The sequence below is a fragment of the Parabacteroides sp. genome, assembly GCF_977054455.1.
This window is the reverse complement of record NZ_CDRTCT010000002.1, coordinates 57,672-115,342: the sequence shown is the minus strand read 5'-3', so window position 1 is coordinate 115,342 and position 57,671 is coordinate 57,672. Positions and strand designations below refer to the sequence as shown.

The 57,671-nt window shown below is 49.0% G+C and carries 46 protein-coding genes (2 of these 46 cut by a window edge); 21 read left to right on the top strand and 25 right to left on the bottom strand.

The genetic code is table 11. The features are described 5' to 3' along the window. On the bottom strand, positions 1–142 hold the 5' portion of the coding sequence (locus ACW6QF_RS01435; RefSeq protein ID WP_298551124.1) for a SusC/RagA family TonB-linked outer membrane protein. 3,092 nt of this gene lie to the left of the window's left edge; the window shows 142 of its 3,234 coding nt (coding positions 1–142); its start codon is at positions 140–142; its stop codon lies off the left edge, out of view. 883 nt (positions 143–1,025) lie between these two features. Between ACW6QF_RS01435 and speA the strand changes: the two genes are divergently transcribed. Continuing rightward, entirely contained in the window at positions 1,026–2,918 is a 1,893-nt protein-coding gene (gene speA / locus ACW6QF_RS01430) for a biosynthetic arginine decarboxylase (RefSeq protein ID WP_298551126.1), read from the top strand. A gap of 30 nt (positions 2,919–2,948) precedes the next feature. On the opposite strand, the gene dinB is transcribed toward speA, so the two are convergent. Further along, positions 2,949–4,037: a DNA polymerase IV gene (gene dinB / locus ACW6QF_RS01425; protein WP_456086546.1), complete on the bottom strand. Its 1,089-nt coding sequence runs from the start codon at positions 4,035–4,037 to the stop codon at positions 2,949–2,951. Positions 4,038–4,082: 45 nt separating this feature from the next. Next, entirely contained in the window at positions 4,083–5,357 is a 1,275-nt protein-coding gene (locus ACW6QF_RS01420; protein WP_456086545.1) for a DNA recombination protein RmuC, read from the bottom strand. Between the two features lie 161 nt (positions 5,358–5,518). Between ACW6QF_RS01420 and tpx the strand changes: the two genes are divergently transcribed. Continuing rightward, positions 5,519–6,022 carry a thiol peroxidase gene (gene tpx, locus ACW6QF_RS01415; protein WP_298551132.1) on the top strand — a complete coding sequence of 168 codons (504 nt, stop codon included), beginning with the start codon at positions 5,519–5,521 and terminating at the stop codon, positions 6,020–6,022. Between the two features lie 124 nt (positions 6,023–6,146). Here tpx and ACW6QF_RS01410 read toward each other — a convergent pair whose 3' ends face one another. Next, complete coding sequence (locus ACW6QF_RS01410; protein ID WP_456086544.1) at positions 6,147–6,839, bottom strand: response regulator transcription factor; 693 nt, start codon at positions 6,837–6,839, stop codon at positions 6,147–6,149. After that, entirely contained in the window at positions 6,829–8,325 is a 1,497-nt protein-coding gene (locus tag ACW6QF_RS01405) for a sensor histidine kinase (protein ID WP_456086543.1), read from the bottom strand. Before ACW6QF_RS01405 ends, ACW6QF_RS01410 begins: the two co-directional genes overlap by 11 nt. Positions 8,326–8,477: 152 nt before the next feature. Here ACW6QF_RS01405 and ACW6QF_RS01400 point away from each other — a divergent pair, with 152 nt between their 5' ends. Both ACW6QF_RS01400 and ACW6QF_RS01395 read left to right on the top strand, forming a co-directional pair. Then, the gene (locus ACW6QF_RS01400; protein WP_456086542.1) at positions 8,478–10,622 is read left to right on the top strand and encodes an outer membrane beta-barrel protein; all 2,145 of its coding nucleotides are present in this window, start codon (positions 8,478–8,480) and stop codon (positions 10,620–10,622) included. Positions 10,623–10,776: 154 nt separating this feature from the next. Continuing rightward, entirely contained in the window at positions 10,777–12,063 is a 1,287-nt protein-coding gene (locus ACW6QF_RS01395; protein WP_456086541.1) for an MATE family efflux transporter, read from the top strand. Between the two features lie 74 nt (positions 12,064–12,137). Here the strand turns inward: ACW6QF_RS01395 and ACW6QF_RS01390 are convergent, their stop codons facing one another. From ACW6QF_RS01390 to ACW6QF_RS01360, 7 genes are all read right to left on the bottom strand, one after another. Further along, complete coding sequence (locus ACW6QF_RS01390; RefSeq protein WP_456086540.1) at positions 12,138–13,844, bottom strand: acyl-CoA dehydrogenase family protein; 1,707 nt, start codon at positions 13,842–13,844, stop codon at positions 12,138–12,140. A gap of 4 nt (positions 13,845–13,848) precedes the next feature. Beyond that, on the bottom strand, positions 13,849–14,868 hold the full coding sequence (locus ACW6QF_RS01385; protein ID WP_298551143.1) for an electron transfer flavoprotein subunit alpha/FixB family protein: 1,020 nt from the start codon (positions 14,866–14,868) through the stop codon (positions 13,849–13,851). Positions 14,869–14,872: 4 nt separating this feature from the next. Then, positions 14,873–15,778 carry an electron transfer flavoprotein subunit beta/FixA family protein gene (locus ACW6QF_RS01380; RefSeq protein ID WP_122131544.1) on the bottom strand — a complete coding sequence of 302 codons (906 nt, stop codon included), beginning with the start codon at positions 15,776–15,778 and terminating at the stop codon, positions 14,873–14,875. Between the two features lie 326 nt (positions 15,779–16,104). Then, the gene (gene gcvP, locus ACW6QF_RS01375) at positions 16,105–18,957 is read right to left on the bottom strand and encodes an aminomethyl-transferring glycine dehydrogenase (protein ID WP_456086539.1); all 2,853 of its coding nucleotides are present in this window, start codon (positions 18,955–18,957) and stop codon (positions 16,105–16,107) included. A gap of 57 nt (positions 18,958–19,014) precedes the next feature. Further along, entirely contained in the window at positions 19,015–19,653 is a 639-nt protein-coding gene (locus ACW6QF_RS01370; protein WP_298551149.1) for an MBL fold metallo-hydrolase, read from the bottom strand. Continuing rightward, positions 19,650–20,318 carry a 16S rRNA (guanine(527)-N(7))-methyltransferase RsmG gene (rsmG, locus tag ACW6QF_RS01365; RefSeq protein ID WP_298551151.1) on the bottom strand — a complete coding sequence of 223 codons (669 nt, stop codon included), beginning with the start codon at positions 20,316–20,318 and terminating at the stop codon, positions 19,650–19,652. Before rsmG ends, ACW6QF_RS01370 begins: the two co-directional genes overlap by 4 nt. Before the next feature lie 30 nt (positions 20,319–20,348). Continuing rightward, positions 20,349–21,203, bottom strand: coding sequence for a DUF3298 and DUF4163 domain-containing protein (locus tag ACW6QF_RS01360; RefSeq protein WP_298551153.1), 855 nt, complete (start codon positions 21,201–21,203; stop codon positions 20,349–20,351). A 445-nt stretch (positions 21,204–21,648) separates the two neighbouring features. Between ACW6QF_RS01360 and ACW6QF_RS01355 the strand changes: the two genes are divergently transcribed. The 7 genes from ACW6QF_RS01355 (at position 21,649) to ACW6QF_RS01325 (ending at position 28,025) form a co-directional block, all read left to right on the top strand. Next, positions 21,649–22,650, top strand: coding sequence for a hypothetical protein (locus ACW6QF_RS01355; RefSeq protein ID WP_456086538.1), 1,002 nt, complete (start codon positions 21,649–21,651; stop codon positions 22,648–22,650). A 146-nt stretch (positions 22,651–22,796) separates the two neighbouring features. After that, a complete protein-coding gene (locus tag ACW6QF_RS01350; RefSeq protein WP_456086537.1) occupies positions 22,797–23,603 on the top strand; it encodes an FAD:protein FMN transferase in 807 nt (268 codons plus the stop codon). Then, on the top strand, positions 23,600–24,922 hold the full coding sequence (locus tag ACW6QF_RS01345) for a Gfo/Idh/MocA family protein (protein ID WP_298551158.1): 1,323 nt from the start codon (positions 23,600–23,602) through the stop codon (positions 24,920–24,922). Before ACW6QF_RS01350 ends, ACW6QF_RS01345 begins: the two co-directional genes overlap by 4 nt. Before the next feature lie 2 nt (positions 24,923–24,924). Then, complete coding sequence (locus ACW6QF_RS01340) at positions 24,925–25,155, top strand: hypothetical protein (RefSeq protein WP_298551160.1); 231 nt, start codon at positions 24,925–24,927, stop codon at positions 25,153–25,155. A gap of 162 nt (positions 25,156–25,317) precedes the next feature. Next, complete coding sequence (locus ACW6QF_RS01335; RefSeq protein ID WP_456086536.1) at positions 25,318–27,333, top strand: beta-L-arabinofuranosidase domain-containing protein; 2,016 nt, start codon at positions 25,318–25,320, stop codon at positions 27,331–27,333. A gap of 79 nt (positions 27,334–27,412) precedes the next feature. Continuing rightward, positions 27,413–27,685 carry a hypothetical protein gene (locus ACW6QF_RS01330; RefSeq protein WP_298551164.1) on the top strand — a complete coding sequence of 91 codons (273 nt, stop codon included), beginning with the start codon at positions 27,413–27,415 and terminating at the stop codon, positions 27,683–27,685. Beyond that, on the top strand, positions 27,675–28,025 hold the full coding sequence (locus ACW6QF_RS01325; protein ID WP_456086535.1) for a type II toxin-antitoxin system RelE/ParE family toxin: 351 nt from the start codon (positions 27,675–27,677) through the stop codon (positions 28,023–28,025). Before ACW6QF_RS01330 ends, ACW6QF_RS01325 begins: the two co-directional genes overlap by 11 nt. 46 nt (positions 28,026–28,071) lie before the next feature. Here ACW6QF_RS01325 and ACW6QF_RS01320 read toward each other — a convergent pair whose 3' ends face one another. The 3 genes from ACW6QF_RS01320 to ACW6QF_RS01310 all read right to left on the bottom strand — a co-directional run bounded on the left by ACW6QF_RS01320 (position 28,072) and on the right by ACW6QF_RS01310 (position 36,134). Further along, the gene (locus ACW6QF_RS01320) at positions 28,072–32,025 is read right to left on the bottom strand and encodes a hybrid sensor histidine kinase/response regulator transcription factor (protein ID WP_456086534.1); all 3,954 of its coding nucleotides are present in this window, start codon (positions 32,023–32,025) and stop codon (positions 28,072–28,074) included. A 195-nt stretch (positions 32,026–32,220) separates the two neighbouring features. Next, the gene (locus ACW6QF_RS01315; protein WP_456086533.1) at positions 32,221–34,260 is read right to left on the bottom strand and encodes a beta-L-arabinofuranosidase domain-containing protein; all 2,040 of its coding nucleotides are present in this window, start codon (positions 34,258–34,260) and stop codon (positions 32,221–32,223) included. 20 nt (positions 34,261–34,280) lie between these two features. After that, the gene (locus ACW6QF_RS01310) at positions 34,281–36,134 is read right to left on the bottom strand and encodes a glycoside hydrolase family 127 protein (RefSeq protein ID WP_456086532.1); all 1,854 of its coding nucleotides are present in this window, start codon (positions 36,132–36,134) and stop codon (positions 34,281–34,283) included. Positions 36,135–36,649: 515 nt separating this feature from the next. Here ACW6QF_RS01310 and ACW6QF_RS01305 point away from each other — a divergent pair. The 3 genes from ACW6QF_RS01305 to ACW6QF_RS01295 are packed head-to-tail and all read left to right on the top strand — an operon-like array spanning position 36,650 to position 43,313. Continuing rightward, the gene (locus tag ACW6QF_RS01305) at positions 36,650–39,607 is read left to right on the top strand and encodes a glutaminase domain-containing protein (protein WP_456086531.1); all 2,958 of its coding nucleotides are present in this window, start codon (positions 36,650–36,652) and stop codon (positions 39,605–39,607) included. Between the two features lie 36 nt (positions 39,608–39,643). Then, on the top strand, positions 39,644–41,455 hold the full coding sequence (locus ACW6QF_RS01300; RefSeq protein WP_456086530.1) for a glycoside hydrolase family 2 protein: 1,812 nt from the start codon (positions 39,644–39,646) through the stop codon (positions 41,453–41,455). A gap of 4 nt (positions 41,456–41,459) precedes the next feature. Beyond that, a complete protein-coding gene (locus tag ACW6QF_RS01295) occupies positions 41,460–43,313 on the top strand; it encodes a glycoside hydrolase family 2 protein (protein WP_456086529.1) in 1,854 nt (617 codons plus the stop codon). Between the two features lie 193 nt (positions 43,314–43,506). On the opposite strand, the gene ACW6QF_RS01290 is transcribed toward ACW6QF_RS01295, so the two are convergent. Continuing rightward, the gene (locus tag ACW6QF_RS01290) at positions 43,507–43,653 is read right to left on the bottom strand and encodes a hypothetical protein (protein ID WP_456086528.1); all 147 of its coding nucleotides are present in this window, start codon (positions 43,651–43,653) and stop codon (positions 43,507–43,509) included. Between the two features lie 390 nt (positions 43,654–44,043). Beyond that, positions 44,044–45,120 (bottom strand): acyltransferase family protein, encoded by a 1,077-nt coding sequence (locus ACW6QF_RS01285; protein ID WP_456086527.1) that lies wholly within the window; start codon positions 45,118–45,120, stop codon positions 44,044–44,046. A gap of 240 nt (positions 45,121–45,360) precedes the next feature. Between ACW6QF_RS01285 and ACW6QF_RS01280 the strand changes: the two genes are divergently transcribed. From ACW6QF_RS01280 to ACW6QF_RS01250, 7 genes are all read left to right on the top strand, one after another. Then, positions 45,361–45,963 carry a DUF4290 domain-containing protein gene (locus tag ACW6QF_RS01280; protein WP_298549895.1) on the top strand — a complete coding sequence of 201 codons (603 nt, stop codon included), beginning with the start codon at positions 45,361–45,363 and terminating at the stop codon, positions 45,961–45,963. Further along, positions 45,960–47,264 (top strand): UDP-N-acetylglucosamine 1-carboxyvinyltransferase, encoded by a 1,305-nt coding sequence (gene murA, locus ACW6QF_RS01275; RefSeq protein WP_298549896.1) that lies wholly within the window; start codon positions 45,960–45,962, stop codon positions 47,262–47,264. The genes ACW6QF_RS01280 and murA overlap by 4 nt, the downstream gene beginning before the upstream one ends. Before the next feature lie 11 nt (positions 47,265–47,275). Beyond that, entirely contained in the window at positions 47,276–47,797 is a 522-nt protein-coding gene (gene rimM / locus ACW6QF_RS01270; protein WP_456086526.1) for a ribosome maturation factor RimM, read from the top strand. 15 nt (positions 47,798–47,812) lie between these two features. Continuing rightward, positions 47,813–48,685 carry a M23 family metallopeptidase gene (locus ACW6QF_RS01265; protein ID WP_298549898.1) on the top strand — a complete coding sequence of 291 codons (873 nt, stop codon included), beginning with the start codon at positions 47,813–47,815 and terminating at the stop codon, positions 48,683–48,685. Between the two features lie 5 nt (positions 48,686–48,690). Continuing rightward, complete coding sequence (locus tag ACW6QF_RS01260; RefSeq protein ID WP_456086525.1) at positions 48,691–49,839, top strand: 1-deoxy-D-xylulose-5-phosphate reductoisomerase; 1,149 nt, start codon at positions 48,691–48,693, stop codon at positions 49,837–49,839. Between the two features lie 28 nt (positions 49,840–49,867). Continuing rightward, a complete protein-coding gene (gene rseP / locus ACW6QF_RS01255) occupies positions 49,868–51,202 on the top strand; it encodes an RIP metalloprotease RseP (protein WP_456086524.1) in 1,335 nt (444 codons plus the stop codon). 95 nt (positions 51,203–51,297) lie between these two features. Next, positions 51,298–51,471 carry a hypothetical protein gene (locus ACW6QF_RS01250; RefSeq protein ID WP_456086523.1) on the top strand — a complete coding sequence of 58 codons (174 nt, stop codon included), beginning with the start codon at positions 51,298–51,300 and terminating at the stop codon, positions 51,469–51,471. Between the two features lie 200 nt (positions 51,472–51,671). On the opposite strand, the gene ACW6QF_RS01245 is transcribed toward ACW6QF_RS01250, so the two are convergent. The 8 genes from ACW6QF_RS01245 to bioB all read right to left on the bottom strand — a co-directional run. Continuing rightward, on the bottom strand, positions 51,672–51,905 hold the full coding sequence (locus ACW6QF_RS01245; RefSeq protein WP_298549902.1) for a DUF2442 domain-containing protein: 234 nt from the start codon (positions 51,903–51,905) through the stop codon (positions 51,672–51,674). Positions 51,906–51,917: 12 nt separating this feature from the next. Beyond that, a complete protein-coding gene (locus tag ACW6QF_RS01240; RefSeq protein ID WP_298549903.1) occupies positions 51,918–52,169 on the bottom strand; it encodes a DUF4160 domain-containing protein in 252 nt (83 codons plus the stop codon). A gap of 131 nt (positions 52,170–52,300) precedes the next feature. Beyond that, positions 52,301–52,978 (bottom strand): dethiobiotin synthase, encoded by a 678-nt coding sequence (gene bioD / locus ACW6QF_RS01235; protein WP_456086522.1) that lies wholly within the window; start codon positions 52,976–52,978, stop codon positions 52,301–52,303. Between the two features lie 6 nt (positions 52,979–52,984). Then, positions 52,985–53,752: a malonyl-ACP O-methyltransferase BioC gene (bioC, locus tag ACW6QF_RS01230; RefSeq protein ID WP_456086521.1), complete on the bottom strand. Its 768-nt coding sequence runs from the start codon at positions 53,750–53,752 to the stop codon at positions 52,985–52,987. After that, on the bottom strand, positions 53,740–54,405 hold the full coding sequence (locus ACW6QF_RS01225) for a DUF452 family protein (RefSeq protein WP_456086520.1): 666 nt from the start codon (positions 54,403–54,405) through the stop codon (positions 53,740–53,742). Before ACW6QF_RS01225 ends, bioC begins: the two co-directional genes overlap by 13 nt. Continuing rightward, a complete protein-coding gene (locus ACW6QF_RS01220; RefSeq protein ID WP_456086519.1) occupies positions 54,402–55,547 on the bottom strand; it encodes an 8-amino-7-oxononanoate synthase in 1,146 nt (381 codons plus the stop codon). Before ACW6QF_RS01220 ends, ACW6QF_RS01225 begins: the two co-directional genes overlap by 4 nt. A 143-nt stretch (positions 55,548–55,690) precedes the next feature. Then, a complete protein-coding gene (bioA, locus tag ACW6QF_RS01215; RefSeq protein ID WP_456086518.1) occupies positions 55,691–56,968 on the bottom strand; it encodes an adenosylmethionine--8-amino-7-oxononanoate transaminase in 1,278 nt (425 codons plus the stop codon). Then, positions 56,965–57,671, bottom strand: the 3' portion of a protein-coding gene (bioB, locus tag ACW6QF_RS01210; protein WP_456086517.1) for a biotin synthase BioB. Its footprint extends 274 nt past the window's final position; only the last 707 of its 981 coding nucleotides appear in the window; its start codon lies beyond the right edge, outside the window; its stop codon occupies positions 56,965–56,967. Before bioB ends, bioA begins: the two co-directional genes overlap by 4 nt.

The window sequence follows — 57,671 nt, the reverse complement described above, 5'->3', positions numbered from 1 at the left end:
CTTTAATTACGATGGAAGCTCCGATAATAGGTAATCCATCATCTCCTGAAGTAACCGTTCCCGTCACTTTTACGTTTTGGGCAACGATCAAGCTAATCCCTATTAGAGAAAATAGCAAGATAAATGTTAACTTTTTTACCATAATACACATTCTTATATTTAATGTTAAACAATTTTGTAATTGCGGTTGGTGTTCCTGCCGTACCATAGTCTCAGTAGGACTACATACAATATTTGGATATAACTGAAATTGGCAATCAAACACCTTAACAATGAAAATTAAGACTTCCCGCATTCCCCTCCGAAAAAGTCCCTCCGTTATGTCAAGCATAGCATAATGCAAAATTAATTAATTTATAAAAACAAAAAAGTTAATTGATGATTATTTTTTATTGTTTTATCCCCCAAAGAGGCAAGCACTTATTCCTCGAAGATATTAAACAGTTAATTATAAGCAACTTAATTAAAAAAACAGTTCTTTTAGTAATGCACAACATTTTTTTATTATACCGTAAACCTTTCCAATGACATAGTCTTTAACGATATTTCATACTACCACTTACAAATCACCTGTACAACTTGATTTACAAATGGGACAAGAATAAAAATACGATCTTGTTTTTCCCCTAAACACAAACAATATGAATCAATTAATTTATAGGAACTTACATTTTCCTTACAACACCTTAGTCCTACTGAGACTATGGTACCTAAGCCCGTTGTTCTTTATTGATAGTTTTTTGATTATAAGCGTGTAATGGCGTTGATTCATGGTCGGTGCTCTTTGGCTGGAATAGGAAAGTCCATAAAAGAAATTTAGGGAACTTAAGAAGTTTAATAATCGGTATCTTGTATCGCTTGAAATGTTTTTCTTGACCAAATCTGCCATAGTTATATATCTATTGCTTATATTTACAACCATTTTGATAGATAAGCTCGTCGATAGATTATTGACTTGTCACGTCTGCACAAGATCTGTTTATTTATTCCAAATACAAAAATGTATTTTTTGCACTGAAGAAGAAATGAGAAAATGGCGTATTGAAGACTCAGAAGAACTCTACAACATCACTGGTTGGGGTACTTCGTACTTTGGTATCAATGACAAAGGTCATGTAGTGGTAACTCCTCGTAAAGACGGCGTCGGTGTGGACCTGAGAGAGCTGGTCGACGAACTGCAATTACGGGATGTGGAGGCTCCTGTACTGATCCGTTTCCCGGATATTCTGGATAATCGTATTGAAAAGATAGCGAACTGCTTCAAGCAGGCTTCCGATGAATATGGTTATAAGGCGCAGAATTTCATTATCTATCCTATTAAAGTAAACCAGATGCGTCCGGTAGTGGAAGAGATTATCGGTCATGGCAAGAAGTTCAACTTAGGGTTGGAAGCCGGTTCCAAGCCGGAACTCCATGCGGTGATTGCGGTCAATACGGATTCGGATTCTTTGATTATCTGCAACGGTTACAAGGATGAAAGCTATATCGAACTGGCTTTGCTGGCACAGAAAATGGGCAAACGCATCTTTCTGGTTGTCGAGAAAATCAACGAACTGGCTTTGATCGCCAAGATGGCCAAGCAACTGAATGTCCGTCCGAATATCGGCATCCGTATCAAACTGGCTTCTTCCGGTAGTGGCAAATGGGAAGAGAGCGGGGGCGATGCCAGCAAGTTCGGGTTGACGTCCAGTGAATTGCTGGAAGCGCTTGATTTCCTGGTAAAGAAAGATATGGCAGATTGCCTGAAGCTGATCCATTTCCATATCGGTAGCCAGGTGACCAAGATACGCCGTATTAAAACGGCTTTGCGCGAAGCGTCGCAATTTTATGTGCAACTACATGCGATGGGCTTCAATATCGAGTTTGTGGATATTGGCGGCGGACTGGGAGTCGATTACGACGGTACCCGTTCTTCCAATAGCGAGAGCAGCGTCAATTATTCGATCCAGGAATATGTGAACGACTCTATATCCACAATGGTCGATGTCAGTGACAAGAACGGTATCCCGCATCCGAATATCATAACCGAGAGCGGACGCTCGTTGACTGCCCATCATTCCGTCTTGATATTTGAAGTGCTGGAAACAGCCACGCTCCCCGAAATGGATGAGGAGTTCGAAGTGAGTGAATCCGACCATGAGCTTGTGCAGGAACTGTATGAGATCTGGGATAAGCTGAATCAGAGCCGTATGTTGGAAGCCTGGCACGATGCGCAACAGATACGCGAGGAGGCGTTGGATTTGTTCAGTCATGGCATTGTCGATTTGAAGACCCGCGCCCAGATCGAGCGGTTGTATTGGTCTGTGACGCGCGAGATCAGCCAGATCGCTTCCGGTCTGAAACATGCTCCGGATGAGTTCCGTAAACTGGACAAGCTGTTGGCTGATAAGTATTTCTGCAATTTCTCTCTTTTCCAGTCTTTGCCGGACTCTTGGGCGATCGATCAGATTTTCCCGATCATGCCTATCCAACGGTTGGACGAGCGTCCTGACCGGACGGCGACTTTGCAGGATATAACCTGCGATTCGGATGGCAAGATCGCCAACTTTATTTCGACACGCAATGTTTCTCATGATCTGCCGGTACATTCGCTGAAAGGGAAAGAGGCTTATTATATCGGTGTCTTTCTGGTGGGAGCCTATCAGGAAATTCTGGGAGACATGCACAATCTCTTCGGCGATACGAATGCCGTGCATGTGACGGTGGATGAGAAGGACTACAACATCGAACAGGTCATCGACGGAGAAACGGTTGCCGAAGTGCTTGATTATGTCCAGTATAATCCTAAAAAACTGGTGAGGACGCTGGAAACTTGGGTGACTAAGTCCGTAAAGGAAGGCAAGATTTCGGTGGAAGAAGGCAAGGAGTTCCTTTCCAACTATCGTTCCGGCTTGTATGGATACACTTATTTAGAGTAACCGATAATAGTCCGATAGGAAGAAAGCCTGTTAGGTATCCCAGTCGCTGAATTCGAAACTGAGTTGTTCCCAGCGGGCTTTCTCTTCGTTCTTTTCGTAAGGATTGGAGACCGAAAGTCCGATCAGGCGAATCGGGTGGGTCGTATATTCGATGTCTTTCAACAATCCTTTGGCTAAAGGTAGTATTTCGGCTAACGTGGTCAGTTCGTGGCTTTGGGTGATACTTCTGGTCTTTTGGTTGAAATCATGGAATTTAATCTTTAGAGTGAGAGTGTTCCCTTTGAAACCGGTTCGTTGCAGCCGTTCGATCAGTTCGGTTGCAACATGATATAATTCGATGATGACGGATGATTGCCGGGAAATGTCTTTTTCCAGCGTATGTTCGCACCCCACGGATTTACGGATACGGACAGCCTCGACCGGGCGCAGGTCTATTCCTCTTGAAAACTCATAATATAGAACGCCGGCTTTACCGAATTGGCGGGTAAGCATTTCTTGTGAACACGCTCTCAACTGCTCGCCATTGTGGATGCCCAATGTGTGCATCTTCTGGGCGGTGACCGGTCCGATCCCCCAGAAGGATTCGATCGGTAGGTGCTTGATGAACTCTTCCGCCTGGGACGGATGGATGGTGCAAAGTCCGTCCGGCTTGCGGTAGTCGGAGGCGATTTTGGCCAAAAACTTATTATACGATACTCCAGCCGATGCCACCAGGTGCAGTTTTTCCCGGATTTTTTGCTTGATCGCTTTGGCAATGTCGACGGCAAGGGGGATATTCTGTTTATTCTCGGTTACGTCGAGAAACGCCTCGTCCAGTGAAAGCGGTTCGATAATGTCCGTATATTCGTGGAAGATTTCGTGTATCTGGCGGGACACCGCTTTATAGACATCTATCCGTCCGGGAACAAAGGTGAGTTGCGGGCATAGACGTTTGGCCTTTTGTGACGACATGGCGGAGCGCACGCCGAATTTCCGGGCTTCGTAGCTTGCTGCCGCTACGACACCCCGTTCCTCCGCATGGCCGACTGCGAGCGGAATCCCGCGAAGTTCCGGATTATCCCGCTGTTCTACGGATGCGTAGAATGCGTCCATGTCGATATGTATGATCTTCCGTTCCATTACTATATAATATGATCGCGTATGCGTGTGGCATCTGTCTCTTTTTCATAATCCGTTTTCATCTTCTTCATCCGTCAGTGAACCGATTTCGGGAAGGACGGCGCGTGCCTCCCTGTCGCTCAGAGTGTCCACATCTTTCAGTTTGCGCTGGATCGCACGTGTACGTGTCCCTAACACCTCTTCGATCTGCCCGCTGGCTGTCTGCAAGTTCTTCTGTGCTTTTTCCAGCATTCCGCCAACCTTCTCGAATTCTTTCTTTACCGCTCCCAAGATGGTCCATACCTCGCCGGAGTGTTTCTGGATCGCGAGCGTGCGGAATCCCATTTGCAGGCTGTTCAGGATGGCGGCAAGTGTTGTCGGACCGGTGACGACCACCTTATAGTTGCGCTGTAGTTCTTCCAGCAGGGAGGAACGGCGTACGACCTCCGCATAGATTCCTTCGAAAGGCAGGAACATGATGCCGAAGTCGGTGGTGGCGGGGGGAGCCAGATACTTGTCGGAAATATCCTTTGCCATCTTTTTAATGGTGGTTTCCAATAGCTTTCCGGCCGTCTCTATTGCTTGTGTGTCGGCATGATCGTATGCATCGAGCAGTTGTTCGTAGACGTCTTTGGGAAATTTTGCGTCTATCGGCAGATAGACAAATTCGCGGACATCGTCACGTCCCGGAAGTTTGACGGCAAACTCAACGACGGCATCCGATCCTTTGCGGGTATGCACGTTCGCCTCGTATTGTTCCGGCGCCAGGATTTGTTCGAGAAGCATGCTTAACTGGATTTCCCCGATGTTGCCGCGTGTCTTCACATTGCTGAGGACACGTTTCAAACCGCCGACATCTTGTGCCAACGTCTGCATTTCTCCGAGTCCTTTCTGTACGCTTTCCAATTGTTCGGTGACAAGACGGAAAGATTGTCCGATCCGGTCATTCAGTGTTTTTTGAAGTTTTTCATCCACTGTTATTCGTATTTCATCCAACCGCTTTTCCGTATTGGCGACCAACAGGCGTTGCTGTTCGTCCAGGTCGGCGAATTTTTCCCGTTGCAGATTGTTGAAAGAGGTAATGCCCCGTTCGAACGCTTCCCGGAATTCGCTCATGGAACGAGCCAGCTCTTCCCGGTTGTCACGGGCGACAATGCGCCCTTCCTCCCGGTTGAGGCGGAAGTCTTCCCGGAAGTTCTTTTCAATGCGTTCGAATGAACGTTGCATCTCGCCGAGCAGTCTTTTCAGTTCGTTTGCGGTATCTGAATTTTCTTTCCGGAAGCGGGAAACAAGCTGTAAGACAATGATAATAACAAGTAAGCAAATGATCAACCCATCCATATTCTTTCTATTTGGGTTCAAAGATAGGAAAAGACTGATCTTGCATAGTAATTAAAAAGAGTTAAATAGAGAAACTTTATTCAGATTCCTTTGTTTAAGTTATACAAAGCAGCTTATATTTGTAAGCCGCTTTTGATAGAGAACATAAAATACTACAAAAGATGGCAAAGATAACATTTAAAGGTAATGAAGTCAATACGAACGGTTCATTGCCCGCAGTTGGAGCGGAGGCTCCCGATTTTAAAGGTGTAAAGAGCGATTTATCCGAATTGCATCTGAAAGATCTAAAAGGTAAGAAAGTTGTGATTAACGTATTTCCGAGTTTGGACACTGCCGTGTGTGCCGCATCGGTAAGACGTTTTAATAAAGAAGCCGCTTCTCTTCCGAATACTGTGGTGCTTGCCGTGTCAAAGGATTTGCCTTTTGCGCAAGGACGTTTCTGTACCACGGAAGGTATCGATAAAGTGATTCCACTTTCTGCATTCCGTTGTTCTTGTTTTGAAAACGGGTACGGGATGTTGATGATCGATGGTCCGTTGAAGGGTTTGTTAGCCCGTGGCGTGATAGTTGTCGATGAAGCGGGTAAAGTTGTTTATGAGGAACTGGTTTCCGAAATAACAAACGAACCGAATTACGAAGCCGCAATCGCTTCGCTAAAAAACTAATTAAGTAGATTATTGTTTTTCATTGGTTAAAGTTAAGGGTTAGTGTAGGAGGCCGTCGGATGTGAATCCCGCGGCCTTCGTTTTTTTATATCAGAGTAGCGCCTGCGCACTTGGATGAAAGGACTTAAAGCGGTTCGCAGATTAATTTGTAACCGATCCCTCTTACGTTCAAGATCTTGATGCGAGGGTCTTTGTCCAGTTTATGGCGCAGCTTGGTGATGAAAACATGCAGGCTGCGCGTATTATAAAAACTGTCGTCTCCCCATAGGCTCAGCAGAATGTCCTTGCTGTAGACCGGCAGGTTCTCGTTTTCGCATAGGCGTTTCAATATTTCCGATTCTTTGTAGGAGAGTTTGTCGCTTTCGCCGGCCATCAGTAAGGTCTGGGCTTTCGGATAGAAAGTGTAAAGCCCGATCTCGTAGAATCCGGCTCTTTCCTCCTCCTGTTTGTTTTTGATGAGGAGGGCTTTGGTGCGGACGACCAGTTCGCGCAGGCTGAAAGGCTTGCGGACATAATCGTTAGCACCTAATTCGAAGCCGGAGACGATATCGTCTGTCGAGGAGCGGGCACTCAGGAAGAGCACGGGCACTTCCTTGTTTTCCTTTCGTATCCGGCGGACCATTTCGAACCCGTCTATTTCCGGCATCATGACATCCGCGATAATCAGGTCGGGAGCGTACTTGTAGAAACAGTCGATCCCCTGCAGGCCGTTTCCGGCTGTTATGACCCGGTAGCCTTCTTCTTCCAGTGCATCTTTGATGATCATGGATAGGCTTGCCTCGTCTTCAACTAATAATATCGATTTCTTATCTTTCATGCGTCTGCGGTAATGTGATTATGAAACAACTTCCCTTTCCGGGCTGGCTTTCTACCCGGATCGTACCGTTGTGCTTGTGTATCATGGTCCTGACATAAAACAGCCCGATGCCGTACCCTTTTACGGGAGGTCGCTTGCTGTTGGAAACCCGGTAGAATTTATCGAAGATATGCGCCAGGTGTTCTTCTTCTATTCCGATGCCGTTGTCGGTGATGCGGATGATGACCGAACCGTCGTGTTCTTCTGCCGCTATCCGGATTTGCGGATTATCACCGGAATATTTGACGGCATTGTCCAGGAGGTTGCTCAAGATGTTGTAAAGATGTGTTCTGTCGGCTTCCAGCATAATCCCGTCCGGCAGGAGTTCCAGCCCGACATGAAAAGGTTTGGAGGATTTGATGGCCTGTTGTCCGACGATTTTATCGAGCAGCTCGTTCAGGTCTACTCTTTCGTATTTGAGTTTGAAGTCCTTTTTATGTTCCAGGCTGAGCGAAAGGATCTGTTCGACCATGTTGCCGAGACGTTGCAGTTCCTCGTGGCAGACATGCAGGTATTTGTTTGTCTTTTCTTTGTTTCCGGTTATGTTGTAATGGATCATCGCTTCGACTGCCGCATAGGTGATTGCTATCGGGGTTTTCAGTTCATGCGTGACATTGTGCGTAAAGTCATCCTTCAGTTGTTCCACTGTCTTCTGGTGGATCAGGAACCAGAACATATAAGCGAAAGAAAGGATCAGGATCAGCAGGATCAGGAATGAAGAGAACAGGATGCCCGACATCATCCGGATCGTATCCCACCGGGTCGGATCGGTGTAAACCAGATAAGCCTTTTTGTGATAGGTCGTGTATTCCCATTTGTGCAGGTCGTATTCTGCCCGGTCCAGGTTCGCCGGAACGGACGAGGCGAGGATGGAACTGTCTTCCAGATTCCATATTTCGGTATAATGGCGGATATACAGTCCTCTTTTTTGCAGATGGGAAGACAGGATACTGTCGAACTTCGCAAGGTCGACCGGTTTGACCGAGTCGATCACTTCATGCAAGGTCTGCTGCATCTGTAACCCTAATTCTCCTAACGAATTGAAATCGTGGCCGACCTCCACTGCCGTGCTTTTTAGCATTTTGTCCGCTTCGTTACGGAGGATCTGGCTCCGGTATCGGGGATGATAGATATTCGTATCCAAGGGCTGGACGCTCAGTTCGGGAATAACCGAATCCTTGTCCGTAAACCGGGTGCTGAGAGCCGCACCGCCTTTCGTATCGGCAATGACGGATGTCTCTCTCTGCCTGTGCGTGACCTTGCTGAGGAAATCGGCCCGGTCGAACAATTCGATATGATCTGCATTTTTGATCGCCATCCGGATCTCTTCCCGGTTCTGTTTTTGCCGGGAGTGGTAGAGCCCGGTTATCCAGAATAGCTGATAGATGAAGATGCCGGACAATGACAGGATGACGAGAATGATTACATATTTGAACGAAGATTTCATATAAACAAATGTAAGGAAAGTTTGTCTGATCCGGTTCATTTGGTAAGACTAAATAACATTAGGATCGGGGGATGTTATATAGTCTTACGAAAGAAAGGAGATGTTTGGAACTATCGTTTCCGTATGCAACCTTTACCCGAAAAAAGAATACGATGAAACACATTTGTTATTATGTATGGATTGGATTTTTACTTGTCCGAATGCCTATGTGGGGCCAAAGTACGGCGAAACAGGAGCAGATTCTGGTGAACGACAGCATAACGGTCGATCTGCCGGAAGTCTTTGTAAAGGCGGAACGACCGTTGGTAAAAGTGTCGGAAGGAAAATTGCAGTATGATATTCCGAACCTGGTCAAGGACAAGCCGGTCGCCACGGCTTTCGATGTGATAGGCGAATTACCCGGCGTGCGGAAAGAAGGGGATGATATCTCGGTTATCGGGACCGCATCTACGGCTATCCTGATCAACGGGCGTAAAAGTTCGATGACGGCGGAGCAACTGGCCGACATGCTTAAGTCGGTCTCTTCCTCCAAAGTCAGGCAGATAGATGTGATGTACAGCACGCCTCCCCGGTTCGGTGTGAAAGGGGCTTCCATCAATGTCATAATGGAGAATGAGAAATCTTTAAAAGATGTCTTGAAAGGGGAACTCTCGCTGACGGGCGAACAGGGGTATTTCTTTTCCCCCTCCGGAGGGGCGAACCTGTCGTATGTGGGAAAAAGCTTTTCGGCTGATATTTCCTATTCCGCCTCCTATGACCGCGGCCGACAGGAGGAAGATATGTTTGCACGGCCGACAGTAAACGGGCAGCCGTATGACATCCGGCAGGATGATTGGTATGATTTTGTGAACTTATCTCATAATATAAGGGGAGCATTCGATTTTGATCTGAAGAACAAGGACCGGTTGTCCGTTTCCTATACGGGACGTTTTTACGATCCAGACAAAATATCGAGGAGAGGGGCTTCTACCGATTTTGTCGGTATCCAGCGGGTAGAAACGGAACTGGAATTGTCCGGTGCTTCCGACCTGCATAATGCCCGGATCGATTATGTCAGTCACAAGGGATTCAATGCCGGGATGGATTATACTTTCTATAAGAATAACGATATGCAACACTTGGTGAATGATTTTGAGAAAGAAGACGAGCAGACGATTTCCACCTTGTCTTCCCAGCGGGTACGGCGTGGGAACCTGTATATAAACGACAGTCGTAAGTTGGAAAAAGGATGGGTATTGAATTACGGAGCGGATGCCTCCTTGTCGGATACGCACAACGAATCCAGCCAGTCGGTCGACAGGGAAATAGCGGCGGAAGGAACGTTCCGGCTGAAACAAAAGGACTATTCGGTAGGAGGTTTTGCCGGTTTTACCAAGTCGTTCGGAAAGAAGATTTCGCTGGATGCCTCCGTTTCCTTGCAGTATTACAAGGCATCTGTCGATTCTGCCGGTAAGAAGAAAACATTGTGGAACAGGGTGAGCCTCTTCCCGCAGCTTAATTTTACTTATAAGGTGCATCCGTACGGCATGCTGATGCTCTCGTTCTCCAGTGATAAGTCGTATCCGTCCTATTGGATGACGACTCCTAATACTTATTACATGAATGTGTATAGCTCTATGATCGGCAATCCGGACTTGAAACCGCAACTTTCCTATTCCATGCAACTGAATTATATCTTCAAAAGCAAATATGTATTCGACCTGTTTGCCAATATCCAGCCCGATAAAATACACCAGATGACGTACCAGCGCCACGATGCGTTGAGGTCCGTCTTCCAGACGGTGAATATGGATATCTACAATATGTTCGGAGCGGTTGCCGTCGTCCCTTTCAGGCCTTTTGATTTTATGAGCTCCAGGCTGACGTTGATGGGGTGTGCCATTCATAACAAGGGGGTACTCTATGATGTCTCTTTCGACCGCAAGAAACTGTTTGGCCGGGCCGAACTGAACACTACCTTCTACTTGACCAAGGACCGGAACTTATCGTTGGAGTTGCGGGGCTATTGTATCTCTCCGGTTATACAGGGACTATATGATATCGATCTGATATACAATGTGTCGGCCGGTCTGGCCTGGACATTCGCGAAAAAGAAGATGCGCCTGACGGTTCGGGGCAATGATTTGTTCGAGGGAGCCAATCCCGTCACCCATGTGGATGAACAGGGACAGAAAAGCCGGATGAAACTGTGGCAGGATAGCCGGAATGTGACACTGACATTACGGTATAGTTTCGGTGGCTATAAAGAGAAAAAGGCAAAAGAGGTGGACACTTCGCGTTTGGGGACGGGGATCTGACAGGCCTGCTGTCCACACTGATGCTGGCCCGTTTTGTCTTGATCAATATCGATGAATTCGATTCGGTCAGTGCCGCTAACCAGAGTTTTGAAGCAATAATTCTGTAACTTTGCCGGCAAAGTAAGGAATAAGCTTTTTATAGATACGATAAATTATGAACAAAAAGATACTTCAGTTAGCGCTTCCCTCTATTGTTTCCAATATAACGGTTCCTCTGTTGGGACTGGTCGATGTGGCGATCGTCGGGCATTTGGGAGCCGCTTCCTATATCGGGGCGATCGCGGTAGGAGGGATGTTGTTCAATATTATTTACTGGCTGTTCGGTTTCCTGCGAATGGGAACGAGCGGGATGACGTCGCAGGCTTTGGGGAGACGGGATCTCCGGGAGGTCACGAGGGTTTTGTTCCGGTCGGTCGGTGTCGGGATGTTGATTTCTATGGCTTTGCTTCTGCTCCAGTATCCGATACGGTCAATAGCTTTCTCCTTGTTGGATACGACGGATGAGGTGGAACGCTTGGCTACCTTATATTTCAATATTTGTGTTTGGGGCGCACCGGCCGTGTTGGGGTTGTATGGTTTCTCCGGCTGGTTTATCGGAATGCAGAATTCCCGTTTCCCGATGTTTATTGCGATCACCCAGAATGTCGTGAATATTGTGGCGAGCCTGATCTTTGTCTTTGTGTTCGGCATGAAGGTGCAAGGGGTTGCGACGGGAACGCTGATCGCCCAATATGGGGGCTTCGGGATGGCTGTATTCCTGTGGTACGCATTCTACCGGAAGCGGCTGGATGTCCGTATTTGCTGGCAGGAGGTCATGGATAAGGTCGCCATGCGCCGTTTCTTCCTGGTGAATGGCGATATTTTCTTTCGTACGCTTTGCTTGGTGGCGGTTACTACATTTTTTACTTCTACGGGTGCAAGACAAGGGGATATCGTTTTGGCCGTTAATACGTTGCTGATGCAGCTGTTTACGCTTTTCTCCTATATCATGGACGGTTTTGCCTATGCGGGCGAGGCTTTGGCGGGACGTTATATCGGCGCCCGGAACCGAGTAGCCCTCAGCCGGATGATCCGTTTGCTGTTTGGCTGGGGGATCGGGCTGTCTCTTTCGTTTACGTTGCTTTATGGAGTAGGGGGGAAAGATTTTCTGTCTCTTCTGACGAATGATCCTGCGGTTATCCAAGAGGCCGGAACCTATTTCTATTGGGTACTGGCCGTCCCGTTTGCCGGCTTTGCCGCCTTTCTTTGGGACGGCATCCTGATCGGGGCGACGGCCACCCGCCTGATGCTTTATTCGATGTTGGTCGCTTCCGGCACTTTCTTTTTGATCTATTACTCCTTTTTCGGGATGATGGGCAATCATGCATTATGGATGGCGTTCCTGGCTTATTTATCCTTGCGCGGCATCATGCAATGGATATTATGGCATCGATCGGCTTAATACGGTCCTAAATATAAGGGAAAAGCCGGAAATCAAGAGAAGATATCCGGCTTTTTTGAAAAATATACGCTCTATTATTGTCTGTAGTTTGCTAATTCGTCAGCATTGAAACTGTTGATGAAGCTGCTGTGCTTTTCCACTTCCGCTTCGACATAGTTCAGATATACGACAGCCGATTTGGCGAACAATTCGGGAGCCTTTGTCGCATCCTGGATCAGGAGGTGGGCCATGATGCAGTCGGCAGCCATTTCCATCAACCGGCGGGCAACGAAGTCGAGCAGTTCCTGGTTCTGGGTTTCCTTCACCTTGTTCATGCAGGCTTCGAACTTATCGGCCATTTCAACCAGGCGTGCTTTCAGCGGTTCCATTTCCGGAGAGCAGGGGATTGCTTCGAATTCGCGGATGGTGGCCAGGTAAGAACCGTTTGTCACGTAACGGATGGCTGCAACCGTCTGCAACTGTGTCGTTCCCTCATAGATGGAGGTGATGCGGGCATCGCGGTAGATACGTTGGCAGGCATATTCCAGCATGAAACCGGAACCACCATGAATCTGGATACAGTCGTATGCATTCTGGTTGGCATATTCGGAGTTCATGCCTTTTGCCAGCGGAGTGAAAGAGTCGGCTAATTTGGCATATTTCTTCTGTTCCTGGCGTTCTTCCGGTGTCAACTTGCGTTCACGTGCGATGTCGTCCAGCGCTTTGTAGATATCCACATAACGGGAAGTCTGGTACAGTAACGCACGGCCGGCATCCAGCTTCGCTTTCATGATAGACAGCATGTCGTACACAGCCGGGAAGTCGATAATCGCTTTGCCGAACTGCTTGCGTTCTTTGGCGTATGCCAGACCTTCGTTGTAGGCGGCCTGGCTCAGACCGACAGACTGTGCGGCGATACCCAGACGGGCACCGTTCATCAGGGCCATCACATATTTTATCAAACCTAATTTGCGGTCCCCGCAAAGTTCGGCTTTCGCGTTCTTGTAAACCAGTTCGCAAGTAGGAGAACCGTGGATACCCAACTTGTTTTCGATTCGGCGGACATCGACGCCTCCCTGACGTTTGTCATAGATGAACATGGACAAGCCGCGTCCGTCTTTCGTTCCTTCTTCCGAGCGGGCCAGAACCAGATGAAGGTCAGCATCCCCGTTTGTGATGAAACGTTTCACTCCGTTCAGCAACCAGCAATTTTCTTTTTCGTCGAAAGTAGCTTTCAGCATCACGGACTGCAAGTCGGAACCGGCATCCGGCTCCGTCAGGTCCATGGACATCGTTTCTCCGGCGCAGATACGCGGGATGAAACGGCTGTGCTGGTCTTCGTTTCCGAATTCATATAATGTTTCGATACAATCCTGCAACGACCAGATGTTTCCGAATCCGGCATCGGCGGCGGCCACGATTTCGGCGCACATGGTGTACGGCGTGATCGGGAAGTTCAAACCGCCGAAACGGCGCGGCATCGTCATACCGTTCAGGCCGGCTTTCACCATTGCATCCAGGTTCTGCTTGGTCCCGGAAGCGTATTCCACACGTCCGTTTGCGCAGTGAGGACCTTCTTCGTCGACACCTTCGGCATTGGGGGCAATGATTTCGCCTGTGATTTCGCCTGTGATTTCAAGCACTTTGTCGAACGAGTCCATCGCATCGGCATAATCCTGCGGTGCATAGTCGAACTCTTCTTTATCTCTGTAATTGCGTTCTTTCAGTTCGCAAATACGTTCCATCATCGGATTGTTCAAGTGATACTTGAGTTCCGGAATGTCTGTATAATAATTTGCCATCTCTTTACTTGCTGTTCTGTTTGTAATACTTAATCATCTTCGGGATCACTTCTTCCACGGTGCCGTTGATCACGTAGTCGGCAATCGTGTTGATCGGAGCGTTCTCGTCGTTGTTGATAGAGATGATGATACCTGCATCCTGCATACCTGCGATGTGCTGGATCTGTCCGGAGATACCGCAAGCGATATACAGTTTCGGACGGACTGTCACACCTGTCTGGCCGATCTGGCGGTCATGGTCGCAGAAACCGGCATCAACGGCAGCACGGCTGGCGCCCACTTCGGCATGAAGTTCCTTGGCCAGTTCGAACAACATATCGAAACCTTCCTTGGAGCCCATTCCGTAGCCGCCGGCTACAACGATCGGGGCACCTTTCAGGTTATGTTTGGCCTTTTCTACGTGGCGGTCGATGACCTTTACGACATAATCCGTTTCCGGAACATATTTGGCGACGTCGTGTATTACCACTTCGCCTTTATAATCGGCGTCCAGAATTTCTTTTTTCATCACGCCTTCGCGTACAGTCGCCATCTGAGGACGGTGTTCCGGGTTGATGATCGTCGCCACGATGTTACCGCCGAACGCGGGGCGGATCTGGTATAACAGGTTCTCGTATGTCTGACCTGCTCTCTTGTCTTCGTGCGAACCGATTTCGAGGGAAGTACAGTCGGCAGTCAGGCCGCTCGTCAGTGCAGAAGAAACACGGGGACCTAAGTCGCGGCCGATAACCGTTGCTCCCATCAGGCAGATCTGCGGTTTTTCTTCTTTGAACAGGTTGATCAGAACAGAGGAGTGAGGAAGGGAAGTGTACGGGAACAGGCCCGGGGCATCGAAAACATGCACCTTGTCCACACCATAAGGCATCACCTGCTTTTCAATTCCTTCCAGTCCGGAACCGGCTACGATGGCTTCGAGTTGGCAGTTCAACTGATTGGCTAACTTGCGACCTTTGGTCAGCAGTTCGAGGCTTACATCGGCAACCGTCGTACCTTCAAGCTCACAATATACAAATACGTTATTCATAATCTTATCCGATAGTGTGGTTAGCTAACAGTTCAACAATCAAATCTTCCACATCCTTGTCCGAGCCGGTCAGCGTCTTGCTTTCCTTTGCCTGGAACACGATGTTCTGAATGGCTTTCACCTTTGTCGGCGAACCGGACAAACCGCATTGTGCAAGATCTCCGTTCACATCGGCAACACTCCATTCAGGAATATTCAGGTACGGACGTTTTTCATACAGTTCAGGGTATGACAGCGCCGATACGCCTTCCGGATGGCAAGCGGGAGCGGGAGCTTTTTCCTGTGCGCCCAATGCCCGTTTGTATTTCATCACCAACTTGGCGTTACGCGGACGGCAGGGGGCGGCCGAACCATTGACCGTGATCACGATAGGCAGGGGGCCTTCTACTGTTTCGACACCGCCGTCGATATGCCGTTTTACTGTGATGCTGCGATTCTTTTCGTCTACATTCAGGATCTCTTCGGCATATGTGACCTGTGTCAATCCTAACTTTTCAGCAACTTGGGGGCCTACTTGTGCCGTATCGCCGTCGATAGCCTGGCGTCCTCCGATGATAATATCGTAGTCACCTATTTTCTTGATCGCTGTGGCAAGCGCATAAGACGTTGCCAACGTGTCGGCGCCGGCAAATGCACGGTCGGTCAGCAGATAACCACCGTCTGCTCCCCGGTATAAACCTTCACGAATAATTTCTGCAGCACGCCCCGGGCCCATTGTCAACAGGGTTACCGTAGTTCCCGGATAGGCGTCTTTCAAGCGGAGGGCTTGTTCTAATGCGTTCAGGTCTTCCGGGTTGAAGATTGCGGGAAGAGCGGCACGGTTGATAGTTCCGTCCTCTTTCATCGCATCCTTTCCCACATTGCGTGTGTCCGGGACCTGTTTCGCCAATACAATAATTTTTAAACTCATATTATAGGAATATTAGATTTCTATATTGGATATTTGTTTGAATTAACCTTCTGAATACTGACCTGCAAAAGTAATCAAACATTCTTTATATCAAAGAACTTTCGTTCGGAATCTGCACACTTTAGGTTTTTTTGAGCATATCCTTTCTTTTTACTTACCACCTTGCTAATCGCCATAATTTAAGCACGGATTACACGGAAAACACGGAAAGAAAATAAATTTATCCGTGTAAATCCGTGAAATCCGTGCCTGAAAGATCGTGATAAAAGTGCTTTGACTCCGTCTTGTTAAGTTGGAGTCAAGTAATTGGTTTGCACCGGTTTATATTAAATTTCGCATGCGCAAAGTGTGGGGATCAGGTTGCGGTCGCCATACGCATTGTCTACGCGGGCTACGTTGATCCAGAACTTGCTGTCGTGTAACCATTCCAGCGGGAAGGCGGCCTTGCTGCGCGGATACTCGTGTTTCCATTCGTCGGCCGTTACTTCGTATTCGGGATGAGGAGCGTTCTTTAATACGTTGTCTTCCTTCGAAGCCTTGCCTTCTTCCACTTCCTTGATTTCGTTCCAGATACATTCCAGTACTTCGACGAAACGATCCAGTTCGGCTTTGCTTTCGCTTTCGGTCGGTTCGACCATCAGAGTGCCGTGAACCGGGAAGGAAAGGGTCGGCGCATGGTAGCCGAAATCCATCAGGCGCTTGGCGATATCGCCTTCATCGATGCCCGAACGTTCTTTTACCGTGCGGCATTCCAGGATCAGTTCGTGACCGACGCGCCCTGTGGCACCTGTGTAAACGATTCCGTACGTGTCTTTGAATTTAGCCGCCAGGTAGTTCGCATTCAGGATCGCGGTCTTGGTGGCCGTTTCCAATCCTTCTGTTCCCAACATACGGATATAAGCGTATGTGATCGGCAGAATGCCCGCGCTACCGTATGGTGCTGCGGAGACTGTGTTCAGGCCGTTGCCCCATAATACCGGATGTTGCGGCAGGAACGGGACGAGGTGCTCGGCAACGCAGATCGGACCGACGCCGGGACCGCCTCCTCCGTGAGGTGAAGAGAAGGTCTTATGCAGGTTCAGGTGGCAGACGTCTGCACCGATAGTACCCGGATTGGTCAGGCCGACCTGTGCGTTCATGTTGGCGCCGTCCATATAGAGCTGACCGCCGCAAGCGTGGACAATGTCGCACATTTCCTTGATGTCCACTTCGAAGATACCGTGAGTGGACGGATAGGTGATCATGCTGGCAGCCAGGTTGTCCTTGTTGGCTTCGGCTTTTGCCCGGAAATCATCCAGGTCGATATTACCATTGTCGTCACATTTTACCGTAACGGTCGTGAAACCGCATTGGATCGCACTTGCCGGGTTTGTACCGTGGGCGGAAGCCGGGAGCAGGACGATGTTGCGATGTCCCTGACCGATGCTTTCCAGATAAGCCCGGATTACGCGCAAACCGGTATATTCACCGGCTGCCCCGGAATTCGGTTGCAGCGTACAGCCTTTGAATCCGGTAATTTCGCACAGGTAAGCCGATAAGTTTTCTATCAGTTCCTTATAGCCTTCCACCTGGTCTTCCGGCGCATACGGATGTATATTCATGAATTCCGGGCGGCTGAGCGGAAGCATGGTCGATGCCGGATTCAGTTTCATCGTACAAGAACCTAAGGAGATCATGGATTGGGCCAATGAAACATCCTTGCGTCCTAAACGGGTGATGTAGCGCATCAGCTCCGTTTCGGTATGATATTTCTTGAATACGTCTTCTTGCAGGAATTCGGAAGTACGGGCGAACTTCGGATCGAAATAAGTCTTTTCGGGAACGGCTTCTTTCAGCATGTAATCCTTTCCGGCTGCCCCTGCGAAGATATACAGCAATACGCCGATATCGGTCGGCCCGGTCGTTTCGTCCAAGCTGATGCCGACCTGTCCGGCTTCGAAATAACGCAAGTTCACCTTGCATTCCAATGCGATCTCGCGGAGTGCATTGATGGATACATGTTCCGGCAATTGGACTTTCAGTGTGTCGAAATAGTCTTTGTTCAGTTGCTTGTAGCCCAGCTTCTCCAGTTCGCCAGCCAGGAAACCGGCCGAAGCATGGATACGGCCTGCGATGTTCTTCAAGCCTTCGGCACCGTGGTAAACGGCGTAAAAACCTGCCATCGTGGCCAGCAAGGCTTGAGCGGTACAGATATTGGAGGTAGCCTTTTCACGTTTGATATGCTGTTCGCGTGTTTGCAAAGCCAAGCGGTAAGCCGCGTGTCCATAGGCATCTTTGGAAATGCCGATGATACGTCCGGGGATGGAACGCTTGTATTCGTCTTTCGTAGCGAAGAATGCGGCGGACGGGCCCCCGTAGAACATCGGGATGCCGAAACGCTGGCTGCTCCCGAATACGACGTCTGCCCCCCATTCTCCCGGAGGTGTCAGCAAGACGAGGCTCATCAGGTCGGCGGCAACGGCGACACGTGCTCCGCCGGCATTGGCACGCACGATAAATTCTTTATAATCTTCAATCGAACCGTTGGCATTCGGATACTGGACGATCGCCCCGAATACGTCCGGAGTGAATTCGAATGTTTTGTAATCGCCCGTAACCACCTTGATGCCTTGCGGGATCATACGGGTGTTGATAACGGCCAGTGTAGAGGCGAATACGTTTTCGTCGACAAACAACGTATTGGCTCCGGCTTTCACCTGTGCCCGGCTACGGCTTCCGTGGAACATGGTTGCCGCTTCGGCGGCAGCTGTCGCTTCATCCAGCAGGGAACAGTTAGTCAGCGGCAGGCCGGTCAGTTCGGCGATAACGGTCTGGAAATTCAACAATGCCTCCAGGCGTCCTTGTGAAACTTCAGCCTGGTACGGGGTGTAGGAAGTGTACCAAACCGGGTTTTCGAATACGTTACGCTGGATAGGCGCCGGACAAACCGTATCATACCAACCCATTCCGATATAAGAAGTGAAGACTTCGTTTTTGGAAGCCAGTTCCGAGATGTGCTCTGCGAACTCGCGTTCCGTCATGGGTTCGGGAAGGTTGAGCGGCTCTTTCAAACGGATGTCGGACGGGATGGTCTGATCGATCAGTTCGTCAACCGACTTGACGCCGATGGCTTGCAGCATGGAAGGGATGTCTTCTGCCGAAATGCCGACGTGGCGGTTTACAAATTTATTAGTGTCCATAATATTATGAATTATGATTTATGAATTATGAATTGTCTTTTGATTCTTAATTGTCAATTATAAATAGGGGTTATTAAACTTTTCATCGATGACTCTTGTCTCCGGTCCGTGTCCCGGATAGATTACCGTCTCGTCGGGAAGCGAAAGGAGCTTGTCGCGGATGGCGGCAACCAATACTTCCTGGTTTCCGCCCCAAAGGTCGGTACGGCCGATACTCCCGGCAAACAGTGCATCGCCGACGATCGCGAAGCCGTTCTTTTTGTTATAGAAAGCGACACTGCCGGGCGAGTGGCCGGGAACAGTCAGCACTTGCAGTTCGGATGTGCCGAACTTGATGATTTCGCCTCCTACGATATATTTTTCAACCGGGACGTTCTCGACATGCTGACGAAGTCCGAACAACTTGGCCTGTTCGTCGGGAGAGGGCAGTTTCTGGACATCCAGCTTGTTCGCTTCGGGTTTCAAACCGTATGTCTTATGTATAAAACCGTTTCCGAACACGTGATCCACGTGCAGGTGCGTGCAGAGCAAATGTTTTAATGTCAACTTGTTTTCGAGGATAAAGTCGGTTATCTCCTTTTCCTCTTCCTTGCGGCAGCAGCCACAATCGATCAGCACGGCTTCGCGTGTATCATCATACAGCAGGAATGTATTTTCCTGGAAATAATTGAACTCGAACGATTTTATTGTAATCATAACGGTACGTAAACAACTTTTTTAGTTTTGAAAAATTCTTCTTTAAAATGGTCACTCAGGTTGAGGCTGACAGCTTGCTTGCGGAATGGCAATATTTCTTGCTGCAACTCTCCTCCCTTCAAACAAATCAAACCATTGGGAAGTGCATTTTGTTGTTCCTTTTTTATATTCTTACGAGCAATTTTTACCAGATCGGCCAGCGGCATGACGGCGCGGCTCACGACAAAGTCGAACATTTGTTTTTCCTCTTCGGCGCGGCAATGGCGGAAAGTGACGTTTTTCAGGCCGATCGCTTCGGCGACAGCTTGTCCGACTTTGATCTTTTTCCCGATGCTGTCTACCAAATGAAACTGTACTTCCGGAAGCAGGATAGCAAGTGGTATGCCGGGAAAACCTCCTCCCGTACCGATATCCATAACTGTCGATCCTTCTTTGAATTTCATCATTTTCAAAATGCCGAGCGAATGAAGCACGTGGTGCAGGTACAGGTTCTCTATGTCTTTGCGTGAAATTACATTGATCTTGGAATTCCAGTCTGAATATAAGTCAAACAAGGCATCTATCTGTACCTTTTGCGCATCGGTCAGCGTTGGAAAGTAAGACTTTAGAATTGTCAATTGACAATTGACAATTGACAATTGGGGGAGTGTTGTATTGTCGTTCATTTATGAATTATGTTTATTTCCTTTGAATGGTTAATTGCCCATTGTCAATTGATATATCGGACTGTCTTTCTTCAATAGATATTGGATTTCCGTGTAGGGTAAGAACACGTTTGTTTCTCTTACCACGTAAGCGGCGATCTCATATTCGTTAAAGGTATATGTGATGCCGTCTCCGTCAACCAGGAAATTACCGTTCGGAAAGATCTCTTCGACACTGAAGAAGCCGATGTTTTCCAAGTCTTTCGCATTCTCCACCTTGTTCTGTTTGGCAATATGGTCGATCAATATCTGTGCGAGGCTGTCCTGGAAGTTCTCGATGAAAATATCTTCTTCCGTGATGGCGTTGCCTGTTTTCAGGTTGATCACATGGTTGTTGTAGGCATGCGAACCGTGTGCGCCGCCTGTATAATTTTCGAAACTTACGGTATAGCTCAGGATGTCATTCTGGTTGTAGACGATTTCATCCGACGACATTTCGAAATAAGAGAACCAGGCTCCGACCGGCAGATCGTCTTTCTTTTCCAAATCCGCCTTGAAATCGGCTTCCAGCTCTTTATAGTTGTTCAGATAATCTTCCGTGTATTTGGCGGCCGCCTCTTCCGGGGTCAGGCCTTCGTAATTCTCGCCGAAGTAGGAAAGGACGAAGTCATTTTGTATCTTTTTCAGAATTTCTTTATTGGAAAATTGGGCTGGATAGGTGAAGTTCAATTGCAGGTTACAATTGGGATTATCGGGATTATCCAGCAGATGATAGGTCCTATCCACCCGGATAGAATCGAATTTGATATCATTATCGGCCGTCCGTTTTTTGTTGGTATTGCAACCGGTTATGATCATTGCTAAAAAGAAAAGCGCTATCAGGCTTTTACCAATTTGTGTACTCATCGGAATCATAGATTTTAGATAATACTTTTAGATGCAAATGTAAGCTATTATCTTGTAATAAACGAATGGCAGGTTTCTTTTTTCAACTTCGGCCACATCAAAATGATATGGGGAGGCCACTTTTTTGATACGTGATAAACCCTGTTTTTCCCGTAAAAAAATACAATATTCCCCTCTAAAAACCAATAAATGAGTATGTCGTTGATATTTAGTTGATTGCTGAATTATGTGTTTCTTAAAAAATATTACCCGCAAGGGGAATTTGAGATAAACGGGGTAGAAAAACAAAATATATGCCATGCTGTTTCGATTCGGACCAATGGGTTTGCATACGTTTATGACAATAAGGTCTGAAAAGACAATCAGTTCATATATGACTGTTGCAAGGAGATTTATGGAAAAAAGATGTATATTTGTGACGGATTAACAATTAAAGTTCAATGTTATGAAAAAAATCGGCTTTCTTTCTTTCCTTGTAGCGGTTTGCGCCGTTTTGTTTGTCTCTTGTTCCCAGCCGGCGCATGAAGTGGTGTATAAAGATGCAGCAGTTACGGTTGTTTATGATGACATCACCACGGATCTTCCTGGCGAAATATTTGTCTCGGACAACTATTTGATCTGGACGGATCCCTTCGGGGAAGAAGAACAAGCGCATATAATCGATAAAAAGAGTTATAAAGAGGTGGGCAAATGTGTCCGGCGCGGGCAAGGCCCCGGAGAGTTTTCGATGGCTACCTACTGTGTGGCTGACAACGACCTGCTTTTGGTCGGCGATATCAGCAAGAACCGGCTGCATACCTATTCGATGGATAACTTGAAATCGGGCCGTCCGGCTTTACTCAAGCAAGAAGAAAAAGAGACTGCGAGAAAAATGCCGCTGATAGCCGTCACGCCTGACGACTTGCTCGCTTTCGATCCGATGAAAGAACAGTCGTTTCTTTATAAAGGAAAATATTTCGGCAAACCGCTGTTTGAGGGAGAAATAGAGAATCTGTTCGATGTAGCGCAGGGGACTTTGGCTTATCATCCGGATAAAGGATTGTTGCTTTACGCTCCGTTCTACATTAATTATATGGCGGCTTATCAAAAGAAAGGGGACACCTTTGAACTTTTGTGGGAAAAAAGGGGAGAGCAAACTTACCGGCAAACCGGAAATCAGATCAAACCGGATGCGACAAAAATGAACATGGTTCAAGTCCTATGGACAAAAGATTATATCGTCACGCTGCAACGGGACTATAAAACGGACCCGATGGACGAGTCGACTGTCGGCCGTGACGAAACGAAGCTTCCGAAAACCATCTTCGTATATGATTACGAAGGAAATCTCCTGCAAATACAGGATTTAAAGATGCCTACGCTTCGAATCGGCGCAACGCCGGGCGAAAACGACGTTTATGCCATTGTCGTAAATCCGGAATTCTGCTTGGCGAAGATTGAGTTGTAAATGTTTTAAACGAAAATAAACGCTAATTAGGCAACCTTTTGAGAAAAAGGTTGCCTAATTCTATTTGTGAAACGAACAAATCCCCTATATTTGCAAAGTGTGTACGCACACCTCTTTTGTACCATGTAAAAAATAACAAATGGCTTATGTCTTATTCTAACTATTATGCGGCTTCCGGGCTTTTCCACGGATCCATGTCGTCGGTTATGGGAACGCAGTTCGACATCCTGATGGTCGGCAGCGATCCTCGTCTTCTTGGTACGGTTTGGGAGAAGATCGAATCGGAAGTGCGGAGGCTGGATAAGATGCTGAACCGGTTCGATCCGGAGAGCGAAGTCTCGTTTGTCAACCGGGAAGCCGGACATTATCCGGTGACGGTGGGGGAAGAACTTTGGGACATATTGCAGAACTGCAAGCGTTACAATGAGTTGACGGAAGGATATTTCGATATCACTTTGCAGGGGTTCGATCAGGTATTGCTGACGGAGGAAGATAAGAGCATTTTTTTCTTTTCCGAATCTTTGCACATTGATCTCGGCGGGTACGGGAAAGGATATGCGCTTGCTAAAATACGGGAACTGTTGGAAGAAAACGGGGTCGGCAAGGCGCTTGTCAATTTCGGGAATAGTTCGGTTCTGGCGGTCGGTACGCATCCATGCGGCGAATATTGGCCGGTGGGCCTTGACAATCCGTTTACGAAAGAGCGGATTGCCGATTTGAAGTTGTGTGACAGTTCGTTGTCGACATCGGGAAATATGCCTTCCCATCCGCGCCACATCGTGAACCCGCATACGGGAACATTTGTGGATGATAAGAAAATGGTGTCGGTGGTGGCGAAAGATCCGGTAGTGGCGGAGATTCTGACGACGGCCTTTATGATTGCCGACGATGAGCGTATTCCGCTGATCGCATCTCAATTTGATATTTATGAAAAACATGTATATAAGTTATGAAAAATGAAGAGAATTCAGTCAATTTAAGCCGGCGGGACTTCTTCAAGGAGATGGGGATGATCGGTGGAGGCGGTGCGCTGCTTTCCGCGTTTCCCTGGTTGCAGTCCTGTAGTGCTGACGATAAGGCGCAGATCGCCAAGGAGAAAGTGCGGATCGGATTTATCGGTACAGGTTCACGCGGACAGTACCATCTGAATAACCTGAAGACAATCCCGTGTGCCGATGTGGTTGCCTTGTGCGATAATTATCCTCCCCACCTGAAAGAGGCTTCGGCGCTCTATCCGAAGGCCAAGACGTATGACGATTACCGGAAACTTCTGGAAGATAAAGAGGTGCAGGCTGTCATGATCGCGACTCCGCTGTATGAACATGCACATATCACAATTGACGCTTTGCATGCGGGCAAGCATACGTTCTGCGAGAAATCGATGGCGATGACCTGTCCGGATTGCCTGGATATGTACAATGTATTCAAAGAATCCGGTAAAGTGATGTTTATCGGCCAGCAGCGCTTATATGACCCCAAATATATAAAGGCGATGGAAATGATCCATGCCGGCTTGTTGGGCGAGATCGGCTCGATACGGGCGTACTGGTTCCGTAATAACGACTGGCGCCGTCCCGTTCCTTCTCCCGATTTGGAGCGTAAGATCAACTGGCGTTTATATAAGGAATATTCATGCGGCTTGGTAACAGAGCTGGCTACCCATCAGCTGCAGGTCGGAAACTGGGCGTTGAAGATGCTTCCCGAAAAGGTGGCCGGGATGGGAGATATCGTCTATTGGAAAGATGGCCGTGATGTGTATGACAGCATAAACTTGGTCTATCATTATCCGAACGGCGTGAAGATGACCTACGAGTCCATGATTGCCAATAAGTTCTACGGCCTTGAAGAGGAAATTCTGGGGAGCAAGGGGACTATGGAGCCGGAAAAGGGAAAATATTATTTTGAGGATGTCGAACCCGCTCCCGGTATCATGCAGTTGATCAACCAGATCGAACATAATATTTTCGATAATGTTTCCTTCGCCGGCCCGAGCTGGGTGCCTGAAACGGCATCGGTAAACAAGGGACATCTGATCATGGATAAAGTGACAAGTATCAGCGGACAATCCTCGGTCGGGGCGGCCGGAGACGGCTCTGTCGAACTGGTCACAGCTTTCTGTGAAGCTGCTATTACCGGCAGACCGGTTCCCAATCTGGTAGAAGAGGCTTATTATTCTTCTGTCTTGGGCTTGTTAGGCTTGCAGGCGATTGAGGAGGAACGGGTGATTACTTTCCCGGATGAATATAAAATACCGTATCTAAATTTCGCATGATTATGAAAGACATCGTATTATCTGTAAAGAGACAAAAAACGGAAATTAAGATATTCTGTGTCTGTATCGCACTCGCCTATCTGATGAACATTATTTCTATCATCACATACGGAACAAGCTGGTCCGAACTTTGGACACAATCGCTGTGGATGCTGCTTATCACGTGTGGCTTTTACGGGTTGTCGGTCGTACTTCGCTTGCTGTATTACGGAGTACGGCAGTTAAGAAAATGATCTTGCTTTTCTCTTGGAAGAAAAGCAGCTGAAAGAGTAAGGTCGTTCTATCACTTTTCCATCGGGAGGAAGTGGTAGAACGATTTTTATATGTTTTTGATTGATCCCTTATCGTTTTTTTCTGCCTGAGTCCTTTCCTTTGCCCCAATAAATCTGATAAAAATGAAAAAGACGATTTTACTATTCTCAATTCTGTTGGCGTCGTGTGCTGGTAAGCAGACGCAAGAGATCAGGACGATGGAACGTTTGTCCACTGAATCTCGCAATGACTACTATGTAAGCAACCGGACCCCGTTGCAACCGGGGCAATTCATCAAACTGCCTGCCGGGAGCATAGAACCGGAAGGCTGGATCAGGCGGCAGATCGAATTGCAGAAGGACGGACTTTGCGGCCATTTGGGGGAGATCAGCGCTTGGTTGCAAAAGGGAAATAATGCCTGGCTGAAGAACGGAGGCGAATGGGGCTGGGAAGAAGTGCCCTACTGGCTGCGTGGTTATGGCAATATGGCGTACGCCTTGAAGGATGAGGCGTTGTTGAAGGAAACGAAATTCTGGATAGAGGCCATTCTGTCGAGTCAGCGGGCGGATGGTAATTTCGGCCCGATGCATCTGAATAACGGCAAGCAGGATTTCTGGCCGAACATGATCGTCCTCTGGATCATGCAATCCTATCATGAATTTACGAACGACAACCGGGTGATCGACTTCATGACCCGCTATTGCCATTATCTGCAAACGGTTCCCGACGATGCTTTCCTGTCGAGTTATTGGGAGAATAGCCGCGGGGGAGATAACCTTTGGAGCGTGGTCTGGCTGTATAACCGTACGGGCGACGAGTCTCTTCTTCCGTTGGCTGAAAAGATTCACCGCAATACGGCGGACTGGACAAAATCGACCCAGCTTCCGAACTGGCACAATGTGAATGTCGCCCAGTGTTTCCGCGAACCTGCCACCTATTATCTGTTTACGAAAGATTCGGCCATGCTGGCTGCCAGCTATAATGTCCAGAGTCTGATACGCCGTGCTTTCGGACAGGTGCCCGGCGGAATGTTCGGGGCGGACGAGAATGCCCGTATCGGCTTCTTCGATCCCCGGCAGGGAACGGAGACTTGCGGTTTTGTGGAGCAGATGGCGTCTGACGAGATCATGCTACTGATCAGTGGCGATCCTTATTGGGCCGATCACCTCGAAGATGTCGCGTTCAACAGTTATCCGGCTTCTTTAATGCCTGACTATCGGGCACTTCGTTATCTGACTTGTCCGAATATGGCGATCAGCGATTCACGCAATCATCATCCGGGGTTGGATAATTCCGGCCCGTTCCTGGCGATGAACCCGTTCAGCAGCCGTTGTTGCCAGCATAATCATGGTTTCGGCTGGCCTTATTATGTCGAGCATTTGGTATTGGCGACGCCGGACAACGGGGTGGCTGCCGTTTTATATAATTCTTGTAAGACAAATGTAAAGGTGGGCGACGGAACGGAAATCACCTTGCATGAACAGACGAATTATCCGTTTGAGGAGATGACACGTTTCACGGTCGGAACATCCGAGGCCGTATCTTTCCCCTTCTATCTCCGTATTCCGTCCTGGTGTAAAAACGCGTCCGTCCTGATTAACGGGAAACTGCAGCAAGCGACGCTCGTTCCCGGAACATACGCTTGTATCGAACGGGAATGGAAAGACGGCGATGAGGTTGTCCTGAACCTTCCGATGGAATATGCCGTTCGCCGGTGGCAGGCAAATAAGAACAGTGTCAGTGTCGATTACGGCCCGCTCACGCTCTCTTTGAAGATCGATGAAGAATATAAGCAGATGCCGAGCACCGAAACGGCTGTCTGGGACTCCAAATGGCAGGAAGGGGCAGATGCTTCGGCCTGGCCGACATTCGAGATCCTGCCGAAGGGCCCGTGGAATTATGCCTTGAAAGTCCAGTCACCTGTCACGCTGCAGCGCAAAAGCTGGCCGTCGGACAACAATCCTTTCACGCTCTCTTCCGTCCCGATGGAGTTCAAGGCGCAGGGGCGTTTAGTCCCGGAATGGAAGATCGACGAATACGGCCTGTGCGGAGTTCTGCCCTATGAAAACGCCCGCAAGTCCGACCGCTTGGATGAAATCACGCTGGTCCCGATGGGGGCTGCCCGGCTCAGGATTACGGCTTTCCCGGTGGCGGAATAAACATAGGGTGAAATGATTTTGGACAAAGAAATAAAAAAACGTATCTTTGTCCGAAATCATAACTCATAAATCTCCCGATATGGCAACATTAGATATAGATGCACTTCGCATAGAACTCATGCGCGACATACTTGATACCGACGATCTGGAAGTATTGAGAACCGTTAAGCGTTCCCTGACCCATGCTCTTGCAAAAGTGAAGCAGCAGCAGGTAGTCCGGGAAGAAGAGGTGGAATATATCAGCAAACAGGAAATATTGAATGGCATTCGTGAAGGGCTGACTGAATTCTATCAGGCAAAGAAAGCGGGAAAGGAACAGAAAACATTGGAGGAAATTCTCAATGATTTATAAGATAATTCCGGAGAATGCGTTTCTTCGCGAGATGAAACGTCTCGCAAAGAAGTATAAGTCATTGAAGCGGGATCTTGAAAAGTTAGCAGAAGAACTCCATGCCAACCCCCAAGCCGGCGTCAGCCTTGGCGGCGGTGTCCGCAAGGTACGCATGGCAATTGCCAGCAAGAACAAAGGCAAAAGCCACGGGGCTCGCGTAATTACCTTTACTTACTCCGTCGACGAAGAAACCGGAACCATCGTTTTGCTGTATATGTACGATAAAGAAGAGCGCGAAAACATATCGGCAGCCGAAATCACCCGTCTCCTTGAACAAGTGAAGACAGAAAACGGCCTTTGATCTTGCCGGTCTGACTACAATTTTTATCCCTGCAATATATTCAGTATTAAAGAGTCGTCTGTTTCAGATACTCCGACGGGCTTTTCCCATACTGTTTCTGGAAACAAGTCGAGAAATAGGCCGGGGAGGAGAAGCCTACCTGGAAAGCGATCTCGTTGATGCGGTTCTCTCCGTTCTGCATCAGCAGGATCGCTTTCTTCAAGCGGGCGATGCGGATGAAATCGTTCGGGGAAAGACCGGACAGGCCCTTGACCTTGCGGTAGAGGCTGGATGTACTCATTCCCATCGTGTCGGCAAGCATTTCGACGGAAAGGGCTTCGTTGCTGAGGTTCTCTTCCAGGTAATCGTTCAGTTTGCGGAGGAAAATATCATCCACCGGTGAAACGGCGAGGGAGGCAACCGGAGCAAGCGGTTTTTCTAAGTAAGTTTTGTTTAGCAGTTCCCGGCTTTTCAGAAGATTGCCGACCTGTGCCGTCAGCAGTTCGATGGAGAAAGGCTTCTCCATATAGGCATCGGCACCGGTGTTCAAGCCTTTCAGACGCGATTGCAGGTTGTGTTGCGCCGTGAGCAGGATAAACGGGATATGGCTGATATTGACATCGTTTTTAACTTCGTTACAAAGTTCGAAACCATCCATAAGGGGCATCATGACATCGCTGATGATCAGGTTGACCGTGTTCTTACGGATCAGGTCGAGAGCTGCTTTTCCGTTTTCGGCTTCCAATACCTGATACGTTTCCGCCAGTTCGCGGGCGATGAAACGGCGCATGTCGTCCTGGTCCTCGACAATCAGAACGACTGATTTGCCTGCTTCGGGCAAGGTCACCATTTCCGGCTTCTCTTTTTCATTTCCGGCAACAATCCGGAAACTGTCTTCCTGCTGTTCGGGCAGCATCAGGACGAATTGGTTCAACCCGTCGGGTGTTTGCCGGTAGAATAGTTTGCCACGGTGGAATTCCGTCAAAGAATGCGCAAGCGATAGGCCTATGCCGCTTCCTAACTGATTTTCTGTCTCTTTAAGGCGGTAGAACGGATTGAATATGTTTTCCGCTTCGCTGTCGGGAATCAGATGCCCGTCGTTGGTGACGAGCAGGGTGAACATCCGTTCTTCGCCTGCAGGAGGAAGCAGTTCGAGCGCGATCCGGCTGTCTGAATATTTCAGCGCGTTGCTGACCAGGTTGCTGACGATCTTGGAGAATGCTTCCCGGTCCAGGCAGGCCTCGAAAGGCAGTTCCGGCAGTTTGGCCGTGAAACTCTTGTTTTCCTGTTCGAAAGCCGGACGGAACGGATGCAGGATCGTTTCCAGCCAGAGGACGACATCGGTTGTGACATAGTTCAGTTTGAACCCGCGGCTTTCCGTCTTGCGGAAGTCCAACAGCTGGTTGCTGAGGTCTAACAGCCGTCCGGTGTTTTTCTCGATGATTCGCAAGTTCTCCTGTGTGGCGGGTGTTCCATCCCCCGAACGAAGGATTTTTTCCAATGGAGCCTTGATCAGGGTGAGTGGTGTCCGTATCTCATGCGTGATAAAGGTAAAGAACTGTATCTTTGCGTCGTAAAGCTCTTTCTCCTTTTTGCTTTCGAATATTTCGCGGTTGATGCGGTGTTTCTCTTCCAGTTTGGCTTTTTTATAGTTATACCAGAGTACGATCAGCAGGCATACGATCAGGAAATAAATGAGTAATGCCCATCCGGTAGCCCAGAACGGCGGTGTCACCGTGATCCGGAGAGTCGTTTCGTTATCCTGCCAAACCCCGCTGCTGTTGGTCGATTTTACCCGGAAAACATAGTCGCCGGGCGACAGATTGGCAAAGGTCACGTCTTTATTCTGTTTCATATGAATCCAGTCCTTGTCGCTTCCTTCCAGGCGGTAGGCATACTGGATCGCATCCGGCGAGGTGTAGCTCAGGGCCACATACGAAAGGGTAAAGGTGGAACGGTTATGCGGAAGTTTCAATTCTCCGTTTTTCATAATCCGGTTGACATTATATTTAGGCGCACCGATGCGGTCGTCTTGCACGTCTATGCGGGTGATGCACAGGGACGGGGTGTAAACATCTTCCTTGAAATCACGCGGATTAAAGGCGATCATTCCGTTGATCGTTCCCATATACATGGTTCCGTCCGGCATTTTGTAGGCGGAACAATAGTTGAATTGCGCTTCGGGCAGGCCATCCGTGTATGAGTAAGTCTTCATCACATATGTTTCCGGATTAAAGCGGACCAACCCGTTAGCCGTTGCAATCCAGAAAAGATGTTCGTCATCTTCCAGGATACGGTGTACGATATTGCTGGGCAGTCCGTTCTCGACCGTGATGCGGTTGAATGAGTCCGATATTTCGTTATAGAGGGAGAAGCCATAGGCGGTTGCCACCCAAATCCTGTTTTTCGAGTCTTCGAATATGGAGGTCACGTTGTTGTCTCCGATGGTCTGCGACCGTTCGCGGTTGGATGTGTAATGTGCGAATTTCTTGTCGGTTGTGGAATAACGGTAGGCACCGGAAGTGCTCGCAACCCAGATATCGCCTTTGCTGTCTTTGTAGATTTGACGTACCATCGACTTGATCTCTGTCCCCCAGGGAGTGAAACATTCTTCTTTTTTATGGAAGAGGACAAGCCCTTCGGAGGTCCCGATCAGGATTTCGTCTTCGGAGAGTTTGCAAAAGCAGAGTATGAAGTCTGCCGGAAGCAGGTTGCCGGTATTGTTCCGGGTATATCGTTTGATGATTTTCCCGGAAGGGATGTCCAGCAGGTCGATTCCGGTGTTGAATGTCCCTACCCACAACCGGCTGCCGTCGGCAAGCAGGCCGTGGATATTGGTTGCCGAAAGCGGGTGGAGGGGGTTGGTACGGGAGAAGTTCGTGATCTCGCCGGTAGTCGGGTTATAGCGGTTGATCCCGTTATCTTCCGTTCCTAACCAGAGGTTGCCGTACCGGTCCGGACAGATTTCACGTACGGCATTTCCCGGCATTCCCGGATGGGTTTTCCCTCCGATAAAATATTTAAACGGGACATATTCTTTGGGCAGGTAGTTGATTCCTCCGAAAAAGGTGGTAACCCATATCCCCCCTTCACGGTCTTTTGTGATCGAATAGGCTGCATTGTCGGAGATCGTATATTCGTTTGTCAACGATTTTTGCAGGTGCGTGATGCTCCGGTCTGCCATATTCAGGATGTAGACACCGGACTCGGATGCGATCCAGTACGTATTCTCACTGCACTGCTTGATGTCGCGAACCTGTATGTCCGGGATGACTGTTTCCGTTTTCCGGCTGTGCCGGTCGTAGAACTTGAGTCCTGCCCGGTCTGTCCCGACCAGTATTCCCCAGTCCGGCACGAGGCAAAGCTTGGTGAGGTTGATCGGATTTTCTTTTTCCTTTTCAGTCAGTACCGGGATACGGGCGAATTTGTCTGCCTCCGGTTTGTAGAAAAACAGGTCGCTGCGTCCGGCGAGGATCGGCTCGCTCTCTTCGTTCATCGTGATGTCTATCATGCTTATCTGCTCCCCTTCGGGGTAGAAATGCGGACTGCTTTCGCCTGAAAGGGCATAGCGGGCGATCCGGTTGTAGCTCATCAGCCACAAATTCCCTTTTTTATCTTCCCTGATTTGTTGGAAATATTCCGGGGCGTTGTTGCTGTCGGAAAAGGTCAGGGGATGGAAAGCATCTGTTTGATAGTCGTAATAGCAGGTGTGGGAATAGTTGCAGACCCATATCCTGCCGGTCGAATCTTCGAAAAGGCTGATGATCCTGTCGTTCGGCAGGCTTTCCGGGTCGTACGAGTTATAGCGGTAAATGCGGAACTGGTGGCCGTCGAACCGGTTCAGCCCGTCGTCCGTCCCGAACCACATGAATCCTTTTTTATCCTGAAGGGCGCAATAAACCGTGTTGTGCGATAATCCCTGTTTGTTGGTATAGTGGCGGAAATAAAGGTCGTGCGACCAGCCGGACCGGGGGAGGAGGAGCGAAAGCGTGCCCAGTAGAATGATAAGGAATGTTCTCATGCCCTGCGAGTGTTTTTTTGTAGAGTACAAATGTAAAGGAATTTTGCAAAACATTCAATATCGAGGTACAAATTCGGTTTATGGGTGGTAGTAACTTGGCGTCGTAAATTGTTCAATGCGGCAAACGTAGGGGGACTTCCGGTACGATCCGTCCCGCCCTGTCCGGACGGACGTGGGGCGGGATGGAGAGCCGGATCATCTTACCGGAAATTCCGTAATCCGGAGGGTCGTGCATCCGTAAGGGATCAGTTCGATCGTCTCCTCGTCGCCGAAGTCTTTGCCTTGCTGCGTGTAGTAGGGTACCGGACCTGCCGAGCCTCTGACTTGCGTCCAGCCGTTCAGTCGCATTGCCTTCGTTTTGATGCGTATGGGGGCGTTCTCGACATTCCACGGATAGGGGGTGGTAATGTCTGATTTTTCCACCGTGAAAGCATCCTTGATCCTGTCGGGCGAGAAGGAACGGGCCGGCAGGGCATAGTTCCAGGGACTGTCAGACGTCACCTCGTAATACCATTTGCCGTACACGTCGGACTTATCGCTTTCGAACGCTTTCTTTTCCCATTTCTCGTTCATCTTCAGGGCATAGACCAGCGGTCCCCGTTCGACAACAGCGCTGTTTTCATACCAGCGGCTGACGGTCACCTCCATCGGCAGTTCGAGGGACAGGATATCGCCCTCTTTCCATTCCCGGTTGATACGTGTGACGGTTCCGGGATAGGCATCGACCGTCAGTGGTTGACCGTTGAGTTTGACGATCGGCTGCTTGCACCAACCCGGTATACGCAGGTGGAAGGGGAAGAAGGCCTTTTTCACTTTCTTGTCCGTAAACGAAACATGGTAGCGTATTGTCTCCTCGAAAGGATAGGCCGTTTCTTCTTTCAGGTTCACCTCGATTCCTCCTGCCACTCGTGCCGTTACTTGCGAGGGGGCGAAGAGCAGGGAGGCGAGTCCGTTGTCGGCAGTCGCGTACCAGAGGTTCTGGACGAATTTGGGCCAGCCTTGGTGAAGATTGGACGTGCAACAGGGATAGCCGGTCAGCTCGCCGAAAAGCAGGTCGGTGTCGTCGTGCGGGGTGGAGAACTCCCTCCACTCGCGGGTGACGGCGATCTGGTTGGTCTGCTGGTAATACTGGCGGGCGGAGTAGTCGTCGGTCACTTGAGTGGGCAAGGCGTTGTATGCCACGCGCTCCAGGTAGTCGGCCCATTGTATGTCCCCTGTGACCTCCAGTATCGTTTCCAGTGAGTACATCATCTCTACGGCGGTACAGAGCTCCGAACCTGTCGTCGGTTTGCCGAAGCGCAGCAGTTCGTCTCCTCCCCAAAGGCCGGTGGGCAACCCGATGGTGTGACGGATGTCGTTGACCGCTTGGCGGGTGGCTTGGATTTGCTTGGAGTCTTTGCCTTGCTGGTAATAAACGATCGGTTCCTTGAAGCCTTGTGCGAGGTTCACACAGTGCAGGCTGTGTTGGCGTCTGAGATGATTTTGATTTAAAAAGATATCTGTCCAGTTGAACGTCTGTTTATGGATTAACTCGCCTAAATCCAACAGGAATTTGTCGCCGGTGATGTTGTACAGCCAATAGACGACCATCAGGTTATCCCCTCCGCGCTGTTCGCCCCAGAAGGTCCATTTGCCTAACGGGTTTTTGGGCAGTTCGTCCAGTTGGTATCGGAAATATCGGGTCATGAAGTCGATCACGCGCCGGTCCTGCGTAGCCGTGTAGTATTGCTGCATGACTTTCAGCATGACCATTTTGGGCCACCAGTCTTGCGCGTTGTCGCGTTGCAGACCGGGTTCGTAGTCGCGGTCGGTGTCGGGGCCGAAGTAGCCGTTGGGCTTTTGTGACGCCAAGGTCCATTCGATCCAGGGTTGTACCTTTTCGATCAGGGCTTGGTCGTTCAGGAGATAAGCCAACGGCAGAAGTCCGTCGATCCAGTACGGACCCCGTTCCCACACGTCACCGTCACCGCCGAGCCATCCGTTTCGGGGACCCATTACTTTCGTGTAGACCTTATCCAAGTGGCCGGTCATTCCGTCGCGCATACGGGTCAGTTGGTCGTGCATCCACCCTTCGGCGCGGATGGTTCCGAGAGGCAGTTGGATGTAGTCTTTTTGCAAGAGCGGGTGCCGGTTGTTCCGGTAACTTTCGGCTGCGGGTTCTTCGCCGGCGGCCGAGACAGTCGCTACCGTGAGGGTGGCAACTGCTGTCAGGAAAATTTTTTTCAATTTGTTCATGGTGATAGGATGATGTTATGTTATTCTTGATAATCGATCCATACTTTCATCTTGCCTGCTTCGCGGTTGTCCCAGGCATAGTAAGGAATGAAATGTAGTGTTTGTCCATTCGATGTAGCTTTGATTGAGCGGATGCCGCCCAGGTTGTCCGGTTCGTCTTTGACCTCGAATGAGGAGGTGGGCGTCAGTGCGAGGCCGGCAAAGTCTTTCGCGTTGTCCGTCTCTTCGAGGCAGTAGACCAGCGGTCCGCGTTGCAGGGCGCGCTTGCCCGTGTTTTGCCGCACGCGCGGGTCGGCTGATACTTTTTCGACCGGCATGTCCATGTTGAGCACGATCAAGTCGCCGGTCTTCCATTCCTTGATGACGGTATATCCCTTGTCGGTCGTACTGTCGACTTTGTTCCCGTTGACCGACAGGGTGTATGACTTGCACCATCCGGGGATACGGATGCGCAACTCCTTGCCGAGCGGTTGTTCGGAGGTGACGGTCAGCTTGACCAGCCCGTCCCAGGGGTAGTCCGTTTCTTGTTTCATGACGACCTTTTTCCCGTCGATCATGACTTCGGTGGTGTTTCCGATGAAGAGGTTTACCCACAAGGCCTTGTCCGATGTCCCATAGATATAGTTCCCGATGGAAGGCAGGAAGCGCGAGATCTGGCTCGGACAGCAGGCGCACCCGTACCAGGCCTGGCGGTGATGGTCTCCGTTCGATTCCAGCGGATTGACGTAGAAGAAGCGGTCTCCGGCCAGTGAGACGCCGGCCAGCGCACCGTTGTACATGGAACGTTCCAGTACGTCTATGTATTTCGAATCGCCTGTGAACTGGTTCATGCGTTGGTTCCAGTAGACCATTCCGACGGAAGCGCATGTCTCGCAGTAGGCATCGAGGTTCGGCAGGTCATAGTCTTCGGTGAAGCCTTCGTTGTGCCGTGAAGAGCCGATCCCGCCGGTCACGTACATGTTACGTAGTACTACGTCGTCCCAGAGGCGGTTCAAAGCCTCGACATAAGCGGTGTCTTTTTTCAAGGCTGCCACGTCTGCCATCCCGCAGTACAGGTACATGCAACGGACGGCGTGGCCTGAAATGTCTGTCAATTCCCTTACCGGGATGAGATCCTGGTAGTAAGCGGGATCCCATTCTCCTTCATCGCCTTTGCTTCCGTGCCCATGTCCCCGTTCTTCGAGCAACCAGTTGGCGAAGTCGAGATATTTTTCCTGACCGGTTGTCCGGTACAGTTTCACCAAAGCCAACTCGATCTCCTCATGTCCCGGCACCCAATGGCGTTTGCCGGGGCCGAACAGTTTCATCATGTGGTCTGCCATACGGATGCTCACATCGAGCAGTTTCCGTTTTCCGGTTGCCTGGTAATAGGCGACGGCGGCTTCCATCATGTGGCCGGCACAATACATCTCGTGCTTGTCCATGTTGTTCCAACGTTTGTCTTGCCTGGTCAGTGTGTAGAAGGTATTGATATATCCGTCCGGTTGCTGGGCTGCCGTGATCTTGTCGATCCATTCGTCCGCTTTCTTTTCCAGTTCGGGGTCCGGGTTGTTGATCAGGCTGTAGGCGATACCTTCCAACGCTTTATATACGTCCGAATCGTCGAAGAAGATACCGGAGTGCTTCCCTGTCCCTCTGGCTGCATTTTCAAAATTTTGCATTCTTCCGGTCTGGTTCTCTATCTGGTCGATACAGACAGGGAGTGTAGCCGATGTGTGCTTGGCGAGGCGGGGCGACCAAAAGTTGTCCCGGATGTGCACGTGCGAGAAGTCTATCTGGTCGATTATTTTCAAAGGCGGGGTTTCTATTTGGTCTTGCCCGCCGCATCCCCATAGTGCCATACAGGCAAAGGGTAGTACAAAATACTGTTTCATGGTTTAAAATTTAATGTTATAATTTGCAACTTATTTTTGTCAAAGTAGGAGAGGTGGCTGTCTTTGTCCCGTTGATGAAAATCGACAGCCCGGCTCCTCGGTTATATTTATCACCTGTCTTATCATAAAGCACGCATATTGTTTTCGTGGCCGGATTCCGATTAACCCGTTGATGACGAGGTCGCAGAATAAAGAATAATACAGGCTTCGTGCATAAATCGAGAATAAAGTTATGAAATTTCGTGAATCTACAAAAGATTGTGTTTGATTATTTAACAAATTAGCCAATCCGGCTCGCCGGTGGTTCGGTTGAAGTGATAGAGTTATTGCCGGATAGGATGCTTGAAAAACGGTTCTCCTATCCGGTTTTGCGTATCAAGCTGATTTCATGTGGTTTTGATTGATATTTGAAAGGAAATGATTGATAATTGAAAATGTGATAGAAGGCGAAAGAATACCTTTGCACATGATTTATTATCAAGTCAGTTTGTGTTTAATTATATATATTATTAGAAATGAAGAAGGCCTTTCTGATACTATTGATTTGTTGCCAAGGGATACTGCTGAACGTGTCCTGCGGTTCAGGGAGTTTGTTTGAGCCGGATAAAAGGAACGCATTGCGCGCTCCTTCTTATCCGCTTATTTCCGTAGATCCATATACCAGTGTTTGGTCGTTTACAGATGAATTGAATGCTGATGTGACCCGCCATTGGACCGGCAAGGAACAGGCCTTGTTGGGGGTAGTGGATGTGGATGGTGTTTCTTATCGTTTCATGGGAAAGGAAACACCGGAAGAGGGAGCATCGGTTCGTTTTGCGACTGCTGCCCGGCAGTTGTCTGTGAATGTCCTTCCCACGCAAACTTATTATACATTTGAATGTGGTCCGGTTTTGCTCGATGTCGTTTTTACGGCTCCGTTATTGCTGGATGATTTGGATCGGATGTCCATGCCGGTCAATTATATTTCTTGGCAGGTTCGTTCGACAGATCAAAAGAAGCATGAGGTACGGGTGAGTGTCGAGGCTTTTTCATCTTTGGCCGTCAACACGGAGGATCAGGCGGTTGTGGTTGAGAGGGAGGTGGAAAACGGTATCTCTTATTTGAAGACAGGAACGGCTGAGCAGGCTGTTTTGTTACGCAAAGGGGATGATGTCCGTATTGACTGGGGCTATTTCTATTTGGCGGCACAAGTGGAAAAGGAGACGGTGATGGAGGTTGGCGATCGGAAACAGCTTGTCTACAGTCATATTTTGGAGGCAGTCTCTTCTTCTCCGAAGGCCGGGTTCCTGATGGTGGGCTATGACGACTTGTATGCCATCCAGTATTTCAAGGATAACCGGATGGCGTATTGGAAACATAACGGAAAGAAAAATATCCGGCAGGCATTTGAAGAATCTGCGAAGGAATACCGCTCGATTATGGATCGTTGCCGGCATTTTGACAACCTGTTGATGGAAGACGCGGAAAAAGCCGGAGGAAAAGAATATGCGGAACTTTGTGCCGTCGCTTACCGTCAGGCGGTAGCCGCCCACAAACTCGTGGAAGACAAAGACGGGAACCTGTTGTTTCTTTCCAAAGAGAATTTCAGTAATGGATCGATCGGTACGGTCGATGTGACGTATCCGTCCGCCCCCTTGTTCTTGCTTTATAACCCGGAGTTGCTGAAAGGGATGTTGAACCCGATTTTCCATTACAGCGAAAGCGGGCTATGGAACAAGCCTTTTGCCGCCCATGACGTCGGAACTTACCCGCATGCCAACGGGCAAACGTATCCCTTTGATATGCCGGTTGAAGAATGTGGGAATATGTTGATTCTGACAACAGCCATCGCTCTGCGTGAAGGGAATGCGGATTATGCCCGTGAACATTGGAAGACATTGGGCGTTTGGGCTAATTATTTGTTGAAAGAAGGACTTGATCCGGAAAACCAGTTGTGCACGGATGATTTTGCAGGACATCTGGCCCATAATGCCAACCTTTCGATAAAGGCGATCATGGGTATTGCCGGATACGGAAAGCTGGCCGAGATGTTGGGAGATAAGGAACAGGCGGTCCGGTATGTTTCCGCCGCTCGCGGGATGGCGGAGAAATGGGAACGGATGGCTGACGATGGAGATCATTTCCGGTTGACATTCGACCGGGAAAACACTTGGAGCCAGAAGTACAATCTGGTTTGGGATAAAGTTTTGGGTTTGCATATCTTCCCGGACAGGATCGCCCGGAAAGAGGTCGCTTTTTATTTGAGCCGGCAACAGCCGTTCGGCCTTCCGCTTGACAGCCGCAAGACCTATACCAAGATCGATTGGATCCTATGGACGGCTTGCCTGGCTGATACACAGGATGATTTCTCCCGCTTGCTATCGCCCGCCTATAAATATGTGAACGAAACCGAACCCCGCGTGCCCCTGACCGATTGGTATGAGGCTACCGATGGCCGGTCCATCAACATGCGTGCCCGTTCCGTGGTAGGCGGCTTTTTTATGAAGATGCTGGAAAAGCAGATGTATAAACCCTCTTCCCGTCCCGAACCGGCGGAAGAACCGGTTACGGAGGCTAAGAGCACTTACCGGAATCCGGTGATCGATTACAGCTTGCCTGATCCGACCGTCATCAAAGCGGATGATGGCTATTTTTACTTGTATGCAACCGAAGATATCCGCAACACGCCTATCCACCGTTCACGCAACTTGGTGGACTGGGAGGAGATCGGAACGGCTTTTACGGAAGAAACACGTCCGACTTTCGAGCCGAAAGGCGGCTTATGGGCTCCGGACATTAATTATATCGACGGACGGTATGTACTCTATTATTCCATGTCTGTCTGGGGAGGCGAATGGACCTGCGGGATCGGTGCCGCTACGTCCGACAAGCCGGAAGGGCCGTTCGTAGATAAGGGACCGCTGTTCCGAAGCAAGACAATTCAAGTTCAAAATTCAATAGACCAATTTTTCATGGAAGATAACGGGAAAAAATACCTGTTTTGGGGTAGTTTCCGCGGTATCTATGGGATAGAGCTGTCGGGAGACGGCCTATCTGTTCGGGACGGAGCCAAAAAGAAACAGGTTGCCGGAACCGCCTACGAAGGTACTTACATCCATAAAAGAGGTGATTATTATTATCTGTTTGCCTCGATAGGGAGTTGTTGTGAGGGATTGAAAAGTACCTATACTACAGTTGTAGGCCGTTCTGACAACCTGTTCGGTCCGTTCACGGACAAACAGGGACGACCGATGATGGAAAACCATCACGAAATCTTGATACATGGGAATGACGCTTTTGTCGGTACGGGGCATAACTCGGAAATCGTTACGGACGATCGTGGGAACGACTGGATTCTTTACCATGCCGTGAGTTGTGAGAATCCCACCGGGCGTGTCCTGATGTTGGATCGGATCCGTTGGAAAGACGGCTGGCCGGAAGTCGAAGGGGCAAGCCCTTCGCTGGAGGCGGAAGCTCCGGAGTTTGTTAATTGAAAATTATAATCATTCATAAATCATAAAGTATAAATCATGAAAAAGACCTTATTTGTATGTTGTGCATTGGCACTGGCCTTGGGCGCACAGGCTCAATGGAAACCGGTAGGAGATAAGATCAAGACACCGTGGTCGGAACAGGTAAACCCGGCGAATGTTCTTCCCGAATATCCCCGTCCTCAGTTGGAACGTGGCGATTGGCAAAATCTGAACGGTGAATGGGAATATGCCATCAAACCGGTTGGCGATGTAGAACCGGCAACATTTGATGGCAAGATTTTGGTTCCTTTTGCTGTCGAATCGTCTCTTTCAGGCGTACAGAAAGAAGTAGGCGAAAAGAACGAATTATGGTATAAGCGTACTTTCTCTGTTCCTTCAGCCTGGAAAAATAAAGATATCGTATTGAATTTCGGTGCGGTAGATTGGAAAGCGGATGTGTTTGTCAACGACATTCTGATCGGTTCCCATAAGGGTGGTTTCACCCCGTTCTCTTTCAACATCACTCCGTATCTGACAGGAAAGAGCAACCAGAAGCTGGTTGTCCGTGTTTGGGACCCGAGCGATAAGGGATATCAACCGCGCGGCAAACAGACTTCCCGTCCGGAAGGTATCTGGTACACGCCTGTAACCGGTATCTGGCAGACAGTATGGTTGGAACCGGTAGCTGCAGCCCATGTGACTTCCGTAAAGTCGATTCCCAATATCGACAATAATACATTGAATGTGACGGTAGGAACTTCCTGCAACTGCAATTCCGGTATCGTAATCGTGAAGTTGTTGGACAAAGGACAGGTAGTGGCTTCCGCAAAAGGCGTTCAGGGAAAGGAATTGCGTTTATCCGTGCAGAACCCGACACTCTGGAGTCCGTCCAATCCCTATCTGTATGATATGACGGTTTCTTTGTCGAAAGACGGGAAGGTGTTGGATGAAGTAAAATCATATACGGCTTTCCGCAAGATTTCTTCCAAACGCGATGCCGCCGGCATCATGCGCATGCAGTTGAATAACCAGGATTTATTCCAGTACGGCCCGCTGGATCAGGGATGGTGGCCCGACGGACTTTATACGGCTCCGACGGATGAAGCATTGCTGTTCGACATCAAGAAAACGAAAGACTGGGGTTTCAATATGATCCGTAAGCACGTGAAAGTGGAGCCGGCACGCTGGTATTATCATTGCGATAAGGAAGGTATCCTGGTATGGCAGGACATGCCGAGCGGCGATCATGGCTCTTACATCTGGGATCACCACGTGTATAACGGTGGAAAAGACCATGAACGTACGCCTGAATCCAAGGCGAATTATTACCGCGAATGGAAAGAAATCATGGATCTTTGCGTATCTAATCCTTCCGTAGTCGTTTGGGTTCCTTTCAACGAAGCATGGGGACAGTTTGAAACGGAAAAAGCGGCCGAATGGACAAAAACTTACGATCCTTCCCGCTTGGTGAACCCGGCAAGCGGCGGTAACCATCGTCCTTGCGGTGATATCCTGGATTTGCATAACTATCCGGCTCCCGATATGTTCCTGTTCGACCCGAAACGGGTGAATGTGTTGGGTGAATACGGCGGAATCGGCCTTCCGGTGGAAAATCACCTGTGGTGGAACAAACGTAACTGGGGATATGTGCAATTTAAGAACAGCGACGAAGTGACGGCTGAATATGTCAAATATGCCAATATCCTGAAAGATTATGTGAAACGTGGCTTCTCTGCCGCCGTCTACACGCAGACAACCGATGTGGAAGGGGAAGTAAATGGTTTGATGACCTACGACCGCAAAGTGATCAAGATCGACGAAGCTGCCGTAAAGAAAGCCAATCAATCGGTTATTAACGAACTAAAGTAAAAGCATGAAACGGATTAGCATCGCTTTTTTATCTCTTTTTCTGTGCGTGGCCGCTGTCTGGTCCATGCCGCGTCCCGAATATCCCCGTCCGCAGTTCGAGCGGGCGGGCTGGGTCAACCTGAATGGGGAATGGACCTGCTCGTTTGATTTCGGCGGTTCGGGAATGGAGCGCGAGTTCTATAAATCGAACGGCTTTGACAAGAAGATCACCGTTCCCTTCTGCCCGGAAAGTAAATTGTCCGGCATAGGATATACGGATTTTATCAATCATTTCTGGTACCAGCGTCCGATCACGATCCCGCAGGAATGGAACGGAAAGAACATCCTGCTTAATTTCGGTGCGGTCTACTATAAGTCGGAAGTCTATATCGACGGTGTTTTGGCGAACCGTCACTTCGGCGGGACTTCATCGTTTGCCGTGGATATCACTTCTCTGGTGAAACCCGGTCGGACACATAGCTTGGTCGTTTACGTGGAGAGTGATGTGCGCGGGGCGGCACAGCCGGCCGGAAAGCAGAACCTGCAATTTGAGTCGTATGCTTGTAATTATACCCGTACGACCGGTATCTGGCAGACGGTCTGGATGGAAGCGGTCCATCCGGAAGGATTGCAGTCGGTTCAGGTGTTGCCGGATATCGACCAGCAGCAATTGGTAGTCCGTCCCCGCTTTTACAGGGAAGCAGGAGGACAATTGCAGGTGACGCTGAAAGACAACGGCAAGGTGGTTGCCAGCCGGACCGTTTCGGCAAACGCCTTGTCTTCCGTGGTTCTTCCGGTCAAGAAGATGAAGACCTGGAGTCCGGAAAGCCCTTTCCTCTACGATCTGGAGTACAAGGTTTTGGATAAGAATGGCAATATTGTTGATGAGGTCAATGGTTATGCCGGTATGCGCAAGGTGCATATCGAAGGCAATAAGATTTATCTGAACAATAAGCCTTACTACCAGCGTCTGGTGCTCGACCAGGGTTTCTATCCTGACGGCATCTGGACGGCTCCGAGTGACGAGGCGTTGAAACGGGATATCGAACTCTCTATGGAGGCAGGTTTCAATGGTGCCCGCCTGCATCAGAAGGTTTTTGAGGAACGTTTCTATTATTGGGCGGATAAGATGGGTTATCTGACTTGGGGGGAAGCTTCCAGCTGGGGGATGGATTGTAACGACACGGAAACGGCTCGTAATTTCATTACCGAATGGAGTGAAATTGTACAGCGCGACCGTAACCATCCGTCGCTCCTGATCTGGACGCCGACCAACGAGGAGTTCTGGCCGGACCGCGTACAGTATCCGCGTCTGATGCACGACCTCTACAACTTGACGAAAATGATCGACCCGACGCGTCCTTTCCACGGGGCAAGCGGCGGAACACATATCGCAACTGATATCTGGACCGTTCATAACTACGAACAGGACCCCGTCAAGTTGAAGGAAAAACTGTATAACGGCGGCAAACTGATGGAAGCCCCGAAATGGGAAATTCATCTGATGCCGATGAATATCGGTTACAACGGCCTGAAATATACCGACCAGTATGCTTTCCCGGAATATAAGAAAGATATGCCTTATCTGGTGGATGAGTTCGGCGGTATCAAATGGAACCCGGCACAGCAGATGGAGAGTGCCCAGAATACCTCTTGGGGCTATGGCGAACCTCCCCGCTCACTGGAAGAGTTTTATGCACGCCTGGCAGGTCAGGTAGACGCTGTCTTGTCTCTTTCCAATGATATTTGGGGCTATTGCTATACGCAACTGACGGATGTGGAACAGGAGCAAAACGGTATTTATTATTACGACCGTACCCCTAAGTTCGATATGAAACGTATCCATGCTATTTTCAGTAAGACACCGGAATCAGAATAATAACGGACTAAAAATCAAGAAAGGGGGCAGGGATTATCTTTGCCCCCTGATTTTTTTGTATCCTCCGGAAGGAATTACCTTTGCCAATCCTTTATTGCTTATTGTAAAAAACAGGTTATTTAACAATTGTCGGACTTAATGATGAAAAGATCCGGAAGGCTCGTCCGGAAAGGTGAAAACGGGCCTTTTTTCATTATATTCGCCGGCTTTTTCTCACGATGACCGTCTTCATCGCCATGACAACGGTCTTTATCGCCAGGAAGACGGTCGTCATTACCCATAACATCGGCACCTCACGGCAACGAAGACGGTCGTCATGGAAATTTTCTGCGCACCTCACGGGGGAAAACCGGAAAAAAGGTTTTGGCATAAACGGAAAGTGTCCCGACTTTGTCTGCAAATATACGATTCTCCGGGAGTTTAGCTTTATCATATTTTCTTGTTTTTCCCGGTCAGGCTGACGAAATAATGCTGATAACGGGATAAGTTGCCGATCACATATTCTCTGTTGTCAAATAAAAACCGCCCGGTGAGACAAAATGTAAGATTGAAATGAACTGGAATTTCAGAAGAAATAGAAAAAGGAGAAAAAAGGGGTTATTGTCATTTACTTGTATTGTCGATTGTATATACTAACGTATAACTATAATCAGACGTGGGCTGTTGTCCGGTATCGCCTGTCGTAGTTGCCGGCTTAATATCCATCGGCCGTTCAATGCCGGAATCCGGTCTACCTTTGGTGTTTGGGAGAAAGATTCGGGTGCTTCCTGCAATGAAAGTATATTTTGATACGCTTATTCATCGGCTTTTCAAAATAGTTGTAGGAAAGCAGGCTGAGCAGGACGACGATACCGAATAGAACCGGAACTGCGATATACCACGCTATATGGACACTGCTTCCTTTCTGCCATTCCGAATAGGTGAGCAGAACAAAAAGATGAATCAGATAAAAACTGTAACTGATCTCTCCTCCTATTACTAAAAAGCGGTTGGACAGGAGACGCGAGACATGGCCTTTTTGCAGGGAGAAACTGATCAGGATCATTGCGACCGGAAGCCAATAGTAACAGGAGTAGCGATATACCTTGGGTATCTCAATCGCATAGAAATAAAAGGCAAAGAATAAGGCTATGGAGGCTATTTCGATGATAGTTCCTTGATACAAAGAGATCTTCTTGTTTTTCAGCCGGTCGTATAGCTGGAATAGGAGCATACCTACAATGAAATCCGGAAGCCGGGTGATCGGATTCACGTACCAATATCCTTTAATGTCGTTTTCCGGTGTGAAATACATGCCGGTAATGACCAGGATGGCTGCAATTATAAAAACACAGAGCAGGCGTTTGTAATTCCTGGTTAGCGGTATAAGGAAAGGGAAACAGAAGTAAAAAAGCTGTTCGCAACATAGGCTCCAGGAAGGGCTGTTGAATGAGAAAAAATAATCGGCTTTAGGTATGTAGCTGTTTGTCAATGTGAGTGAAGCCAAAAAGTGTTTGAGCCAATCCGTTGTCCCCGATGCGATTACATAGTTGCCCAATGCGACAGCGATTAGTAAGGTCAACCAGTGCAGCGGATAAATGCGAGCTATGCGTGCCACCCAAAACGTTCGCTTGGTTATTTTGTTTTCGCTGAGTCGCTTTTGATAATTATAAGCTATGATGAAACCGCTCAATACAAAAAAGAAGCTGACGCCGACAAATCCTTCTTTGAAAAAGTGGGTGCTGAAAAAACTGTCTATCACGTAACAGTGTGCACCAAAGACCATTATGGCAAATATAAACCGCAGTGATGTTAAAGAATCAATCATAACTTTGTATTTGTTTGTTATTCATCCAGAATCCGGCAATGCTGTTTGCCTGTCTTTCTTTTATAGGGCATAAATATAGGAATTTAATTTCGGTTTCAGAGATGATTGTTTGTTTACTTCGATTATATCCGTTTTCTTTCTCCTCGGTTTTATAGGCTTTTCTTAACACTCTGCGGAATGGGAGCCGTATTGTTTAAATCAATTATAATCTGTAACTTTGCCGAATAAACAGAATTTGTAATGAAATATAATACGGAAGAAAAGAAATTGGCTATGCCCGAATATGGACGCAATATACAGAATATGGTGGACTATTGCATTGCCATTCAGGACAGGGAAGAACGTAAACGCTGCGCAGACACAATAATCAACATCATGGGAAACATGTTTCCCCATTTACGCGATGTAAACGACTTCAAGCATATTCTTTGGGATCACCTGGCTATTATGGCCGACTTCAAACTGGATATCGATTATCCGTACGAGATCGTCAAGAAAGAAGACCTTTACTCACGTCCCCCGCGCATACCTTATAATAATTCGCGGATACGCTACCGCCATTACGGTAAGACGCTTGAGAAAATGATCCAGAAAGCGACCGAACTCGAACCGGGTGCTGAAAAGGACCAACTGATCAAATTGCTGGCTACCCAGATGAAGAAATCGTTCCTGACCTGGAACAAGGAATCCGTAGACGACCGGAAGATTTTCAAAGATCTCGACGAACTGTCGGAAGGCCGGATCGTCCTGGATGAAGAAGTGCATAAGCTGGCGGAAAGCCGTGATATACTTGCTCGTAACAATACGAACAACAAGAAAAACTATTCACGTAAAGGGCGATGAGTTCATTTGTCATAGAAGGCGGTTGCCGGTTGTCCGGTGAGATTGTTCCGCAGGGTGCAAAGAATGAAGCCTTGCAGGTCATTTGTGCAACATTGCTTACGCCGGAAAAAGTGACAATCCATAATGTGCCGGATATCCTGGATGTGAATAACCTGGTACAACTCCTGCGCGACATGCAGGTGAAGGTGGAACATCCGGCTGCCGATACCTATACATTCCAGGCCGATGCTGTCGACCTGAACTATCTTGAGACGGACGAGTTCTTGCGTAAAAGCGGTTCCCTGCGCGGTTCGGTGATGATTGTCGGCCCCTTGGTCGCCCGTTTCGGCAAGGCGCTGATCCCGAAACCGGGAGGCGATAAGATCGGACGCCGTCGTCTGGACACTCACTTTGTCGGCATTCAGAAGTTAGGGGCTTGTTTCAGCTATGATCCCGACCGCCAGCTCTACGAAATAGAGGCGAAGAAGCTGAAAGGCGCTTATATGCTGCTCGATGAAGCTTCGGTGACCGGTACGGCCAATATCCTGATGGCAGCCGTGCTCGCGGAAGGAAAAACAACGATCTATAATGCCGCCTGCGAACCTTATCTGCAACAACTCTCTTCCATGCTGAATCGCATGGGAGCCCGTATTTCGGGTGTCGGCTCCAATTTGCTGACAATAGAAGGGGTTGAGGCGTTGGGAGGCACGACACATACGATCCTGCCGGACATGATCGAGGTCGGCAGTTTTATCGGAATGGCCGCTATGACCGGTTCCGACATCACGATCAAAAATACAGGCTATGATATGTTGGGGATTATTCCCGATTCATTCCGCCGCCTGGGGATTACTGTCGAACAGATCGGCGACGATATCCATATCCCCACACACGAATCCTATCAGATCGAGACGTTTATCGACGGCTCTATCATGACGATTGCCGATGCTCCCTGGCCGGGACTGACGCCGGACTTGCTGAGTGTCTTCCTCGTTGTGGCGACGCAGGCTGTCGGCAGTGTGCTGATCCATCAGAAGATGTTCGAAAGCCGCCTCTTCTTTGTCGACAAACTGATCGACATGGGGGCGCAGATCATTCTTTGCGATCCGCACAGGGCGACCGTGATCGGGCTGGGTAATCGTTTCAAACTGCGCGGTTCCAAAATGGTATCTCCGGATATCCGTGCCGGTATTGCCTTGCTGATCGCGGCGATGAGCGCCGAAGGGACCAGCCATATCCACAATATCGACCAGATAGACCGCGGATATCAGAATATCGACAAACGGTTGAACGGTATCGGGGCGCGTATTACCCGACTTTAAACATTCTTGTCATGATTAAGAAAGAAGATGTTTTCAAGATAGGGCAGTTTGCCAAACCTCACGGCATAAAAGGGGAGATCGCACTGGTTACGAACAGCGATGTCTTTGACGATTCGGACGATCCGTATATCATATGCGAGATGGACGGGATCCTGGTCCCTTTTTTCATCGAGGAGTACCGCTATAAGACGGACACCGTCATTCTTCTGAAGTTGAAGAATGTGGACGACGAGAAAGCGGCCCGTGAATTTTCCAACCGCGAAGTCTTTTATTCACTCGATGAAGTGGATGAGGACGACCTGGTGGGAGATATGACATGGGATAGTTTTATCGGCTACCGGGTCATAGACGAGCATCATGGTGAAATCGGCGAGATTACCGATGTCGACGAGTCGACCATCAATGTCCTTTTGCAGATCGACCATAATGGCGAAGAACTGTTGTTGCCTGCCGCCGAGGAGCTGATCCTGTCTGCCGATCATGAGAATAAGACGCTGGCCGTTTCCGTCCCGGAAGGTCTGCTGGATTTATGAAATTGACGAATACACATGGCACAAAAGCAAAGACGAACAAATAAGAAATCATTCTGGCACCGGATCAGGTTTAAATACAAACTGTCTTTCTTCAATGAAGGAACGCTGGAGGAAGTATGGTCTTTCCGGTTGTCGCAGCTTTCCGCATTTGCGATGTTAGGTTTGTTTGCTTTCCTGCTGATCGCTTTTACTGCCTTTATCATTATTAAGACGCCGATACGCAACTACCTGCCGGGCTATCTGGATGTGGAAGTCCGGAAGGAGATCATGCAGAATGCCTTGCGTGCCGATTCATTGGAAAGGATGATACAGATACAATCTCTTTATCTGAACAATGTGGCGGGTATCCTGTCGGGGACGATGCCCATCGATTCGATTCGCGAGATCGATTCGCTGGCACGGGTGAACCCTGACTATGAGATTCCGCAAACGAAGGAGGAAAAGAAATTTGTAAAGGATTTTGAAGAGGCGGAGAAATATAACTTAGCTGTCCTGGACCCGAATCCGGTTCCGACCGACGGTGTCTTTTTCTACAAACCTGTGAATGGGGTGGTCTCTTCCCATTATGATGCCAATATCCGGCATTATGGCGTCGACTTGGTTGCCGCTCCGAAAGAAAGCGTGTTGGCGACATTGGACGGCACGGTTGTCTTTGCCGGCTTCGACCCGAACTCAGGGAATGTGATACAGGTGCAGCATAAGAACGGTTTTTTATCTATCTATAAACATAATGAATTATTGCTGAAAGAGGTGGGTGACCGCGTCGTTGCGGGCGAGGCCATCGCTCTGGTAGGCAATACGGGGAAACTGTCGACCGGTCCGCATCTCCATTTTGAGCTGTGGTACAAAGGCGGTCCGGTTAATCCCGAAGAATATATAGCATTTTAATACGCATGAAAAGAAACTTGGCCATTTTAGGCTCTACAGGTTCTATCGGAACGCAGGCTTTGGAGGTAGTCAGCGAACATCCCGACCTTTTTGAAGTGTATGCTCTTACTGCCAACAATCAGGTGGATCTGCTGATCAACCAGGCACGTAAATATATGCCCGAAGTGGTGGTAATCGCCAACGAGCAGAAATACCCCGAACTGAAGGAGGCGCTGGAAGACCTTCCCATCAAGGTATGGGCGGGTTCGGATGCCATTGCCCAGGTCGTGCAGTCGGAACCGATCGATATGGTGCTGACGGCGATGGTGGGATATGCGGGGCTGAAACCGACGATTGCGGCGATCAAAGCCGGTAAGGCGATCGCGTTGGCAAACAAAGAGACGCTGGTGGTGGCGGGCGAACTGATCACGGCCTTGGCAGTCGAACACAAAGTGCCGATCCTGCCTGTCGACTCTGAACATTCTGCCATTTTCCAGTGTTTAGCGGGAGAGTGGGAGAACCCGGTGGAGAAGATATTGCTGACGGCTTCCGGCGGTCCTTTCCGCACCAAGACGATGGAGGAACTGGCGGGCGTGACCAAGGCACAGGCGTTGAAACATCCCAACTGGAGCATGGGGGCGAAGATCACGATCGACTCGGCGTCGATGATGAACAAGGGGTTCGAGATGATCGAGGCGAAATGGTTGTTCGGGGTTACGCCGGAACAGATACAGGTCGTGGTGCATCCGCAGTCGGTGATCCATTCGATGGTCCAGTTCGAAGACGGTGCGGTGATCGCCCAACTGGGGATTCCCGACATGAAACTTCCGATCAGCTATGCTTTCTCATATCCCAAGCGGTTGCACAGCAAAGCGCCCCGTCTGGATTTCACCCAATACGCGACGCTTACTTTCGAGGAGCCGGATATGAAGCGTTTCCGCAACCTGGCATTTGCTTTCGAGGCTGTCCGCCAAGGCGGAAACATGCCTTGTATCCTGAATGCCGCCAACGAAGTGGTCGTGGCCGCTTTCCTGCGTGACGGGATCGGCTTCCTGCAGATGAGCGACGTGATCGAAAAAACAATGGCGAAAGCCACCTTCATCCCTGTTCCCACCTACGAAGATTATGTGGCGACGGATGCGGAGGCACGGCGGATTGCTGCCGGATTATTTTAAAAACGTATATAAATTTAGAAACAGATAGATGGAGACATTTTTAGTTAAGGCTCTACAGCTCATTCTGAGCTTATCGATATTGGTGTTGGTCCACGAGTTCGGGCATTTTATCTTTGCCCGTATCTTTAAGGTCCGGGTGGAGAAATTCTACCTTTTCTTCGATCCGTGGTTCTCGATTTTCAAATTCAAACCTAAGAACAGCGATACGGAATACGGTATCGGCTGGCTTCCCTTGGGCGGTTATTGCAAGATATCCGGTATGATCGACGAGAGTATGGACAAGGAGGCGATGGCACAGCCGCCGAAGCCTTATGAGTTCCGTTCCAAGCCTGCCGGACAACGGTTGATGATCATGGTTGCCGGTGTGCTGTTCAACTTCCTGTTGGCGCTGTTCATTTATTCGATGGTGTTGTTCACCTGGGGCGATACTTTCCTGCCGTTGAAAAATGTGAAGGCCGGTATGGACTATAGTGAGACTTTCCATAACGTAGGATTTCGGGATGGAGATATCTTGCTGAAAGCGGATGATACGGAGTTGGAGCGTTTCGGTGAAGACTGTTTCCGCCATGTACTCAATGCAAAGACCGTAACGGTTCTGCGTGACGGTGTTGAAACGGTTATTCCCATCCCCGAAGATATGGCGCAGCGCGTTATGCGGGATAAGAAAGGGTTTGCTTCCTATCGTTACCCGATGGTCGTGCGTGAACTGGGTAAGACGGAAAGTGGCGAATCGCCTGCGGCAGTTGCCGGTTTGCAGGCGGGAGACAGTATCGTGTCTATTAACGGTATCGTAACCCCTTCTTTCTATGAAGTAGGTGAAGTGCTTGCGCAAAATAAGGACAAGGATGTCTCGGTCGGTTTTTACCGTGCGGGTGTCCCGCAAACGTTGACGCTGCATACGGATACGGCCGGGAAAATGGGTGTTTATTCTGCTTCGCCTTTTGAATTGTACCAGACGGTGACGCGTAAATACGGTTTCTTCGAGTCTTTCCCTGCCGGTGTCATGTTGGGTGTGAACACGCTGAAGGGGTATGTCAGCGACATGAAATATGTCTTTACGAAAGAAGGGGCATCCAGCCTGGGCGGTTTCGGTACGATCGGCAGCCTGTTTCCGGCGGAATGGGATTGGCATTCGTTCTGGATGAAAACGGCTTTCCTTTCTATCATCCTCGCCTTTATGAATATCCTGCCGATTCCGGCTCTGGACGGCGGACACGTGATGTTCTTGCTCTACGAAGTGATTGCACGCCGCAAGCCGAGTGACAAATTCCTCGAATATGCGCAGATCACCGGGATGTTCCTGTTGTTCGCTTTACTGATCTATGCGAACGGGAATGACATTTTCAGGTTCTTCTTCAAGTAGCAGTTTTCAGCCAAAGCATAGGGCGGTTCGTAACCCTATGCTTTAGCACCCCTAACCCATAGGGTTGGCACTCGTAAGTCTATGCTTTAGACAGTATGACTTGGCATATTGAAAATTCCTGCCTTTGGGATGGGAAAGGGATGCCTGTCGGTTTGCAGACGGATGCCTGTCGGTTTGCAGACGGATGCCTGTCGGCCGGAAAGGCGATTGTGGCCTGTGAAAAAGCCGGTAGCCTATTGTCGGAAAGGTGCATACCTTTTCCGGGATAGGTTATGACCTTTTCGTGGATAGCCTATAGGCTGTAACTTTCAGCCCGTGTCCCGCAAATAACGGGAAGACAGGAATTTATACGGGTTGTGAATGTGAACCCTGATTTGTCAAATTAACTCTCTTCCACGATCCACCGCTCTATGTTTCGGGTCTGGGAGGAAAATGGTAGAGAGCAGCAGACTTTTCCCGAAGCGTCTATCTAAGCAGGAATGCCATTCTCATAAAGGTATTCGGGTGCAATGTCGGCTCCATTAGCCCAGAAAATGGTATCTTGCAAACCAAATTGGATAAATTGTGTCTTGTCCTGTAGTTCTTTGAATGCCGGATATTGCAACAAAGGACTGAGGTCAACTTTTTTCCTTATGCCATCGTTGAATGTGCAAAGTAGGGTGTAATCACCCAAATACTCTACATCTGTAATTGTCAGTAACATAAACTGTCGTTTTTATCGTTTCACTTTTTCTATTTTCTCTCCTCGTTGAGCTTTGCCCCAAATTTCAAACAACTCAGCCTCGTGTTGGTCTATAAACTGATTTACTATTTGGATTGCTTTCGATTTACCTTTGCCTTCGACAATACGATCTTTAAGTGTGACTGTAAAGTCTCCACTATTACTTCGCACATGTATATGTGGCGGGTTGTGGTCGAAGGCATAAATGTATATCAACAGACCTTGTATGACGAATATCGAACCCATAATTGCTTTTTATTCTTTTTGATGTAGAGACAAAGGTAACTTAAATTTGCATTTAAGTTTTCATTTTGCGATAAATAATTTCTTATTATCTAACAACTTGGAAACTACTCGATAAAGAGGCAAGAAAGGTCTTAGAGCAGACCGTTGATGTCTATTTCATTCTTCCCTTCCACTGCTTCCGGAAGCGTGATAAGGGCGGTTCCGGGAAATTCCTTTGCCAGGTATCGGGTGAGGTATTCCAGTGTGTTGGCGGTTATCAGTTCGTCTGTGGGAGGGTAGAGGTTGTAAACGACTGCCCGGACCGGAATCCCATATTGCTTGCAGGCATAAAGACTTAATAAGGTATGGTTGATACTGCCTAACTTGCCGGATGTCACTAAGATAACCGGGTAGCCTTGCTCTTTTATATAGTCGATGGCAAGCGAATGAAAATCATTCGGGACCATTAATCCGCCCGCACCTTCCAGCAAGACATATTCATATTTTTCCTGTAGGCGGCGGGTTGCTTCCGTGACGACGGAGAGGTCGATTGTCCTCCCGTCTTTCTCCGCGGCCATGTGGGGAGAACAGGGATAGGTAAAGATGTAAGGGCAGGTCAATCCGGCTTTATCCTCTTCGGTGAAAGGGATTCCCTGTATTTTCCGGTGCATTTCGATGTCTTCCGAAACATCCGTGCAACCCGTTTGGATCATTTTCTGGGTGATGACTCTTTTCCCCTTTCCGGCCAATGCGCATGCGATCGTGCCGGTGGCGAAAGTTTTACCGATATTGGTATCGATTCCTGTAATAAATAAGACTGTTCCTTTCATATTGTTTTATTGTTTTTTTGTTGCTAACATATAAAGTGGGCGGTACGTGAGTGTCACTTGGTCGCCGGTTGTCGCGAACTGTTCCGAATATTGCCGGCAGAATGATTCCTGCCTGCTTCGTGTCCAGCGGCCGTTTCCGGTCGCCGTCACGCCTGTCGCTTTCAGGTGCCGCAATACGTCCAGCGGGGTCTTGAAGGTGAGGATGATCGTCTCTTCTTCCTGATGAAGCAGATCGAGATCTGCGGCAGACAGCCACCCCGCAAGTACATCGGAGGTCGGGTACACGAGCCCTTTCCCTGTCAGTTCTTTGATCTCGTATAAGTTACCGGGGACAAAAGTGCTGAACAGGAGCACTCCTTGCGGCACCAACAGTCCCGATAGTTTATAGAAAAACGCTTCCGGTTCTCTCATCCACTGGAAAGCGGAGGCGGATGCAATCAGGTCGAACTTGCCGGGGAAGGATAGCGTTTCGGCATCCCCGGCTATGAAACGGGGAGGGGAACCGGGGAAGAGAGGGGCTATCTTTTCCCGGCAGTCCTCGCAAAGATCATTCAGTATCCATTCGTCAATACGACATTGTTGTTTCAGCGCCCCGGTGAATCCGCCCGTACCGCAACCGATTTCCAGCATCCGTTTGTAATGGGCGTTCGCCTGATGAGGGAGGAGGGAAGCCAGCTTCCGGCTGATACGGTATTGGGCATCGGCATGTTTGTCGTAGGTAGACAAGGCGCGTGTAAAGCGGACATGTATGCGTTTCGCTTCTATTGTTTCCATATTTCATTCCATTGTTTCCATAAATAAAAAGGATAATGGGGAGCCTCTATCTCGGTTACCGGACAACGATCTTGCCAGAAGGCATGCAGGTTCGCGGCAGGGAAGATCAGGTCGCCGGAAGAGATGAAGGCATGCGTCCATCCCTTAAATAAGGGGGAAGCGGATGATGCTGTCTTTATTTCAGTGTACAAGTACTCCAATTCTTCCCGGATATCGGCGAGCGGGCGAGGCGGTATCTGTTCGTAGGCTTGCAAAAGATCCCGTTTGCCGCACATCCTCCGGTTGAAGCGATGCATGCCTTCCCCGGTTATGTTATCCAATGTCCCCCGGAAGATCGTTTCCGGGATGCCCCACCGGTCATGGACAGGGCAGGGAGTTCCATTGACGGCAACAGCCTCGGTGAAGGATATTTGCCTTTTACCCAACACGACCGATGCAACCCATACACCTAACGACCAAGCTATCAACCGGATCTCCCGATAACAGGAGAGCGCCTCTTCTTCAAATTCCATTCCCCGATAGTCATGGCAAATCCAGAGATCCGTATCCGGTTCCGTTTCCAGATGCCTGAATACTTCAGGAGAAGCCGCCCACCCTGAAAAGACAAGAAGGAGCTTGCTGTTGCCTGCTTTTATTTGTTTATGTATGTTCATTTGCCAATATTCATTATCAATTCTTTAATTTCCTCTTCGGTGATATCGGCTGTTAATGAGAAGCGTATCCGTGCCGTTCCTTTGGGAACCGTCGGAGGGCGGACAGGGAGGCAATAGAAGCCTTGCCGTTGCAAGTTAAGGCTTGTCCGGATACAGTCCTCGTTTTCTCCGATAATGAAAGGGATGATGTGGCTTGCCGTTATTTCTCCCCCTTTATCTTTCAACGCTTCTGAAAGCAGGTGGCTGGTAACGGACAGGCGGTGCCGTTCGTCGGTAAAGCCGGGAAGTTTCTCAAACAAGAACTTTGTCCAAGCGATTTGGACAGGCGGGAGCGCCGTACTGAATATCAGAGGTCGCATCGTGTTGACCAGGTATTCCCTGACCGTCCGGCTGCATAACAGGTAGGCTCCCATCGATCCCAAAGCCTTTCCGAAAGTGCCGACCAATAAATCTATATCACGGATGCAATCCTGCTCCTCAGCAATCCCTAAGCCGTTTTTCCCCCTTACACCGATGGCATGCGCTTCATCCACATACAGCCATATATTCGGATAGCTCTTCTTTAAGGACACCAGGCGGCGAAGGTCGGCGACATCTCCATCCATGCTGAATATGCTTTCCGTAACGATGACAACCTGCTCATATTCATGTGCATATTTAGCCAATAGTTGTTCTAAATGGACATAATCGTTGTGACGGTAACGCTGGTAAGGTGTACCACTCAACAGGATACCATCGATGATACTCGCATGTACCAGTTTGTCCGCCAGGATCAATGACTGTTTATCCGTCAAGGCGGGAAGTATTCCGGTATTGGCATGGTAACCGCTGTTGAACAGCAGGGCGGCTTCGCGTCCGAAGCAATCGGCCATCCGTTCTTCCAGTTCGGTATAGATAGGGAAATTACCGGTCAGTAGCCGGGATGACGAAGAAGAGAACGGCAGGTCGTTTTCCTTTAACTGTCCGATAAACTCATTCCGCAGATCCTGCCGGGACGAGAGTCCGAGATAGTCGTTGGAAGATAGGTTGAGCATTGTCTGTCCCTCTTTTTCGATCCATTTGCCACAATGGACGACATCGGGAAGGCTGCGCAGGTTACCGGAAGCCTTTAGCTTCTCCAATTTATTGTTATATTCTTTCATTCTATTTTGATTCTTATAGGCATCCAATATTGTATAAGATGCTTCGACAACCTTGTATAAGGTATTTATACAACCCTGTATAAGGTGTTTATACAACCTTGTATAGGGTGCTTATACAAAATGATCGTTTTTGCTTCACTTCATTATTCTTTTAGTATGGACAATAATCCTTTCGTCAGTTTCGACAATTCTTCCTTTGTGATGATAAAGGGCGGCATCAGGTAAACCAACTTTCCGAACGGACGTACCCAGATCCCTTCTTCGACGAAACGTTTCTGCAAAACAGCCATATTCACAGGCTTCTTCATCTCGATCACACCGATAGCTCCCAAAACACGTACCTCTTGTACGCTGGGAAAGAATATTGCCGGAGCCAACTCTTCCCGCAGTTGCGCCTCTATGGTCTTTACCTTTTCCTGCCATCCGCTTTCCAGTAGGAGAGAGACCGATGCCGATGCGATCGCACAGGCTAACGGGTTCCCCATGAATGTAGGACCGTGCATGAAACAACCTGCCTCGCCGCTGCAAATCATATTGGCTATGGGGGGGCTGGTGACGGTTGCCGACAGTGTCATGTAACCTCCCGTCAATGCTTTGCCGATGCACATGATGTCCGGTTCCACTCCTGCCCATTCCCATGCGAAAAGGCGTCCGGTTCTTCCGAACCCCGTTGCGATTTCATCAAAGATCAGTAATACCTGATATTGGTCGCACAATTTGCGTGCCGCTATCAGGAATGCGGGAGAATAGAAATACATGCCGCCTGCTCCCTGGACGATAGGCTCAAGGATCAGGGCGGCGATCTCTCCTGCATGTTTCTCCAATAGGTCTTTTAGTGGTTCGATCGCCTTCTCGTCCCATTTCTCCCCGAATTTGATGGAGGGCTGGGGGATAAAATATTGTATGGGCAGGCTTCCGGCAAAGATCCCATGCATGCCGGTAACCGGATCGCAGACGGACATCGCATGCCAGGTATCTCCATGATAGCCGCTGCGGATGGTTGCAAAGGCATGCTTTTTCTGCATCCCTTGCGATTGCCAATATTGGATGGCCATCTTCATGGCGACTTCTACCGCAACAGAACCGCTGTCGGCAAAGAATACCTTTTCCATGGAGGGAGGCAGCAACGGGAGCAACTTGGCTGCAAGTTCTACCGCCGGTTCATGGGTAAAGCCTCCGAACATGATGTGGCTCATCTTATCCAATTGTGCCTTGGCCGCTGCATTCAACACCGGATGATTGTATCCATGTACGGCGGCCCACCACGAGGACATGCCGTCGATCAGCTTACGGCCGTCCTTCAGGGTGATCGTAACCCCATCCGCACGTTCGACCGGATAGACCGGAAGTGGATCAATTGTCGATGTGTACGGGTGCCAGATATGCTCCCGGTCAAAATGGAGTAATTCTTCTGTTGTCATCTTTCCCAATCTGTATTTTCGTTTAATGAATATCCTTCGGAGGCGAAAAGGACTTTGTCTTCTGCCACCCGGCTTCCGATAGTTGTCAGCAGGTCACCAATGATCGCCGAATTGATACCTATATAAAGAGCCTTGCGCTGTATCTTTTCACTTAGCTGGGCCCGACCACCTGAGAAACGCAGATAAGCGTTCGGGTTGATGAAGCGGAACAGGGCGATCGTGGTCAGGAACTCTTCCTCCGTCAGAGGTGGCGTCTTTCCCAATGGCGTGCCGGGTATCGGTTGCAGGAGGTTCAACGGGATAGAGAGAATCCCTTCCTTTTGAAGCAACAAAGCCATCTCGATACGTTGCTCTACCGTTTCGCCCATCCCGATTATCCCGCCTGAACAGATACGGAAACCGATTTCCCGTGCCGTCCGGATCGTTTCGAGCTTCTGTTCCGTCGTATGGGTCGTGCAGAGGGTACGGAAATAAGAGGGAGCTGTTTCTATATTGCAATGGTAATTTTCCGTTCCACTGTCGTAAAGGGCTTGTAGTTGTTCACGGCTTAGAAGTCCCATCGAGGCGCAACATTTGATATTGCAGGCTTGCTTGATACGGCGTACGGTCTCCGTAATCTTCACCATGTCTTTGTCCGAAACTTTCTTCCCGCTGGTGACGAGTGCAAAACGGCCGATCCCTTGCTTATGGTTGTGCGTAGCAT

What these genes read in the sequence shown, in the direction of transcription:
- speA (WP_298551126.1), top strand. Translation starts at nt 1,026, where the DNA reads ATGAGAAAATGGCGTATTGAAGACTCAGAAGAACTCTACAACATCACT.
- dinB (WP_456086546.1), bottom strand. Translation starts at nt 4,037, where the DNA reads ATGGAACGGAAGATCATACATATCGACATGGACGCATTCTACGCATCC.
- ACW6QF_RS01420 (WP_456086545.1), bottom strand. Translation starts at nt 5,357, where the DNA reads ATGGATGGGTTGATCATTTGCTTACTTGTTATTATCATTGTCTTACAG.
- tpx (WP_298551132.1), top strand. Translation starts at nt 5,519, where the DNA reads ATGGCAAAGATAACATTTAAAGGTAATGAAGTCAATACGAACGGTTCA.
- ACW6QF_RS01410 (WP_456086544.1), bottom strand. Translation starts at nt 6,839, where the DNA reads ATGAAAGATAAGAAATCGATATTATTAGTTGAAGACGAGGCAAGCCTA.
- ACW6QF_RS01405 (WP_456086543.1), bottom strand. Translation starts at nt 8,325, where the DNA reads ATGAAATCTTCGTTCAAATATGTAATCATTCTCGTCATCCTGTCATTG.
- ACW6QF_RS01400 (WP_456086542.1), top strand. Translation starts at nt 8,478, where the DNA reads ATGAAACACATTTGTTATTATGTATGGATTGGATTTTTACTTGTCCGA.
- ACW6QF_RS01395 (WP_456086541.1), top strand. Translation starts at nt 10,777, where the DNA reads ATGAACAAAAAGATACTTCAGTTAGCGCTTCCCTCTATTGTTTCCAAT.
- ACW6QF_RS01390 (WP_456086540.1), bottom strand. Translation starts at nt 13,844, where the DNA reads ATGGCAAATTATTATACAGACATTCCGGAACTCAAGTATCACTTGAAC.
- ACW6QF_RS01385 (WP_298551143.1), bottom strand. Translation starts at nt 14,868, where the DNA reads ATGAATAACGTATTTGTATATTGTGAGCTTGAAGGTACGACGGTTGCC.
- ACW6QF_RS01380 (WP_122131544.1), bottom strand. Translation starts at nt 15,778, where the DNA reads ATGAGTTTAAAAATTATTGTATTGGCGAAACAGGTCCCGGACACACGC.
- gcvP (WP_456086539.1), bottom strand. Translation starts at nt 18,957, where the DNA reads ATGGACACTAATAAATTTGTAAACCGCCACGTCGGCATTTCGGCAGAA.
- ACW6QF_RS01370 (WP_298551149.1), bottom strand. Translation starts at nt 19,653, where the DNA reads ATGATTACAATAAAATCGTTCGAGTTCAATTATTTCCAGGAAAATACA.
- rsmG (WP_298551151.1), bottom strand. Translation starts at nt 20,318, where the DNA reads ATGAACGACAATACAACACTCCCCCAATTGTCAATTGTCAATTGTCAA.
- ACW6QF_RS01360 (WP_298551153.1), bottom strand. Translation starts at nt 21,203, where the DNA reads ATGAGTACACAAATTGGTAAAAGCCTGATAGCGCTTTTCTTTTTAGCA.
- ACW6QF_RS01355 (WP_456086538.1), top strand. Translation starts at nt 21,649, where the DNA reads ATGAAAAAAATCGGCTTTCTTTCTTTCCTTGTAGCGGTTTGCGCCGTT.
- ACW6QF_RS01350 (WP_456086537.1), top strand. Translation starts at nt 22,797, where the DNA reads ATGTCTTATTCTAACTATTATGCGGCTTCCGGGCTTTTCCACGGATCC.
- ACW6QF_RS01345 (WP_298551158.1), top strand. Translation starts at nt 23,600, where the DNA reads ATGAAAAATGAAGAGAATTCAGTCAATTTAAGCCGGCGGGACTTCTTC.
- ACW6QF_RS01340 (WP_298551160.1), top strand. Translation starts at nt 24,925, where the DNA reads ATGAAAGACATCGTATTATCTGTAAAGAGACAAAAAACGGAAATTAAG.
- ACW6QF_RS01335 (WP_456086536.1), top strand. Translation starts at nt 25,318, where the DNA reads ATGAAAAAGACGATTTTACTATTCTCAATTCTGTTGGCGTCGTGTGCT.
- ACW6QF_RS01330 (WP_298551164.1), top strand. Translation starts at nt 27,413, where the DNA reads ATGGCAACATTAGATATAGATGCACTTCGCATAGAACTCATGCGCGAC.
- ACW6QF_RS01325 (WP_456086535.1), top strand. Translation starts at nt 27,675, where the DNA reads ATGATTTATAAGATAATTCCGGAGAATGCGTTTCTTCGCGAGATGAAA.
- ACW6QF_RS01320 (WP_456086534.1), bottom strand. Translation starts at nt 32,025, where the DNA reads ATGAGAACATTCCTTATCATTCTACTGGGCACGCTTTCGCTCCTCCTC.
- ACW6QF_RS01315 (WP_456086533.1), bottom strand. Translation starts at nt 34,260, where the DNA reads ATGAACAAATTGAAAAAAATTTTCCTGACAGCAGTTGCCACCCTCACG.
- ACW6QF_RS01310 (WP_456086532.1), bottom strand. Translation starts at nt 36,134, where the DNA reads ATGAAACAGTATTTTGTACTACCCTTTGCCTGTATGGCACTATGGGGA.
- ACW6QF_RS01305 (WP_456086531.1), top strand. Translation starts at nt 36,650, where the DNA reads ATGAAGAAGGCCTTTCTGATACTATTGATTTGTTGCCAAGGGATACTG.
- ACW6QF_RS01300 (WP_456086530.1), top strand. Translation starts at nt 39,644, where the DNA reads ATGAAAAAGACCTTATTTGTATGTTGTGCATTGGCACTGGCCTTGGGC.
- ACW6QF_RS01295 (WP_456086529.1), top strand. Translation starts at nt 41,460, where the DNA reads ATGAAACGGATTAGCATCGCTTTTTTATCTCTTTTTCTGTGCGTGGCC.
- ACW6QF_RS01285 (WP_456086527.1), bottom strand. Translation starts at nt 45,120, where the DNA reads ATGATTGATTCTTTAACATCACTGCGGTTTATATTTGCCATAATGGTC.
- ACW6QF_RS01280 (WP_298549895.1), top strand. Translation starts at nt 45,361, where the DNA reads ATGAAATATAATACGGAAGAAAAGAAATTGGCTATGCCCGAATATGGA.
- murA (WP_298549896.1), top strand. Translation starts at nt 45,960, where the DNA reads ATGAGTTCATTTGTCATAGAAGGCGGTTGCCGGTTGTCCGGTGAGATT.
- rimM (WP_456086526.1), top strand. Translation starts at nt 47,276, where the DNA reads ATGATTAAGAAAGAAGATGTTTTCAAGATAGGGCAGTTTGCCAAACCT.
- ACW6QF_RS01265 (WP_298549898.1), top strand. Translation starts at nt 47,813, where the DNA reads ATGGCACAAAAGCAAAGACGAACAAATAAGAAATCATTCTGGCACCGG.
- ACW6QF_RS01260 (WP_456086525.1), top strand. Translation starts at nt 48,691, where the DNA reads ATGAAAAGAAACTTGGCCATTTTAGGCTCTACAGGTTCTATCGGAACG.
- rseP (WP_456086524.1), top strand. Translation starts at nt 49,868, where the DNA reads ATGGAGACATTTTTAGTTAAGGCTCTACAGCTCATTCTGAGCTTATCG.
- ACW6QF_RS01250 (WP_456086523.1), top strand. Translation starts at nt 51,298, where the DNA reads ATGACTTGGCATATTGAAAATTCCTGCCTTTGGGATGGGAAAGGGATG.
- ACW6QF_RS01245 (WP_298549902.1), bottom strand. Translation starts at nt 51,905, where the DNA reads ATGTTACTGACAATTACAGATGTAGAGTATTTGGGTGATTACACCCTA.
- ACW6QF_RS01240 (WP_298549903.1), bottom strand. Translation starts at nt 52,169, where the DNA reads ATGGGTTCGATATTCGTCATACAAGGTCTGTTGATATACATTTATGCC.
- bioD (WP_456086522.1), bottom strand. Translation starts at nt 52,978, where the DNA reads ATGAAAGGAACAGTCTTATTTATTACAGGAATCGATACCAATATCGGT.
- bioC (WP_456086521.1), bottom strand. Translation starts at nt 53,752, where the DNA reads ATGGAAACAATAGAAGCGAAACGCATACATGTCCGCTTTACACGCGCC.
- ACW6QF_RS01225 (WP_456086520.1), bottom strand. Translation starts at nt 54,405, where the DNA reads ATGAACATACATAAACAAATAAAAGCAGGCAACAGCAAGCTCCTTCTT.
- ACW6QF_RS01220 (WP_456086519.1), bottom strand. Translation starts at nt 55,547, where the DNA reads ATGAAAGAATATAACAATAAATTGGAGAAGCTAAAGGCTTCCGGTAAC.
- bioA (WP_456086518.1), bottom strand. Translation starts at nt 56,968, where the DNA reads ATGACAACAGAAGAATTACTCCATTTTGACCGGGAGCATATCTGGCAC.